Source organism: Sphingomonas carotinifaciens (assembly GCF_009789535.1).
In the GTDB taxonomy this organism is placed as follows: Bacteria; Pseudomonadota; Alphaproteobacteria; order Sphingomonadales; family Sphingomonadaceae; genus Sphingomonas; species Sphingomonas carotinifaciens.
In genome coordinates this window covers 1-57,423 of sequence record NZ_WSUT01000001.1, presented here as the reverse complement: position 1 = coordinate 57,423, position 57,423 = coordinate 1, and the positions used below count along the sequence as shown (strand labels likewise).

Sequence of the window (57,423 nt, the reverse complement as noted above, 5' to 3'; positions counted from 1 at the left end):
CTGTTCACCGGCTTCTACATGGCGCTGGTCAACCTGACCGGCGGCGCCTTTGGGTCGGTGCTGGTCGGCGCATTGACCGACAACGTCCTGGGGGCGGAGCGGTTGAACGTCTCGCTGTCGGTCATGGCCGCGGTGTTCGGGCCACTGGCGACCGTGCTGATGCTGTTCGCGATCCGCATCGTGCGCACCCGCGGTATCGCCGCGGCCGGTTGACCGGCTCTCAGGGCCCGGGCGTCACCAGGCCGAAGCCGCCGGGTGGTGCCTCGAACAGCGTGGCGAAGCGGGCCAGCTGGCTCGGCGCCTGCTTGCCGGTCACGGCTTGAACGAACGTGGCGCGCGACATGCGAACGGCATGGTCGCTGCGCACCGCGGCGACATCGATCGGACGGTGAACCAGAACGCCGTTGCGCACCTCCACCCGCTCGGCCTCCGCCCCGTCCTCCAGCACCAGGTCGAAATCCTGCGGCGCCGCCAGCGCCCGCTCCGGCACCAGCCGCACCGCCAGCAGGTCCAGGATCGATCCGAGCGGCAGCGTCGGCAGCGTGCCCCCGATCGAATCGAACCCCGCCTTCTTCGCCCCTCCGTCGCGCAGCTCCTTCGCCCCCGAAAGAAAGATGCTGCGCCACATCGAACTTTCCGCCTGATATCCCTGTTGCTCCAGGCTGTCCGCCAGCACCAGTTGCGCGGCGCGGTTCGCCGGTTCGGCAAAGACCAGCCGGGACAACAGCTCGCTTGCCCAACGATACTCGCCGGCCGCGATCGCCGCCTTTCCCTGTTCCAGCACCGCCGCCCCGCCGCCGATGGCCGCGACATAGCGCTTGCTCGCCTCTTCGGGGGGAAGGGGGTTCAGGTTGGCGGGATTGCCGTCATACCAGCCGAGATAGCGCTGATAGACCGCTTTGGTGTCGTGATTGAGGCTCCCGTAGTAACCGCGGTTGAACCAGCGTGCGGCCAGGGGCGGCGGCAGGCGCAGCCGCTCGGCGATCTCCGTGCCGTTCAGGCCCAGATTCATCATCCGAACGCTCTGGTCGTGCAGATATTTATACGCGTCCCGGTGGGCGGACAGATAATCGACGATCCGGTCGTGGCCCCATCGCGGCCAGAAATGCGAGGCGAGCACCACATCGGTCCGGTCGCCATAGCGGGCCAGCGACTCGGTCAGCCCGTCGGCCCAGGCCTTGGCGTCGCGCACCTGCGCCCCGCGCAGCGTCAGGATGTTGTGGAGCGAGCCGTTGGCGTTTTCCGCCATGTTCAACGCGCGCAGCTCGGGAAAGAAGATGTTCATCTCCGCCGGCGCCTCGGTGCCCGGCGTCATCTGGAATTCGATGGTGACACCATCCACCGTCAGCCGCTGTCCGGTCCGTTCGATGTCGACGGTCGGCTTGATCAGCGAGACGGTGCCGGTTGCGGTGCCGATCCGGCTGAACGACGGGCCGATCCCGTCGCTCACCACGCCTTGCGGGCCGAGTGGCAGCAAATGGCCGAAGGCATAGCCCGCGCGCCGGCTCATCGCCGGCCCGGCAATGACGTTTTCGGATATCACCTCCCTCAGAAAGCCTTGCGGCGCGATGATCGGGACGTGGCGTTGCTCCGCCTCCTTCTCGGTGATGACGCCGCCTGCACCGCCATAATGATCGACGTGGCTGTGCGTGTAGATCACGCCGGTCACCGGCCGATCGCCCAGATGCGCGCGGGCCAAGGCCAGCGCTGCCTTGGCGCTTTGCGTCGTGGTCAGCGTGTCGACGATGATGAAACCGGTCTTGCCCAGCACCAGCGTCATGTTCGCCAGTTCGATGCCGCGCACCTGATAGATGCGGTCGGTGACCTTGAAGAGGCCCGAGCGCGCATGAAGCTGCGCGTTGCGCCACAGACTGGGATTGACGGTGGGCGGCGCGTCCCCCGCATAGAGCGGCTGGACCGCCAGATCGCGGATCGTGCGGCCATCGTCGGTCAGGATCTTGTCACCCGGCACGCCGGCAATGAAGCCACGCGCGGCGAGTTCGAAATCCTCGCGATCCGACCAGCGCAATCCGGCCGTCGCGTCGCGCAGCGCGTCGGTGGTGGCGGGCGTGGCCGCCTGCGGCGTCTGCCCGGCGGCGGTCGCGGTGGTGAGGGCCGTCATCGAAACGAGGGCGGCGCGCAGGAGAAATGTCGTCATCATATCGGGAACCCGTATGTCGTTGGCGACCAACAGCGCGTTTTCCGCCACCGGCGTGCCGGTCGCAGGGGCGCGGGGGCACGGCCGCGTCTCATGCCTCGAACCGCACGATCTGGCGTACCGCGCGTCCGGCGTGCAGATCGTCGAAGCCGCGATTGATGTCGGCAAGCGTCAGATAGCCGCTGACCAGCCGGTCGACCGGCAGCCGCCCGGCGCGGTAAAGGGCAACATAGCGCGGGATGTCGCGCGCCGGCACGCAGGTGCCGATGTAACTGCCCTTCAGCGTGCGCTCCTCGCCGACTAGTGCCACGACATTGACCGGCAAGGCGGCATCGGGTGGAGGGAGCCCGGCGGTGACGGTGGTGCCGCCGCGCCGGGTCATCGCCACCGCGCTTTCCAGGGCGCGCACCGAACCCGCCATTTCCAGCACCACGTCGCAACCGCCGTTGGTCAGCGTGCGGACATGCTCCACCGCCTCCGCACCCGCCTTCACCACCGCCGTGGCCCCCAATTCGCGGGCGAGCGAAAGCTTGTCGTCCGACAGGTCGACGGCGATCACCTGTGCTGCGCCGGCCGCCACCGCGCCCAGCACGGCCGCCAGCCCGACGCCGCCCAGGCCGATGACCGCGACGGTCTGTCCCGCCTTTACCGCGGCGGTGTTCACCACCGCGCCCACACCGGTCAGCACCGCGCAACCGAACAGCGCCGCCTCGTGCAGCGGCAGGTCGGCATCGATCCTGACCAGCGACCGCCGCGAAACGACTGCATGGCTGGCAAAGGCCGAACAGCCGAGATGATGATGCACGGCCCCGTCCGCATCGTGCAGCCGCGTGCCGCCCGACAGCAGCGTGCCCGCCCCGTTCGCCACCGCGCCGGGGCCGCACAGCGCCGGCCGCCCCTCGGCACAGGGCAGGCAGTGGCCGCAACTCGGCATGAACACCATCACGACATGGTCGCCGACCGCCAGGTCGTCCACGCCCTCGCCCAGCGCCTCGACCACCCCCGCCGCCTCATGCCCCAACGCCATCGGCACCGGCCGGGGCCGGTCGCCGTTGATGACCGACAGGTCGGAATGGCACAGGCCCGCCGCCGCGATCCGCACCAGCACCTCGCTTTTGCCCGGCGGGTCCAGCTCCAGCGTCTCGATGGCGAGCGGACGGCTGTCAGCATAGGGGAGCGGCGCGCCACGCTGGCGCAGGACGGCGGCCTCGATCTTCATGCCGGATGGTATCCCTTTTCGTGACGCCGCACGGTGGAACGACGAGCGGCAAGCGGCAACCCGTTACGGGTCAAGGGCCTGCCTTAATCGCGCACCGGATATTGCGTCCGGGATCGGACACGCGTTCCCTCGGCCGGATACACCCGGCTAGGGCAGGGTGGCAGGAGGAGAGACTATGGCACGGGAGACATTGCGGCCGCGTACCGCCTATCGCTGGTGGCAACCGATCGTCACGAGGTGGAGCGACAACGATGCCTATGGGCACGTCAACAATGCGATCTATTATCACTGGTTCGACACCGCCGTGAACAACTGGCTGATCGCGGCCGGTTTGCTGGACGTGGCGCACGGCGATCCGATCGGCCTGGTGGTGGAGACGCAGTGCCGTTACGCCCGCTCCGTCGCCTACCCCGAGCCGGTGGAGATCGGCGTGATGCTCGACCGGCTGGGCACGTCCAGTGTCACCTACCGGCTGGGTGCGTTCGTGTCGGATGTCGCCGAGGCGGCGGCCGAGGCGCTGTTCACCCATGTCTATGTCGATCGCGCGACGCGGCGTCCGGTGCCGCTCCCCGGTGCGTGGCGGGAGCGGCTGGAAACGTTGCGCTAGCCGGACGGGCGGTTACCGCCCCTCGAACACCGGCTCGCGCTTTTCGACGAACGCCGCGACCGCCTCGGCGGCGTCCCGTGACTGCGCCAGCTTCGCGGTATTGCCCTGTTCGTAGATATAGCCGTCGCGCAGCGTCATGTTCTCGATCGTGCGCATGCTGTCTTTCGCGAGGCGGACCGCCAGCGGGCTCTTCCTGGCGATCGTGCGCGCCATGTCGAGGCAATAGGGCATCAGTTCCTCGGCGGGCAGGCACGCCTCGATGATGCCGCGGCGGTAAAGTTCGCTGGCGGGGGCGCGGTAGCCGGTGAGCATCATCCGCCGCGCCAGCGAATGCGGGATGAACCGCATCGTGTGCTTGCCGCCGCCCATCAAGCCGACATCGATCTCGGGCAGGCCAAAGCTCGCGTTCTCCGACGCGACGATGATGTCGCACATCGACACCAGCCCCATGCCCGCACCCAATGCCGGGCCGTTTACCGCCGCGATCGTCGGCTTGGCATTGTCCTGGATCGAATAGCCGATCTCGCGCACCTTGCGGTTGCGTGCCCAGCGGGCGCCGGGCGCGGACAGGTCGACGCGGTTCTTCAGTTCCGCGCCCGCCGAAAAGCATTTGCCGCGCCCGGTCAGCACCACGCACCGCACGTCGTCGCGATCGTTGAAGGTGTCGAAGGTGGCGGTCAGCTCCTCGATGAACTCCATCGACTGCGCGTTCACCGGCGGGTTGTTCATGGTCACCACCGCAACGCCGTCGGCGACCTCCAGATCGATCACGCTCATTGTCTCTCTCCTGTTATCGGATATCGGATGCCGGCCCGGCGTCGCCATAGGCGGTCCAGCCGCCATCGACGTGCCACACGCTCCCGGTGACATAGGCCGAAGCGGGGGAGGCGAGCCAGGCGACGGTGGCGGCGATCTCCTCCGGGGTGCCGAGCCGGCCAAGGGGGATGCGGCGGCGGACGGCGCTCAGGTCGCGCTTGCCGGCGCGCTCCAGCGCGGCGACGCCGGGGGTGGCGATATAGCCGGGTGCGACCGCATTGACGCGAATGCCGTGCGCGGCCCATTCGCACGCCAGGCTGCGGGTCAGCATCGTGACCCCGGCCTTGGCCGCGCAATAGGCGTTGCGCGTCGGCAGTCCGCCGCTCGCCGCGATCGACGACAGGTTGACGATCGTGCCGCCGCCCGCTGCCACCATGTGCGGCGCGACGGCGCGGGCGGTGAGCAGCGCGGCGGTCGCGTTGACGTCGAACACGCGGCGGAAGTCGGCGCGTTCCTGGGTCACGGTCGGGGCGAACGCATCCGCGACGCCGGCATTGTTGACAAGGATTGCCGGCGGGCCGTGACGGGCGGCGATCTCGGTCACCGCTTGCCCGACCGCGGCATGATCGGCGATGTCGAGTGTGATCCCGCCGGGCGTCGGTTCGCGGTCGAGGATCACGACTTTTCGCCCGTCGGCTGCCAATCGCTTCGCGATCGCGGCACCGATACCGGACGCACCGCCGGTGACGATCGCCGGGCCGGCATCCGGGGCGATCGGGGCCGGTGCGGCGGACGCTGCGCCCGCCCCGCCAAACGCATCCACGCCGCCGTCCACCACCAGCGAGGCGCCGGTCATGTAGCGTGCGCCCGCGACATGCAGGATCGCCGAGGCGATGTCCGCCGGGTCGGCAAGGCGTCCGAGCGGAACGGCGGCGGCGGCCCGCGCGCGATCGAACCTCCCTTGCGCTTCCAGCGCCAGCAGGATTTCGGTCGCGGTATAGCCGGGCAGCACCGCGTTGACCGTAATGCCCCCCGATGCCCATTCGCACGCGGTGGCGCGCACCAGCCCGAGGATCGCGGCCTTGGTCATGCTATAGGCGGCGCGGTTCGGCAGCGCGCGTAGCGCCGCGCCGGACGCCAGATGCACGATCGCGCCGCCACCGGCTTGCGCAGCCATGACCCGTGCCACCTCGCGCGAGACGAGGAAGCCGCCCTCCACGTTCACCGCGATCAGCCGGTCGAGCACGTCCAGCGGCAGGTCGAGCACGGAATGGGCGGCGGGGTCGACCACGCCGGCGTTGCTGATCAGGACATCGATACGGCCATGATCGCGCGCGACCGCGGCGACGGCCCGCCGAACGCCTTCCTCGTCGCTTACATCGACCGGCAACGCGACCGCCGCGCCGCCCATCCGCGCCGCCGCGCCCCGCGCCGCTTCCCCGTCCCGATCGACAAGGATCACCCGATCCCCCACCCCGGCAAAGGCAACGGCGCTCGCCAACCCGATCCCGGCTGCCGCGCCAGTCACCATCACGATGCGCCCGCCCTGCGTCACGGTTCTGTCCTGTTCCTCATCGCATCATGATGGCCCCGCCTGCGCGCGCGCCCAATCGGACGTCTTCGCGAACCGGCTATATCATCATGGCGATATGATCGGTTGCCCCCTCGTGGTCGCGTGTCAGCGTGGCGCCGTGCTGTTAGCCCGCAATTGCATAAGGTAGAGGAGCGAGCGATGGCGGGCGAACTCGAGGGCAAGGTGGCGCTGGTCACCGGCGCGTCGCGCGGGCTGGGGCGGGCCATCGCCGAGCTGTTCTCCGCCGAGGGTGCGGCGGTCGCGGTGCTGGACCTCAAACAGCACTGGGCGCAGGCGGTGGCGGGGGGGATCGTCGCGGCGGGCGGACGGGCGATCGGACTGGGGGCCGATGTATCGGATCGGGGGGCGGTGCAGGCTGCGGTGGCGGAGACGGTCGCGGCGTTCGGCGCGCTGGACGTGATGGTCAACAACGCGATGTGGAATCGCTACGAGCCGATCGCCGACATAGCGCCGGACACGTTGGCGCGCATGGCAGGGGTCGGGTTCGACGGTGTGGTGTGGGGGATCCAGGCCGCGGCGGACGCGATGGCCGGGGGGGGCGGTGCGATCGTCAATATCGGGTCGATGGCGGGCCGGCTCGGCAGCCCCAATTCGCTGCTCTATGCAGGGATCAAGGCCGGGGTGGACGGGCTGACCCGTGCCGCCTCGGTCGAACTCGGGCCGCGCGGCATCCGCGTCAACACGGTCGCCCCGACCACCGTCGCGACCGAGGGGGTGAAGGCGATCCTGTCGCCGGAGACGCTGTCGCGTCGCGTCACGCAGCATCCGCTCGGCCGCATCGCGGAAACCGGCGACATCGCGCAGGCGGCGCTATGGCTCGCGTCCGACCGCGCCGGCTTCGTCACCGGCCAGTCGCTGGCGGTCGACGGCGGGATCGGTCACGCGTTCATGCCGTAGGAAGGCGTAGAGCGGATCGTGCGGAAAGGGCGCGCCGATCGGCTGGCGCACGCCGAACCGTTCCGCCTCCCCGCCATGGGGCACCGGCATCTCCTCGACCCAGTCATACACCACCAGCCGGTCGGCAATGCGCCACGCGCCGCCGCGCTGTTCGAAGCGATCGAGATAGCGGCCGGCGAGATCCCATTGTCGCATCCGCCCCGCAGGGTCGGGCTGGCGCTGACGGGCGTCGAAGCAGCTTTCCACCCGCGCCGTATCGGCATCGTCGAACGCGATCAGCACATTGGTGATGCGGTGGATCGAACGTTCGGCCTGCCGTAGCGCGGTCATCGCCCAGACGACGAACCCCTCCGCATCGCCCTGATAGGGGCCGTGCCGGTCGGTGGCGTCGGGCCAGTAGGCGGAGCGGAGCGCCGCCTCGTCGGCGCGGTCGACGCCGCGGCAATAACGGTACAGGCAGCCGCGGATCGCCTCCCGCGCGGCGAGTTCGGTCAGGTCCATCTCAGGCAGCGGCCGCGAAGCGGTTGCGGTGATGATGACGCGGTCCATGCGCCTGATCGAGCATCAACTGGCGCTTGAAGTGGTGGCTGACGATCAGTTCGTCGCTGAAGCCGACGCCGCCGTGCAGCTGGATCGCCTCCTGCCCGACATGCAGCCCGCAATCGCCGACGCGCGTCTTGCCGGCAGCGACCGCGCGGATGCGCTCGGCCGGCGCGGCGTCGAGATGGAGCGTGGCATAGGCGGCCATCGCCCGCGCTTCCTCGCACGCGATCGTCATGTCGACCATGCGGTGCTGAAGCACCTGGAAAGTGCCGATCGCGACCCCGAACTGTTGCCGGGTGCGCAGATGGTCGAGCGTCGCGGCGGTCGCGGCCTCCATCGATCCGACCGCCTCGGCCAGATGCGCGGCGATGGCGCGGTCCACGGCCGCCTCGATCACCGGCAGTGCGTGGTCCACCGGGCCGACCGCCGTCGCGCCGGTCACGCCGTCCAGGCGCAGCCGGGCGTGGCGGTGATGATCCACCGCGCGGAACCGTTCCACCGTCAGGCCCGCGGCATCGCGCGGCAGCAGGAACAGGCCGATGCCGTCGCGCTCGCCGGGCGTGCCCGCGGTGCGGGCGGAGACGACGAACCAGTCGGCATCCGCACCATCCTCGACATGCAGCTTCTCGCCGGTGAGCCGCCACCCGTCCGGCCCCTGTTCGGCGCGCAAGGCTACCTCCGCGATGTCATAGCCCATATGCGGCTCGATCAGCCCGGCGGCCGCTTTCGCCTCGCCCGCCGCGATCGCCGCCAGCACCGCGCCTGCGGCGTCGCCGCCACCCGCGAGCAGCGCCGGCACGAGCACGCAGGAGGTGACCCAGGGATCGACGATCAGGTGACGACCAAAGCCCTCGGCCACCGCCATCACCTCGATCGCACCGCCGCCCAGACCGCCATCCGCTTCCGCGATCGGCAGCATCAGCCAGCCGAGTTCGGCCATCTCGCGCCAGCGCTGCGCGGCGTCTCCGCTCTCCAGCAAGCGCACGCGCTTCGCCGGGTTCCAGCGCTCCGCGCCGAACCGGTCGACGCTGTCGCGCAGCATCTGCTGCTCGTCGGAATAGGTGAAGTCCATGGACGCGACCCTTTCAAAGCCCAAGCGCGCGGCGCGCAACGATATTGTGCTGGATCTCGCTCGACCCCCCATAGATCGAGGTGACGCGCGAATAGAGCATCCCCTGCATAACGGCGGGCATGTCGGGCGGCAGGGTGGCGTCATCCTCCGCGCAGAAATGCGCCATCTCCGGTCCCAGCGCCTCCAGCCACAGCAGCATCCCGCGCTGGTAGAGACTGGACCAGCGCAGCTTCACCATCGATCCGCGCGGCCCGGAATCCACGCCCCCCGCGGCATCGGTGATAAGGCGAAGGACCATCGTCTGGAGCGCGATCACCTCGATTTCGAACTGCGCCAGCTGTGCCGCGAAATCGGGCGTGTCGATCAGCGCGCGCGTGCCGACGCGCCGCGCCCGCGCCGCCTCGCGCACCGCCCACACGGTCTGCTTGAGGAAGATCGCGGTGGACGCGGTCACCATCCGCTCGCGGTCGAGCAGCACCTTGCCGTAACCCCAGCCCTTGCCCTCCTCGCCGACGAGATTGGCTGTTGGGATGCGTGCGTCATCGAGAAACAGTTCGTTGGTATGATATTTCTCGTCCATCGTCGGGATCTTCGCGACGCGGAAGCCGGGCGTATCCATCGGCGCGAGGATCAGCGATATGCCCTGCTGCCGCTTTTCTTCGAGCGAGGTACGTGCCAGCAGGAAGACGTGGCTGGCGACGTGCGCGTAGCTGGTCCACATCTTCTGGCCGTTCACCACATAATCGTCGCCGTCGCGCACCGCGCGGGTGCGCAGCGCGGCCAGGTCGCTGCCCGCGCCCGGCTCCGAATAGCCCTGGCACCACCAGTCGTCGCACGTCAGGATGCCGGGCAGGTAGCGTTCCTTCTGCGCGGCATTGCCGTAGGTGAAGATGATCGGGCCGATCAATTCCAGCCCCTGGTGGAATTGCGGCGGTGCCCCGGCCTCGCTCGCCTCGCTCCAGAAGATATATTGCTGCGTCGGCGTCCAGCCGGTGCCGCCATATTCCTTTGGCCATGTCGGGGCGGCCCAACCGCGCGCGTGCAGCCGCCGTTGATATTCGATCAGTTCGGCCGGATCGAGCCGCAGTCCGGCCTGCACGCGCAGCCGCCAGTTCTCAGGAATGCCATCACGGAAAAACTCGCGGACCTCGTCGCGGAAGGCGAGATCGGCGGCATCGAAGCTGAGGTTCATGTCACTCTCCTGACCGACCGCATCGCCGCGGCGCGGTGTGCCCGTCAAAGCTGCCCGCGACGGGGCCGGGCTATTCACGCATGTGATGACCAACACGCCTCCGCCACGCCTCGCACGCCCAGCCCCTCGATCGCGATCAGGCGGCCGGCGTCGGGATGGTCGCTGCGCAGGCGGTGGCCGGAATCGGCAATGGTGGTGACGAACAGCGTCGCTAGGTCCGGGCCTCCGAACGCCGGGCAGGCGGGGTAGGGAATGGGCAGCTCGACCCGCCGCAGCAGCCGGCCATCGGGCGAGACGCAGACGATGCACTGGGCCAAGACCAGCGCCACCCAGATATTGCCGTCGCGGTCCACCGTCGCGCCATCGGGACCGGATCCCCAGGGCCGGCAATCGATCGTGCCGCGCCGCACGCCCGGCATGCCATCCAGACCATAGTCGTGAATGCGGATCGTGCCCTCCAGACTGTCGGCGAAATACAGCATGTCGCCGGCGGGCGAGAAGCAGATCGCATTGACCAGCCGGAGCCCCCCCTCCAGTCGCGTGATGCCGTTGGCGTCGAGGCGCCATAGGGCGGCGGTGGGGGTGGGGCCGGGGGAGCGTTCGAGCTGGCCGGCGAGGAAGCGTCCGACACGGTCCATCTTGCCGTCGTTGAAGCGCAGGGTCGGCCCGCCGCCGACATAAGCGAGCGGGCGCGCGCGGCCGTTCATGTCGATGCGGTGGAAGCCATCCTCCATCGCGGCGACCAGCCCGTTGCCGGCAAGGCCGATGCTGCCGATCGTGCCCTCGAACGACCAGTCGGCGCGGGTCATGCCGCGTTCGTCGCACGCCGCGACGCGCCCGCCGATCGAATCCACGAACCACAGGTGACCGTGGGCGCCGTCCCATACCGGGCTTTCACCGAGCCGTGCGCGCTGCTCGCCGACGAAGCGGATATGCTCGCTCATCCAGGTTCCTCCCGCTTGTCCGCAGAGGATAGGTGCGGACGGAGCGGGGAACGGCGCCTCACGCGCGGGTCGCGCGCCAAATCACAGGAGCGATTCTCGCCCCCATGGCAGCAACCGTGGTTCAGCCACAGGCGGCGTGGGTGCACGATCGCGCCAACAAACGAACGAAGGAGCGGATGCGCCATGTTGAAGGGCGGGATGCAGCAATGGCCGCTGACCACGGGCGCGCTGATCGACCACGCCGCGCGCCAGCATGGCGCGACCGAGGTCGTGTCGCGGGCCGCCGACGGCGGGGTGGTCCGCAGCCACTGGGCGGGCATCGCGGCCAATGCGCGCGCGGCCGCCGCGGGGCTGGCGATGCTGGGGGCGGAGCGCGGGGATCGCGTGGCGACGCTGGCGTGGAACCGGGCGGCACATCTCGAACTCTATTATGCGATCAGCGCGGGGGGGATGGTGCTGCACACCGTCAATCCGCGACTGCACGCCGACCAGGTCCGCTACGTCACCGCGCACGGCGGCGCACGCATCCTGTGTGTCGATCCGGACCTCTTGCCGATCGTCACACCGATCCTTCCGCTGCTGCCGGAGGTCCACACGGTGGTGGTGCTGGGCGACATACCCGCAGACCAGCCCGGCGGTGTGCGTTATCTCTCCTATGCCGATCTGCTCGGACTGGCACCGCCGCTGGCCGAATGGCCGGTGCTCGACGAGAACGACGCGGCCAGCCTGTGCTACACCTCTGGCACGACCGGCGACCCCAAGGGGTGCCTGTACAGCCATCGCTCGATCCTGCTCCACGCCTTCGGCATCTGCGCAGCGGATTCGATGGCGCTGTCGGCCTGCGACACCGTGCTGCTGCTGCCGCCGATGTTCCACGTCAATTCCTGGGGCGTGCCGTTCGGCGCGGCGATGTGCGGCGCGAAGCTGGTGCTGCCGGGCAACCAGCTCGACGGTGCGTCGCTGCTCGCGCTGCTCAGGGACGAGCGGGTGACCTTCTCGCTCGGCGTGCCGACGGTGTGGTTCATGCTGCTCGACCATATCGCAGCGAACGCCGATCCCGAGGCGCGCGCCGCGCTCCGCCTAGACCGCGTGTTCACCGGGGGTGCCTCCACCCCGCGCGCGCTGGTTCAGCGCTTCCGCGACCTGCTGGGCGTGGAGACGATGCAGGCATGGGGAATGACCGAGACCAGCCCGGTCGCCGCGGTCTGCCGTCCGCTCGGATGCCAGCGGGACCTGCCGCCCGAGGAGGCGCTGGACCTGCGGGCCAAGGCGGGGCGCGGCGTGTTTGGTGTCGAGCTGCGCGTCGAGGACGAGGACGGGCGCGGCCTGCCGGTCGGCGATGCCGCGACGGGCGCGCTCAAGGTGCGCGGCCATTGGGTGATCGACCGCTATTTCGGCGCCGCGGCCGATGCGGTGGACGCGGATGGCTGGTTCGACACCGGCGACGTCGGGCGTATCGACGCACGCGGCTTCCTTCAGATCACCGACCGATCAAAGGACGTCATCAAGTCGGGCGGCGAATGGATCTCGTCGATCGAGCTGGAGAATGCCGCGGCCGCCCACCCGGCGGTGGCGGAGGCGGCGGTGGTCGGCGTGGCGCATCCCAGCTGGCAGGAGCGTCCGTTGCTGCTGGTGCGGCTGCACCCGGACGTCGCATTCGATGCCGGCGACATGCGCGCGCACCTCTTGCAACATGTCGCGCGCTGGTGGTTGCCCGACGATATCGTCGTGGTGGACGACCTGCCGCATACCGCATCGGGCAAGGTGGTGAAGGCGGCCTTGCGCGAACGCTACCGCGATCACCTGTCGTCGTCGGCCCCGTCCTCCGCGTCCGGCGGAGTCGAGGTGAAGCTGGGCACGGGGCGGTAGCGCGCGATCACCTCGCGCATGATCGACACGATGTCGCTCTTGTTGCGTGAGATACGCTCCGCCAGCCCGCCGACCCCGACCGCCATCGGAGTGCCGTTGACATCCTCGGTCAACGGGAAGCAGATGGCCGAGACGTCCGGGGTCGGCATGTTGGGCAGATAGGCATAGCCGGTCTGCCGGATCCAGGCGATCTCGCGCATGAAGTCGGTGGTGTTGATCCGCGGCGAGCACAGTTCATAATGGTTGGTGTACCGGCAGATCTTGTCGATCGTGCGATCCGGCATCCGGCTGAGCATCGCGCGTCCGCCGGCCGAATTCACCATCAGCCGCATGGTGCCCGCCACCGGCACGTTCTTGTGCGCATGGTCGGGCTCGTGGAGGTAGAGATACTGGATGTAGAGATCGTTCTGCGTCTGTAGCCCGACCGTTTCGTCGGTGCGGCGCTGCAGTTCGAGCAGCATGTCGCGGTAATTGTTGTGCGAGCGGACATAGCCCGCGATCCAGTTGCCAAGCTGGCTGACCTTGTCGGTGGGCAGATAGGTGCGGCTTTTGCGATTATAGTTGAGATAGCCACCAATCACCATGCTTTTCAACAGGTTAGTGGTGCTGGACTGCGGGTAGCCAAGCGCGATGTAGATTTCGTTGAGGTGCATCGGTTCGCGCCGCTCGGCGAACAGTTCCAGCACCTCCAGCGTGCGCGCCGCCGATTTCACCACTCGCCGCTGCACTGCGCCCCGCTCCTCTTTCCCACTGTTATGACAGCATCATACCGCCGCACGGTGGCGAATGCCAAATCACGGATATGAAAGGTGCGGGCCGGGTCGGCACGATCGCGCCGTGGCGCGCATCCTGTGAGAGCGTCACGGGAGACATGACGGAGGGGAAGACGATGGACGCACCGGCGAATGGCGGGCGCGCGAATGGCGGCCTGGACGCGATTTTCTCGCCGCGCTCGATCGCGTTGGTGGGGGCCTCGGACGACCCTGCGCGGATCGGCGGGCGACCGCTGGCCTATCTGCGGCGCAGCGGCTTCGATGGGGCGATCTATCCGGTCAATCCCAAGCGGGTGACGGTGCAGGGCGTACCGGCCTTCGCGTCGGTGGCGGCGCTGCCCGCAGCGCCCGATCTTGCGCTGCTGGCGGTACCTGCGGCGGCGACGCTGGAGGCGGTGGAGGCGTGTGCGGCCGCGGGAGTGAAGGGGGCGATCGTCTTTGCGGCGGGCTTTGCGGAGATGGGGGAGGCGGGCGTCGCGGAGCAGCGGCGCATCGCCGATGCCGCGCGTGCCGGCGGCATGCGGCTGCTCGGCCCCAATTGCCTGGGCGCGGCGGATGCGGCGACCGGTTATTACGGCACCTTCTCGATCATGCTGGACGAGGCGTTCCTCACCCCCGGCCCGGTCGCGATCGTCTCGCAGAGCGGCGCCTATGGCTCGCATGTCGCGCAACTCGCGCGCACGCGCGGTTTGGGCATCCGGCACTGGATCACCACGGGCAACGAGGGCGACGTCGATTTGGCGGAGGCGCTGCTCTGGACGGTGGAGCGCGACGACGTGCGCGTGGTCATCGCCTATGCCGAGGGCATCCGGCGGCGGGAGACCTTCTTCGCCGCGCTGGAGCGGGCACGCGAACGCGGCGTCGCGATCGTCATGATGAAGGTCGGCCGTTCCGACGTGGGCGCGCGCGCGGTGGGCAGCCATACCGCGGCACTCGCCGGATCGGATGCGGTGTTCGACGCGGTATGCCGGCAATATGGCGTGCACCGCGCGCGCAGCACCGCCGAGCAGATCGATGTCGCCTATGCCTGCGCGCGGGGCCATTATCCTTCGGGCAACACGCTGGGCATCTTCACCATGTCCGGCGGGCTGGGCATCCAGATGGCGGACGATGCGGATGCCGCCGCACTGGACGTGGCGCCGATGCCCGATAAGGCGCAGGCGGAACTGAAGGCGCTGCTCCCCTATGCCTCGCCGGTCAATCCGGTCGACGCCACCGCGCAGGCCATGACCGATCTGCCATTGATGAGCCGCTATATCGGGACGATGATCGAGCGCGGCGGCTATGACATGTTCGCCGCGATCCTGGGCACCGCGCCGGCGCTGCCCAGCTATGCCGAGCGGCTGGCCGAGGCGCTGGACGCGGCGGCGGCGAACAGCGGCGTGCTGCGTGCGGTGACGATGAACGCACCCGCGGCGGCGGTGCGCGCCTATGAAGAACGCGGCTTCCTCGTCTTCGACGACAGCGTCGCGCTGACCGGGGCGCTGGGCGCGCTGGTACGATTCCGCGAGAGTTTCGCGCGGCCGAAGATGGCGGCGGTGCCGCTGCCGGCGCCGTTCCGCGCGACCGGGCCGCTCAGCGAGCATGGCGCCAAGGCCGTGCTCGGCGCGGCGGGCATCGCCTTCCCCAACGAGCGGCTCGCACGCAATCCCGAGGAGGCGGCGGCAGCGGCACGCACGATCGGTTTTCCGGTGGTGGTCAAGATCTGCTCGCCCGACATCGCCCACAAGACCGAGGTCGGCGGGGTGATGGTCGGCGTCGCCGATGCGGCGGCGGTGACGGCGGCGACCGAAACGCTGCTCGCGCGCGCCGCGATGGCCGCGCCGGGCGCCCGGATCGAGGGCGTGCTGGTCGCCCCGATGATCGCGGGCGGGGTGGAGACGATCGCGGGTATCCACATCGATGCCACGCTGGGGCCGGTGGTAATGTTCGGGCTGGGCGGCATCTTCGTCGAGGTGCTGAAGGACGTCACCTTCCGCGCGGTGCCCTTCGACGTAGGCGAGGCGCATCGCATGATCGCCGAGACGAACGCCGCCGCCCTGCTGCGCGGGGTGCGCGGTGCGGAGCCGGCGGACGTGGCGGCGCTGGCGGACACGCTGGCGGCGCTGTCGCGCTTCGCCGCCGCCAATGCCGACCGGCTGGCCGGGGTCGATATCAACCCCCTGAAGGTGATGCCGCAAGGGCAGGGTGCACAACCGCTCGACGCGCTGGTCCTGACGAGGGAGGGTGGCGGCTGAGCGGCGGTATCGCGCCGCTCGCCGCCGCCCCCGCCCGGCTTTACGCCGGAACGGGGGCGTCCTCCCGCTCGAACATCAGGTCGGGATAGCCGTTCTGCGCCGCCACCCGGCAATGCTCGGCATATTTGGCGAAGCCGCCGGTGAACAGCGTCAGGCCCTGTGCCTTGCCCGCCACGTTGGCGCCGACATACCATGTCTGCGCCTTCGACATCAGCGTCCGTTCGGACAACGCGCGCACTTCCTCCATCCAGCGCTCCTCCGCATCCGGGTCCGGCTCGAACGTGGCGAGGTCGTTGCGTTCCATGTAGCGTAGTAGGTCGCATAGCCAGTCGACGTTCAGCTCGTTGATCGAGATGATGTTCGCCAGCGCCGCAGGGCCGTTCGCGCCGCAGATCATGAACAGGTTCGGGAACCCCTCCACCATCAGCCCCAGCCACGAATGGGCGCCGCCCTTCCACTTGTCGCGCAGTTCGCGGCCGTGGCGGCCCTTGACCGGGAAGGCGGTGAGCGCGCCGGTCAGCCCGTCATAGCCGGTGGCGAGGATCAGGGCGTCGAGCGCCACCTCCCCCTGTTCTGTCTCGATCCCCGCTTCGGTGATCCGGCGGATCGGGTATTTGAGACAGTCGACGAGATGGACGTTGGGCTGATTGAACGACTGGTAATAGCTGGTGTCCAGGCATGGGCGCCGCGCGAAGATCGGGTAGCCGCGCGGCTTGAGCGCCTCGGCGGTTTCCGGATCCTCGACGATCTCGCCGATCTTGCCGCGCACGAACTCGGCCACCTGCTCGTTCGCCTCGGGATTGAACAGCAGGTCCGAAAAGGTGCCGAGAAAGGCATGGCCTCCCATCTTCCACGCATCCTCCATCAGCTGCTCGCGCTGGGCGCGGGGCAGGCTGAAGAAGGGGCGCGTGGTCGACGGTCGCACCCCGCCCAGGTTGCTGGCCCAGGCGGCGGCACGCAGGCCGGGATAGTTGCGCTTGATCTCCGCGGCATATTCGGGATCGAGCGGGTCGTTGCGCATCGGCATGGTGAAGCTGGGCGTGCGCTGGAAGACGTAGAGTTCGCCGGCTTCCTTGGCAACTTCCTGCACAATCTGGATGCCGGTGGAACCGGTGCCGATCACGCCGACCCGCTTGCCCGCGAAGTCGACCTCGTGGTGCGGCCATTTCGCCGCGCGGTAAAGGTCGCCTGCGAACCGGTCCAGCCCGGTGATCTCCGGGTCCTTGGGGATCGACAAAGGGCCGGTCGCCATTACGCAGTAGCGCGCCTCCAAGGTATCGCCGGCGTCGGTTTCCACCACCCAGATGCGTCGATGGTCATCCCATGTCGCTGCGGTCACGCGGGTGCCGAAGCGGAAATGCGGGCGCAGGTGAAGCCGGTCGGCGACATAGTTCGCATAGGCCAGGATTTCGGGCTGTCCGGCGAACTGCTCCGACCAGGTCCATTCCTGCTCGATTTCCGGGGAGAAGGAATAGCTGTAATCGACGCACATCAGGTCGCAGCGCGCGCCCGGATAGCGGTTCCAATACCATACGCCGCCCACGTCGCCGCCCGCCTCGATCCCCACGAACGACAGCCCCATCTCACGCAGGCGATAGGCTGCGTACATCCCGCCAAAGCCGGCACCCACCACCACCGCATCGAGGCGGTGCGTCGTTCCCGCATCGTCGCGCTCGTTCATTCGCGTATCCATTCAGACCTCTCCACACCTGCACAGCCATCATGCGGCGTGGCGCGCGAAACCGGGTGGATAACGTCATGGCGCGCGGCAAAATCACATACGCGCGAAGCGGCCGGCATGCTTTCGCCGCGTGGCCGCGCAGCGTAGCCTTGCGGGATACAGGGGGAAGGGACACCGCCGATGACGCAGCGCACGATCGCCGTGGAAACGCAGGACCATCTGTGCCGGATCACGCTCGACCGGCCGGAGCGGCTGAACAGCTTCACGGCGGACATGCATGCCGAGCTGGCCGCCGCATTGGAGCGTGCCGAAGCCGATGACGATGTGCGCGCGGTGCTGCTGACCGGGGCGGGACGCGGCTTCTGCGCGGGGCAGGACCTGTCGGAGCGGCGCGCCGCCCCGGACGGGGAGGCGGTCGACCTGGGCGCGTCGATCGACCGCCATTATGCCCCGTTGATCGCCCGGCTGACGACCATGCCCAAGCCCGTGGTCTGCGCGGTGAACGGCGTGGCGGCGGGGGCGGGGGTCAGCATCGCGCTGGCCTGCGACATCGTGGTCGCAGCGCGGTCGGCGCGGTTCGTGCTGTCGTTCGCCAGGCTGGGGCTGGTACCCGATTCCGGGGGCACGTGGATCCTGCCGCGCCTGGTGGGGCAGGCGCGGGCACTCGCGCTGGCGCTGACCGGCGATCCGGTCACGGCCGAGGATGCACAACGCTGGGGCCTGATCTGGCAGACGGTGGACGATGCGGACCTGCCGGGCGTGGCCGGCGCACTCGCCGCGCGGCTCGCCACCGGCCCCACGCTCGGCCATGCCGCCACGAAGCGGCTGATCCGCGATACCTGGTCGTGGTCTTTGCCGGAGGCGTTGGTCCTTGAGCGCGACGCGATGCGCGCGCTGGGGCGCAGCGCCGATTATCGCGAGGGCGTGTCCGCCTTCATCGACAAGCGGGCGCCGCGCTATACCGGTCGTTGATCCCGGGCGAAGGGGACGCCGATCCCGCCTGCGTCACAGGACGGGGCGATTGTCCCGCTTCATGACCTGCCCCCCCTGCATGACGAAGTCGATGCGCTGGAGGGCGGTATTGTCCTGTAGCGGATCGCTGTCCGTCGCCACGACATCGGCATATCGCCCGGGCTGGATCGATCCGATATCCGCCGGGTCGCCGATCAGGTCCGCGGCCACCGACGTGGCCGACTGGATGGTCGCCATCATCGGAATACCGGCCTGGTTCATCAGCGCGAATTCATCCGCATTCCGGCCGTGCGGATAGACGCCCGCGTCGGTGCCGAATGCCACGCGCACGCCGGCCTTCCACGACTCATAGGCATTACGGCTCATCAGCGGCCCGACCTGAAGCGCCTTTGCCGCGACCGACGGGCTGAGCAGTTCCGGATGGCGACGCGCATAGTCCACCACCGTCGCGCCCGCGATCAGCGTCGGCACCATGTAGACGCCGTTCGCCTTCATGATCCGGTACGATCCCTCATCGGCGTAGGTGCCATGTTCGATCGAGTCGACCCGCAAGGTCGCGGCGGCATCGATCGCCTTTGTGCCGTGCGCATGGGCGGCCACCTTCATGTGCAGCGTGTGCGCGGTATCGACCACCGCCTTGATCTCGGCATCGGTCATCAGTTGCGCCTGCGGGTCGTCCCCCACGCTGGCCACCCCGCCCGACGGCATGATCTTCACCAAGTCGGCCCCGTCCCGGTGCAGCGCACGCACCTTGCGCGCGGCCTGTTCCGGACCATCGACAACCCCGTCGCTCCATTCCGCCTTGGTCAGCGCCGGGTCGAAGCCGTTCGCCAGATCGGCATGGCCCCCGGTCGGGCCGAGCGGACTGCCCGATACCCACATGCGCGGGCCGACGATCGTGCCGGCCTGCTGCGCCTTCTTCAACGCGACGATCGCAGGCGTGTAGCCGCCGAGATCGCGCACCGACGTGAACCCCGCCATCAAGGTGATCCGCGCATAGGCGACGCCGTCCAGCGTCCGGTCATAGGCGGTGCGGGTCACGGCGGCCAGTTGCTGCTGCATCTTGCCGATCTGCAGCGTCAGATGGACGTGCGTGTCGATCAGGCCCGGCAGCACCGTCTTGCGCGAGAGGTCGATCACTTCGGCCCCCGCCGGCGTCACGAAGCCGGGGGTGACGGCGACAATGCGTTCGTCATGGATCACGATCGACACCTGGCGGCGCGGCCGGTCCGATACGCCGTCGATCAGCGTGCCGGCGTGGATCACCACGTCGCGCGCCCATGCCGCACCGGGAGCCGCGATGGCGACCGCGGCGGCCGCCACCGCCAGCATCGTACGATGTTGCGCCTTCATGCCCTTCTCCCTCAGAACCGCTTGCTGAAATCGAGCCCGATCGTTCGTGGCATCAGCGAGATCGCGCGCACGTTGTTCAGCCCGCCGTAGACGTTCGCGCTCAGCTTCGTCACCACCGTATCCGCATCGAACAGGTTGTTGACGAACATGGCAATGGTCCAGCCATCCTCGCGCCCCTCCAGCGACAGCCGCGCGCCGACGGTGGTGAAGGCGGGCAGCCGACGCTGGAACGCGCTGGTGTGCCGGAATTCGGTCCACGACGGGCCACCATAGGACACGTCGCTGCGCAGCGTCGCGCGCAGGCCGCCGCCTGCATCCCAGGCATATTGTGCGCCGCCCTGGGCCGTGACCTTGGGCACGAACGGGATGGGATCGCCCTTCAGCCCCGGCGCGATCAGCGTCTGGTTCGATTGGTTTTCGGTGAGTTTCGCATCGATGTACGAACCGGATGCCTGCAACTCCAGACCGTCCAGCGGCAGCACGGTCACTTCCAGTTCCACGCCGCGGACTCGTGCCGCACCCGCGTTCGCGATGAAGGCGAAGTTCGTCGCGGGCAGCGCACCCGCGGTCTGCATGTCGTCCCAGTTCATCTGGAACAATGCGCCGTTCAGCGTCAGGCGACGATCGAACCACTGCGTCTTTGCGCCCACCTCGTAGTTCCAGAGCTTGTCGGCGCGGTAGCTGACGAGGTCGGCAGCCAGATTCACGAGCTGGTTGACGCCGCCCGGGCGTTGCCCGCTGGAGACGGTGGCGTAGACCATCATGCGCGGCGTCAGCTCGTAGCTGGCATTCGCCTTGTAGAGCAGGCCGTCCTCACTGGCGCGGAAGCGTGTCTGGGGCGCCGGGGTGAAGCCGACCGAGCTGTTCACCACGCTGACCACCCCGGTCACCGCGCGGCTATAGTCGAAATAGCGCAGCCCGCCGGTCAGCGACAGCGCCGCGACGGGGCGCCACGTGACCTCGCCGAACGCGGCCGTCTGTTTCAACCGGTCGGTTAGCAGCCGCTGGCCGAGCAGCGACGATGCCGTGACCGGCAGTACCTCGCCGCTGGCCGGGCTCGCCCGGATGATGTTGCTCTGGATGTCGCCGCGCCGATCGGCGTAGAAGGCACCCAGCGTCCAGTCCAATGCGCCCTCACCCACCGAATGAAGTCGCGCCTCCAGCGTGTCGGTTTTGGTGATCTGCGACGAATTGGCGACGGAGGGCGCCTGGTCGTTGAACAGGGCGAAATTGGCGGAGCCAGCCGGAAACAGCCCGGCGGTTGCCCGGAAGAACGCGGAAAAGTCATAGCTGTAGTTGAAGTCGCGATATCCGTGCGACCCGACAACGGTGAAGCCCACGCGCTCACCGCGCCAATCGACGGTGGCGCTGTAGAGTTCGTTGTCATCGCGCAGCGGCTGCAGTGCTTCGTAGGTGGCGTTATAGGATCCGGCCGCCAGGAAATAGTCGTTGAGCGAGCCGTCGAGCGATTGCTTGCTGGCCATCAGGTCGATCGTCACATCCGCGGTCGGCACGATGCGCAGCATGGCGCGTCCACCCCAGCTTTGCTGCTTGTTGACGTCGTTCCGCCCGAGACGGATATTGTCCACGAAGCCGGGCTGGTCGCGAACGAAACCGACGAACCGCACCGCCGCCAGATCGCGCACGACCGGCAGGTTGATCATGGCCTGCGTTTCGAATCCCGGGCCGCCATTGGCGACGTGGCTCACCTGCCCGGCAAAGCTGCCCGCGACGGCATCGAGATCGGGCTTGGCGAAGATGAGGCGCACCGCGCCGGCCATGGACGAGGAGCCGTACAACGTGCCCTGAGGCCCGCGGAGTACCTCGACACGCTCGACATCGAACAGCCGGATCGCCGGCAGGGTCCCGCCTGCATCGGCATTCACGCCGGCGGACCCCATGATCGGAACGTCGTCATAATATAGGCCGACCGTCGGTTCACCAGCCGCACGGATGTTGCGGATCGTGATCCGCGTTCCGGAAAGGCCGCTTTCGCGCAATACCAGTCCGGGCGAAATTCGTCCGAGCGCGGTGGTATCCCCGATGCCCATGGCCGCCAGGCGGTCGCCGGTCGTTGCGGTGATCGCCAGGGGTGTTTGCTGGAGGCTTGTCTCGCGCCGCAAGGCGGTGACGACGATTTCGCCTTCGTTTTCAACAGATGATCCACCAGCCTCCGCCTGACTAGAAGGCTCGGTAGTCTGCCCCGCAACCGGCGACACGCTTATCGGCGAAAGAAACATGCTCACCGTTGCCATCAGGTGGATGCGATTCGGGTGCATGTTTCGGTCCCCCTACTATTCGAGTTATTGTTCGATTGTCGGTCGGGATACAGCTTGCATTCGGCAACATGCAATTGCCGCAGCCGCCGCATGCAGGGGCACAACAATCGAGTATGTGATAACATGCACTACTTAGATCTGCGACGATGAACTTGGCATGAGGCATTCAGTGCTGTCGACGCCAAGAATAAGGTCAGCGCATATCTGTCCCATACTCACCGGAAGTAGCTTTGTCGTTCATTGTAACAGAATGTTGCTGAGGTCAAAGGGTTAATAACCGCACGAACGCATCGTTGATAATCGTTAGCATTAGCTGTAGTGGACCGGTTCTGATTTCGACATGCGCAATATCGCGCGGTACGATCGGCTCGGGGGATATGGTGCGCAATAGAGTTCGCGCGGGGGCGCGTTTGACATTTTTTTCGGCAGTGGCAGCGGCGATGGCTGTGCCGGCTGCAGCGCAGCAGGTTCGCGCGGACGCGCCGGAACCCACCGACATCGTCGTCACCGCACGTCAGGCGAATGCCAGCATCATCGGCAGCGACACGCCTGTCGCTCGCTATCCCCAATCGGTCCGCGTGTTCGCGCAGGAGCAGCTGGTCGCGGTGAATGCCACGCGGCTGGCGGACGTGCTCGATCTTGCCGGCGGCGTCACCGCACAGAACAATTTCGGCGGCCTGTGGGACAAATATGCGATCCGCGGGTTTGCGGGCGACGAGAATGCCGGGCCGGACATCCTGGTCAACCGCTTCGGCAGCAATCTCGGCTTCAATGCGCCGGTGGACAGCGCCACGATCGAGCGTGTCGAGGTGTTGAAGGGCGCCAGCGCCGCCTTGTCGGGGCGCGGTGAGCCGGGCGGATCGATCAATATCGTCACCAAGGCGCCGCTCGACCATGCCCATGCCGCCGCTGTGGCGAGCTATGGCAGTTGGAACAGCGCGCGATTGGTGGCGGATCTTGGCGGACCGATCGATGACCGTCTCTCAGTGCGCCTGATCGGGGTCGGGGAGCGGCGCGACAGTTTCCGGGAGCATGTCGACGGATCGCGGCTGCTGGTCGCCCCCTCGGTGTCCTGGCGACCGGCGCAGGATCTGCGGCTGCTCTATCAGGCCGAATATATGCGCAACGACACGGTGCTCGATCGCGGCGTCGTCGGTATCGCAGGGGATGCGCGGGCAATGGACCGCTCCATCTTTCTGGGCGAACCGGCGGACGGCGACATCCGGCAAAAGATCCTGTGGCAGCAGGCCAGCCTGTTTGCCGACCTGGGGAGCGGCGTTGGCCTGGAACTGGGTGGCAGCCACCGCGACGGATCGCTCAAGGGGTTCGGAACCATGGTCGATTTTGGTCCACGCGGGCTTCAGCCCGATGAGCGGACCGCGGGGCGCGATCGCCGTTTCCACGACTTTGATTGGAACGACCTGTCGCTGCGGGCCGAGTTGACCCGGCGGATCGACTGGCTGGGCCTGTCACATGACCTGCGCATCGGTGTCGACCGGGTGCGTCACGCCCTCGACTTCACCTTGAACCGCGCCCGTGGCACGCCGACGCAGCCGATCCTGGTCATCGATCTGGTCCGGCCCGTTTACGGCCAGCCCCTGCCGGTGCCGCCACGCACGCTGGAGCGCTCGGCCGCGTTTCGCAGCGAGAGCATCTATGCACAGGACGTGATACGGGCGGGCCGGTTCACGCTGTTGCTTGGTGCACGGTGGAACAGTTTCCGTGAGGATGTGGTCAATCACGTCACCGGCAACGACGAGCTGCGCACCCGCGACCATGGTGTGACGCCCCGCGCCGCTTTGTCCTACCAACTGACTGACGGCGTTTCGCTCTATGGCAGTTGGGGTGAATCGCTGCGCCAGAACCCGTCGGACGGCAACGTCACCTTCAACGCCGAACGTAGCCGTTCGACCGAGCTGGGCATGAAGCTGGCGCTGCTGAATGGCCGACTGACCGGACAGGGGGCGCTGTTCGATATGGAAAAGCGCAACGTCCTGAATCCCAACGCCACCGATCCCTTTGTCAAAACCCAGGTCGGTCGACAGCGTTCGCGCGGTGCGGAAGCGGAGCTGACACTGGACCTGCCGCGCGATCTCTACGCCACGGCCGTCTACACCTATATCGACGCAACGGTGCGTAACGACGTGAATACCGCGCTGATCGGAACGCGACTGTCCAACGTCCCCGCCCATGCCGCCAGCGCCTATGCCCTGAAGTGGTTCGGACCGTTCGGGGTGGGTGGTGGCGTGACCCATGTCGGGCGCCGCGCCGGCGACCCGTTCGGCACGGGTTACCGGTTGCCCGCCTATACGATCGCGCGGCTGAACGTACTTTACGATATCACGCCCCGCCTCGGCGTCCGGGTCGATATCGATAACCTGTTCGACGAATATTATGTCGCCAGTTCCTACGCGAATGTGTGGACCGTCCCTGGGGCACCGCGCAGCATCCGGGGAACGATCGCCGTCAGTTTCTAGGGCCGTCCGGGCACTTTGCCGTCAGGCCGCAAGCAGAAGCATTACGAGGAATGGGAGGGCCGGACTGGCAGGCGCCCGAGGAACGCTCCCCGGAAACACGCGGCGGTGATGGCTGGGGTTTCGCGGGATGAGTTTGCCGCCGGCAGCAGTTTCGATCCCGGCGTTGCGACGATCAAGGCCGGGGGCCAAACAGCAGGCGCTGTGCCTTGGTAGCCCGGTCCCACCACGCGCGCGCCAGCAGAAGGGTAATCCGATCGCTCGCGTCGCGGCCGTACCGAATGAGGATAGCCGGCCAGCCTCGGTAATGGTCGGTTTGCCAGAAGGTTGCCGGCTCGGTTGCGATCAGCACTTCCTTGTCTTCGGTCGTGACGTGCAGGACGAAACTATCCGGTTCCGGCGCCGTGGTGGCGGCAAGCGTTTTGCCGCGGAACTTGAGCGCAGGCTTGCCGTAGGAGGTGCCTTGCTCGACCCCGGGCAACGCGGCACAGGCCTTAACGACGGCGTCCCAATCCTTCATCGACAATCCCCTTCGCGGCGCGACCGGTTCCGGGCTCGCCAGCGGCATCGTTGGCGTCCATCGTCTGTATCTATGCGCGGCAGGGAAGCGTGCCAGCATCCTTGCGATAGAGTTTTCCTCTATTCGGCGTCGAGGCAAAGGCTAGAACGATTGCGGAGCCGGATGCCGCGCTGTTAGCTATGCTGATGATCCGGATGTGCGGCGATTGACGATTGCCGCGTGACTTCCCTCCAGCAAGGCGCGGAACATATCGTCCGGGCGGTTTCCCGCGCCTCGTCCTTTCACGCCTGCGATCCTCAGCCCGCCATGCGCCGACTATAGCCCATCGTTTGCGCGAGAATCGCAACCTGGGTCCGGTTGCTGACATTCAGCTTGCGCATCAGGGCGGTCATATGCGCCTTCACCGTCTTTTCCGCGATGCCAAGGTCAAACGCGATCTGCTTGTTCAGCAAACCCGAATGCACGCCTTCCATGACCTTGACTTGCGTTGGGGTCAGCTGCGCCTGGGCAGCCATCATGGTCGCGCCCGCATCCGGCCCGCCGGCCAGCGTCCGAGTAATTTTTTGATGCCCGCCTGCGGTCATCGCTCATCCTCCCTAGTCACTTTGCGCTCTTCCGTGGCGACCGGAGCGTGTTGCCCGATCCCCCCCTGAGTCGACTGACGATGAAGTTGCTGGATTGGTTGGACAGATTCAAGCCAAATACGTTCGGCATACTACATATGCCACGTTTTCCGTTGGATTGTTGCGCATGCTGTCCTACAGATCACGATAGATCGGCATCCTAGAGGCCGACGATCGGGAGAGCGGCGATGGCGGGTCAGGTGACGGGTTGCACATATGCGGACCACTCCTCGTGAACAGCGCTGATCTTCACCTGATCCTGGCGGCGTTGGCGGGGGTGGGGCTGTCAGTGTTGCTGATCGTCAAGGCGCGGCTGCATCCGTTTCTGGGGTTGTTGTGCGGGGCGTTTGCGGTGGGGGCGCTGGGGGGGCTGCCCATGGGGCAGATCGTCGGGGCGATCCAGAAGGGGGCGGGGGATATCCTCGGGGGGACGGGGCTGGTGGTGGCGCTCGGGCTGGCGCTTGGGGCGATGCTGCAGGTGTCGAACGGGGCGGGGGCCCTGGCGCGGGCGACGCTGAAGCTGTGTCCGCCGGGGGCGGCACCGTGGGCGAGCCTGGGCGTCGCCATGGTGATCGGGTTGCCGCTGTTCTTTGAGACGGGGCTGGTGCTGCTGCTGCCGATCGTGGCGTCGGCGGCCGCGGCGTTGCCGGTGGGGACGAGCCATGCGGCGCGGTTGCAGGTGCTGCTGGCGGCGGTGACCGGTCTGTCGGTGGTGCACGCGCTGGTGCCGCCGCATCCGGGACCGTTGCTGGCGGTGGAGGTGCTGGGCGCCGATCTGGGGCGGACGATGCTGTACGGTCTGGCGGTGGCGGTGCCGACGGGTATCGTCGCCGGGCCGTTGCTGGCGCGGATCACCGCGCGCGGACTGCCGCCGGGGGAGCCCGCACTGGCGGCGGCGCCCTCCGCCGTCGTGCCACCGCCCGTGTGGCGGACGATCGCGGTCGTGCTGCTGCCCGTCGTGCTGATCGCGGGTGGGCAGGTCGAGGGATTGCTGCCGCCCGCTATCGCACCGAATTTCGCCTGGTTGTCCGTAGCCAGCAATCCGATCCTGGCGCTGCTGATCGCGAGTCTGGCGGCGTTGCCCCTGCTGTTCGGGCGGGGGGCGCTGCGCGCGCCGGTGCAGGGGGCGATCTGGACGGAGGCGATGGCGCCGGCCGGTGCGATCCTGCTGTCGATCGGGGCGGGCGGCGCGCTGAAGCAGGTGCTGGTGACGATGGGACTGGCGGACCTGCTGGTGCGCGCGTCGGACGGGAGCATGATCTCGCCGCTGGTGCTGGCCTGGGGGATCGCGGTGTGCATCCGGCTGGCGACCGGGTCGGCGACCGTCGCCACGATCACCACCGCCGGAATGATGCCGGCCGTGGTGGCGGCGACCGGCGCGTCGCCGGAATGGACGGTGCTGGCGATCGGCGCGGGCTCGGTGTTCTTCAGCCATGTCAACGATCCGGGCTTCTGGCTGGTCAAGGGCTATCTGGGCACGACCACGGCGGGGACGTTCCGCACGTGGTCGATGCTGGAAACCGCGATCTCGGTGCTGGGATTGCTGTTGGTGCTGGCCGGAAGCCGGCTATTCTGACGCCGGCGGAGGGGCGAGAGGCATGACGCAGGACAGGCTGGCGGACCGCGCCTATACCGGGATCGTCGAGCTGATCGATGCCGACGACCTAGCGGTGGGCGACCGCCTGCCGTCCGAGGCGAGCCTGGCCGAGCGGTTCGGCATGTCGCGCACCATCGTGCGCGAGGCGCTGGCACGGCTGGCGTCGGACGGGATCACCGAGGCACGGCGCGGCGCGGGGTCGTTCGTGAAGAGCCGGCCATCGGACCGGATGCTCGCCTATATGCCGACACAAGGGCTGTCGGCGACGCTGGGTACCTATGAGGTGCGCTTCGTGCTGGAGGCGGAGGCGGCACGGCTGGCGGCGACGCGGCGATCGGGGCACGACATGGCGGCGATCGATGCGGCACTGGCGGCGCTGCGGGCCACGCTGCTGTCGAGCGCGCCGGCCCATGACGAGGACATGGCGCTACACCGCGCGATCGTGCTGGCGACCGCGAACCCGGCATTTCTGGCGACGTTCGATGCGCTGTTCCCGGATGTGGAGCGAGTGATGCGCGCCGGGGTCGATATTTCGCGGTCCAGGCCGCCCGAGGTGATCGGGGCGATGATGCGCGAGCATGAGATGATCGTCGATGCCATTCGCGCACAGGACGGCGATGCCGCGGCGCTGGCGATGCGGTGGCATCTGTCGGAGGGGCGCAAGCGGTTGATGCCTTGAGGTTTGGGGTGCCATGCGGTGTTGCGCTGCCTGGCGGCCCCTCACCCTCCCACTGCCTTTGGAGCCAGTGACCTGGAGGTCGAACCATCTACCCGTTCGTATCGAGAGACAGGGTGGCGCGCGGGGCGGTACCTCGATACGCTCCTTCGGAGCTACTCGATCTCTACTCGGCACGAACGGATCAAGGTAAAGTGATCGCGGTCCGGGCGGGGGTCCCCCCTCCCCACAGGGGAGAGGGGAAAGGGAATCAAGTTACAATGCGGTGCGGGCCTGTGCGGCGTTGTGGCCGCCGTTGCGGTAGAGGACTTCCTGCAGCTCGGTTTCGGCAAGGCCGGTGTTGGACACCGTGACCAGCACGCCGCCCGTCTTCAGCCGGTCGCCATAATAGCCGGCGTCTTCCTTGCTGACGCCGTGCTTGGTCAGCGTTTCGTTGAGGGTGCCGCCCAGCGCGCCGGCGATGGCGCCGATGCCGACGGCTTCGGGAACCGCGGAGGCGGCGATGGCGCCTGCTGCCGCCAGCGGGCCGACGCCGGGGATGGCGAGCGCGGCGACGCCGAGGCCGGCGCCGAGTGCACCGCCGCCCAGGATGCCGCGAATGACGTTGCGATGATGCTCGTCGGTGATCTCACCGTCGCCCGAGCGCGCGGTGGTGGTGCCGTCGTGATGCGCGATCACCGACAGGTCCGCGTCGCGCACGCCGAGCGCGCGCAGGTCGGATACGGCGCGTTCGGCTTCGGCATGGGTGTCGAAAAGGGCTGATGCCTGGGTCATATCCTGCGTCCTTCCGTTCGGCTGTTGCTGACCGCAAAGCCTTCTAACGGAACGACAAACCCGTGCCGGGGGCGGGGAGTTCCAGCCATGCCATCGCGCGTTCGCACAAGTCGCCGGGCGCGAGGCTTGAATCGAGCGTCAGCACCGGTTCGTCCGGCCGGGGACGCTCCAGCGTCTCCAGCTGGCTGTCGAGCAGACTGGCCGGCATGTAATGGCCGGGCCGGTTCGACAGGCGGTGGAGCAGCACGTCGCGGTCGTTGTCCAGCAGGACGAAGCGGGTCCGGCCCCCGGCCGCTGCGGCAAGGCGTTCGCGATATACGGTCTTCAGCGCCGAGCAGGCGGCGACGGCGCGGCCGTGATCGCGTGCGGCATCGCCCAGCGCGCGGCCGAGCCGGTCCAGCCACGGCCAGCGATCGGCGTCGTCCAGCGGGTGGCCGCCGCGCATCTTGGCAACGGCATCGGCGTCGTGGAAATCATCCCCTTCCAGAAACGGGCAGTGCGAGGCGGCGGCAAGCGCCGCGCCCAGCGTTGACTTGCCGCTGCCGCTGACGCCCATCACCACGACCGCCATGGGGCCAGCCTGGGGACGCACCCCGCTCCGTCGATCCACGGCACATCCTTCCACCATAATCTCCTTTGTCTATCCTGTTGATCCGCGGCCCGAAATTAAGACCATGGTCCCGGATGCCGGGGCCAATCGGCCCGTCTATCGTCGCGAACAGAGGGGAAGCACTCCCCCATGATCCAAGGGGAAACGCGGATGCGCGCAGGCATGTTCATGGTGACGACGATGCTGGTGGCGGCGCCCCTGGTCGCGTTCCTGCCGGCGAGTGCCGCGATCCAGCCCGGTTCGGTCATGATCGCGCGGCCCGACGACCCCAGCGCAGTGGTGGTACAGGGCGCAGGCGACGGCCGCACCGACGACAGTGATGCGATCCAGCGCGCGCTGGACAGCGCCAGCGACAAGAACGGGCATGGCATCGTCTTCCTGCCGTCGGGCCGCTACCGGATCACCCGCACGCTGGTGGTGCCGATCGGGGTGCGCGTCTTCGGCACCGGGCGCACCCGCCCGGTGATCCTGCTGGCGGACGATACGCCGGGCTTCCAGCAGGGCGTATCGACGATGATCGTGTTTTCAGGTGGTGACCAATATTCGGTCGGCGACGTACCGGTGCCGGTCCCGACCGTGGTGCCGCGCGACAAGAAGGTCCGCGATGCCAATTCGGCGACCTTCTATTCCTCGATGAGCAACGTCGATATCGAGATCGGCCGGGGCAATGAGGGCGCGGCGGGCGTGCGCTTCCGCGTGGCGCAGCACGGTTTCCTGAGCCATATGGAATTCCGCCTGGGGTCGGCGTTCGCCGGCGTCTACCAGGCGGGCAACGTCATGGAGGACGTGCACTTCCACGGCGGCCGCTATGGCATCGTCACCGAGAAGACCTCGCCCGCCTGGCAGTTCACCCTTCTCGATTCCAGCTTCGACGGGCAGCGCGATGCCGCGATTCGCGAGCATGAGGCGGCGTTGACGATGGTCAACGTCTCGATCCGCGACACGCCCGTCGGGATCGAGATCAACAAGGGGTATGGCGACAGCTTCTGGGCCAAGGGGCTGAGGCTGCAGAATGTGTCGCGCGCGGCGCTGTCGATCGGCGACGAGAAGAGCGTGTTCACGCAGGTCGGGCTCGACGGCGCGGTCGCAGTCAACACGCCGACGCTGGTGCGCTTTGCCGAGGGCGGGCGGACGATCGCGGGGCGCCGTGGCGCGTACCGCGTGGCATCGTTCAGCCACGGGGTGAAGGTCAACGGGCTGGAAAGCGTCGGCACCACGGCGACCGAGGTGAAGATCGAGCCGCTGCGCCGCATGCCGGCCGCACCCGCCCCGACGATCCGCGCGCTGCCGGGCACGGCAAGCTGGACCAATGTGAAGACGCTGGGCGTGGCGGGCGACGGCCGGACCGACGATACCGCGGCGATCCAGCGCGCGATCGACACGCACCGGGTGCTGTATTTCCCGAGCGGCTTCTACATGGTGACCGACACGCTGCGCCTGCGGCCCGATACGGTGCTGCTGGGCCTGCACCCGGCCAAGACGCAACTGGTGATCCCGGACGAGAATGCGCGCCACGCCGGGATCGGCGGCGTCGTGCCGATCGTGGAGACGCCCGAGGGCGGGCGCAACATCGTGTCCGGATTGGGCCTGTTCACCGGGCGGATCAACCCGCGCGCGGCAGCGGTGCTGTGGCGATCGGGCGAGACCAGCCTGCTCAACGACGTGAAGATCATGGGCGGGGGCGGCACCCCGACCGCGGATGGCAAGCTGCAAGGGTCGCGCCGTGCATCCAGCGGCGATCCGGTGTCCGACAATCGCTGGGACGCGCAATATCCCAGCATCTGGGTGGAAGGGGGCGGCGGCACCTTTTTCGACATCTGGAGCCCCAACACCTTTGCCAGCGCGGGCTTCTACGTCAGCAACACGCGCGTGCCGGGGCGCGTGTACGAGATGTCGGTCGAACATCATGTGCGCAACGAATTCGTGTTCGACAATGTCGAGAACTGGGAGCTGCTCGCGCCGCAGACCGAGCAGGAAGTGGGCGAGGGGATGGACGCGGTCTCGCTGGAGATCCGCAACTCGCGCAACCTGTTGTTCGCCAACTACCATGCCTACCGGGTGACGCGGAATTTCCACCCGGCGGTGGCGGCGGTGAAGCTGTTCAATTCGTCCGACATCCGTTTCCGCAACGTGCATGTGAATGCGGAAAGCGGCTTTGCGACCTGCGATGAAAACGGCTGCGGCACATTCCTGCGGGCGAGCAAATTCCCGTTCGAGAATGCGATCCGGGACGAGACGCATGGACTGGACGTGCGCGAGCGCGAGTTCGCGGCGCTGGACGTGCCGGCGGTGCCCGCGACGCCGGCGGTGGCGACGCTGGGCGGGCCGGTCCGCAAGCTGGCGGACGGGTTCTGGTCGCTGTCCGGCGGGGCGGTGGATGCGGCGGGCGCGCTGTATTTCATCGAGCGGCGCTTCCAGCGGATCCTGCGCTGGACCGAGGCTAAGAAGCTGGAGGTGGTGGCGGACCAGTCGCTCGACCCGGTCAATCTGGGGATCGATGCATCGGGCAAGCTGCTGGTGCTCTCCTCCTACGGCCCGGCCGCCAGCGTCTACCAGATCGATCCCAAGGGGCCGCCGACCGTCGTCACGCCGTTGACGCCGGGGCCGATCGCCGCGCGCGCCGATGCGCGGATGCTGTTGCCGGTCAACTGGTGGAACAACGGCGAATTCCGTGACCAGTATGACCCGGCGACCGATCATTTCACGACGCTGGGCGAAATGTTCGTGCGCGACGCCGGCACGCCCAAGGCGCAAGGCTATGCCTCGGCGGACGGCAGCCTGGTGCTGCCCGCGTTCCGCACCTTCCAGCAGGGGACGCCGGACCGGGTGGGATGGCGCTGGTCGGATACGTTGCAGGCGCATGGCTTCGTCTCGGCCAGGGTGGGCGAGCGGGTGTTCGTCACCAACGCGTCGGAGAACCGGACCTATAGCGGCACGGTGGCGGCGGGGGGTGCCCTCACCGACCTCAGGCCCTTTGCCGACCGGGGCGGCGAAAGCGTGGTGCGCGACGCACAGGGGCGCGTGTTCGTCGCGAACGGGCAGGTCTTCGCCTACGCCCCCGACGGGTCGCCGCTGGGGCGGATCGACGTGCCGGAGCGCCCGCTGCAACTGCTGGTCGGCGGGGAGGGCGGGCGCACGCTGTTCATCCTGACCCACCACGCGCTCTACGCCGCGGCGCTGTGAGCGTGCGCCCAATCATAAAAGCCAGGAGAGGAAGCCCCGTGACCGAGATCGATCCCTTGCCGCCGTCGCGCCGGCGAATGTTTGCCACCGCCTCGCTCGCCTCGCTGATGGTCGCAGCCCTTGCGGTGCCCGCCGCCGCGCAGGTGCAGCCCGCCCCCGCCAATCCCGCACCGGCAGAGCCGGTACAGGCGCTGCCCGGCGCGCCGGAGAACGGCCCCGCGACGATCGCGCCGGAAGCGCCGCCGCAGAGCGAAGATGCCGGTCCCGCGCCCGACATCGTGGTGACGGGATCGCGCATCGTCTCCAGCGGCTTTGCGGCGCCGACGCCGACCACGGTGATCGGGGCCGAGCAACTGGCGCTGAACGCGCAGCCCAACATCTTCAACACGATAGCACAGCTGCCCTCGCTGCAAGGATCGACCGGCGTCACCACCGGCACCAACAGCACGTCCAGCGGGTCGCAGGGGCTCAGTTCCTTCTCGCTGCGCGGGCTGGGGACGATCCGCACGCTGACCCTGCTCGACGGGCAGCGGGTCGTCGGCGCGAACGTGACGGGTGTGCCCGACATCAGCCAGTTCCCGCAACTGCTGATCGAGCGGGTCGACGTGGTGACGGGCGGCGCGTCCGCCTCCTACGGCTCCGACGCGGTGGGCGGCGTGGTCAACTTCGTCACCAACAAGCGCTTCAAGGGGGTGAAGGGCAACGTCCAGGGTGGCATCAGCGACTATGGCGACGACGAAAGCGTGCTGGCGCAGCTCGCCTTCGGCACGTCGTTCCTGGGCGACCGGCTGCACCTGATCGTCAGCGGCGAATATGCGCGCGAGGAAGGGGTGGGCCCGGGCGGCTATGGCGAGGAAGGGCCGGCGGGGCGCGACTGGTACACCACCGCGACCCTGGTCAACCGCGGCATCACCAATGACGGCGCGCCGCAGTTCAACTACCGCGAACATGCCCAGGCCTATCAATATACGCGCTATGGCCTGATCAATGCCGGGCCGCTCCAGGGCATCGCCTTCGACGCCAACGGCCAGCCGTTCAACTTCAACTATGGCTCGAACGGGGTGCCGCGGCGCAACACCAATGGCGACGTCGCGGGATGCTATGTCGGATTCTGCATCGGGGGCGACCTGTCGGGCAATGTCGGCATCGGCACCACGCTGAAATCCAGGCTGGAGCGGTATAACGGTTATGGCCGGCTGGGCTTCGACCTGGATGCCGACAACGAGATCTACGCCACCGTCAACATCTCGCAGGTGGATACCAGCAACCAGCCCAATCCGGGGGCGGCGCAGACCAGCCTGACCATCAACTGCGCCAACGCCTTCCTGCCGAGCGCGATCACCGGGCTGTGCGCGGCGAACAACATCACCAGCTTCCGCTACGGCGTGACCAACGCGATCCTGCCGAACATCGAGGTGTTCCCCTCGCGCAAGCAATATCGCTTCGTCGGCGGGGCGACGGGCAAGGTGTCGGGGTTCGGGACGGACTGGCGCTACGACGCCTATTACGAGCATGGCGAGAACATCACCGATATCACGGTGAACAACATGCTCGTCCCCCGGCGCTATCTGCAGGCGATCGATGCGGTGAACGTGAACGGCGTGATCGTGTGCCGCGACCCGACCGCGCGCGCCAATGGCTGCCAGCCGCTCAACATCTTCGGCGGGGCGACACCGTCATCCGCGGCGCTGTCCTATCTGCAACCTGCCAACGGGCCGTTCCAGCATACTCGCCAGACCCAGGACGTGTTCAGCGCCAATCTGTCGGGCGATCCGCTGTCGACCTGGGCGGGACCGGTATCGATCGCGACGGGCCTGGAATATCGTCACGAATTCTATCACGTGACGTCGGACCCCTATGGCAATGGGCCGCTACCGGGCACGCCGTACAACGACCTCTACCCCTTCGATCCGGTGCTGAACCCGGAAGGCAACAACTGGTATGCGGGCAATTACCATAGCGGCCGCGGCAGCTACAACGTGCTGGAAAGCTATCTCGAACTGAACGTGCCGCTGCTCAACACCCCGACCTTGGGGCGGGCGAACCTGAACGTGGCGGGGCGTGCGACCAATTACAGCACGTCGGGTACCGTCTATGCGTGGAAGGTGGGCGGCACCTATGACACGCCGATCGACGGATTGCGGCTGCGCGCCGTCACCTCGCGCGACGTGCGTGCGCCCAACCTGTCCGAGCTGTTCGCCGCACCGATCGCAGTGACGGTGCCCAACTTCACCGACCCGTTCAACAACACCTCGGTCACGATCACGCAGAACACGATCGGCAACCCCAATTTGCGGCCGGAAACCGCACGCAACACCGAACTGGGCGTCGTCTATGCGCAGCCGAGCTGGTTGCCGGGGCTCAGCCTGTCGTTCGACTATTACAAGATCAAGGTCCGCGGGCTGATCCAGGCAGTGTCGGCGCAGCAGAAGGTGAATTTCTGCCAACAGGGCGTGACCGAATTGTGCGGTGGCTTCTTCCTGCAAGGGGCGAACAACCAGGGCAATTTCGTCGACGTCCAGCCGTTCAACCTCGCCTCGATCCGCACCGAGGGCTTTGATATCGAGGCGAGCTACCAGATCCGCCAGCCGCTGGGCCTGCCCGGACGCTTCACGGTGCGCGGGCTGGCGACGCACGTCATCAACTTCGTCACCGACCTCGGCCTGCCCGGTGCGGTACCGGTGGACAGCGCGGGCGCCAATTCGGGCAACACGCCGTCATGGAAGTGGCTGACGACGGAGACCTATACCCAGGACGAATTCTCGATCTTCTTCCAGCAGCGCTGGTTCAGCGACGGGGTGTTCGGCAACCAGTATGTCGTCTGCCAGTCGAGTTGCCCGGTCTCCACCGCCAACGCACCGACGATCGATTTCAACCGGATGAAAGGCGCCTTCTACTTCGACGTCGGTGGCAGCTACACGCTGACCAAGGCGCTGAACGCCTATTTCAAGGTCGACAACCTGTTCAATCGCGATCCCACCCCCTCGCCGCAGACCAATACCGGCGTGGATATCAACCCGGCGCTGTATGACATTATCGGGCGCGTGTACCGGGTGGGTGTGCGTTTCAACTTCTAACGCTATTCCAATGGTTTGATGGTTCCCCAACCTGTCCCGGCTTCGGCCGGGACCTCTTTTTTCGGCCTTGAGGAGACGGCGGCGGTGAAGCGGATGGCACTTGGTACACTGGCGATACTGCTCGCAAGCGCAGGGGCGGCGCAGGCGCAAGGGGTGTCGGTGTTGCAGACCGCGCCGCTCGATGCGCGGGCGACGACGGTACGCGGCGTCGGCGACGGGCGGGCGGACGATACGGCCACGATCCAGCAGGCGATCGATGCCGCGGCGGACCAGGGCGGCGGGGGTATCGTCTTCCTTCCCGCCGGCACCTATCGGATCACGCGCACCGTCTTCCTGTGGCCGGGTGTGCGGCTGTACGGAACGGGGGAGACGCGGCCGCGCATCGTGCTGGGCGCGCGCACGCCCGGCTTCCAGCGCGGGCTGGCGACGATGATCGTCTTTGCCGGTGCGCGGCGCAACGGCGAGGGGGTGCGCAGCGACGACGGGCGCAGCGTGGCCGGGCGGACGCGCGTGCCCTTCCCGGTGCAGGGCAGCGTGCCGTTCGACCCGCAGATCGCCGACGCCAATCCCGGCACCTTCTATTCGGGGATCAGCAACATCGATGTGAGCATCGGCGCGAACAACGCCGCGGCGACCGCGATCCGTTTCCACGCCGCGCAGCATGCGTTCGTCAGCCACATGAATTTCGACATCGGATCGGGGCTGGCGGCGCTCTACCAGGTCGGCAATATCGGACAGGACCTGCATTTCCGGGGCGGACGCTACGGCATATTGACCGAAAAGCCATCGCCGGCGTGGCCGTTCGCGCTGATCGACGCGACGTTCGAGGGGCAGCGCGAGGCGGCGATCCGCGAGCATGAGGCGGGGCTGACCATGGTCAACGTCGCGATCCGGGACACGCCCGTCGGGATCGAGATCGACAAGGGCTATGGCGACTGGCTGTTCGGCAAGGATGTGCGGTTCGAGAATGTGTCGCGCGCAGGCGTGATCGTGTCGAACGAAGGCAATGCCTATACCCAGATCGCGTTCGAAAATACGCTTGCCGCGCGCACGCCCTTTTTTGCACGCTTCCGCGACAGCGGGCGCCGTGTCGCAGGCACGGGCGCCGCATACCGGGTCGCGTCGTTCAACTATGGGCTGGCGGTCCCCGGCTATGGCCGGATGGGCGAATACCGGACGGTGATGGAGGCGGCGGCCGTGCCGGCCCTGCCCGAACGCCGCGCGCCCGCGCTGCGCGCGTTGCCGGCGACGGCGGACTGGTTCAACGTCCGCGACGGCGGGGCGAAGGGCGATGACCGCACCGACGATACCACCGCGATCCAGCGCGCGATCGATACGCACCGCGTCGTCTACTTCCCAGCCGGGCGCTACATCGTCACCGATACCCTGCGCCTGAAGCCGGACAGCGTGCTGGTCGCGCTGCACCCCAATCTGACGCAGATCATCCTGCCCGACGGCACCCCGGCCTATCAGGGCGTCGGCGCGCCCAAGGCACTGGTCGAGACGGCGCAAGGGGGCGATGCGATCGTCTCCGGCCTGGGCCTGTTCACCGGCGGGATCAATCCGCGCGCGACCGCGCTGCTGTGGACGGCCGGCGCGAACTCGCTGGTGGATGACGTTAAGTTCCAGGGCGGGCACGGCACTGACCTGGGCGGCGGCAAGCGCTTCATCCCGTACAACGCCAATGCGACCGGCGATGCCGATCCGGCCAAGCGTTGGGACGCGCAATATCCCAGCCTGTGGGTGACAAAGGGCGGCGGGGGCACGTTCAACAATATCTGGACGCCCAACACCTATGCGCAGGCCGGGCTGTACGTGTCGGACACCGAGACGCCGGGCCATGTCTACCAGATGTCGGCCGAGCATCACGGCCGGGTCGAGATCGCGCTGAACCGCGTCGCCAACTGGGAATTGCTCGCGCCGCAGACCGAGGAGGAGGGTGGCGAGAGCAAGGATGCGGTGGCGCTGGAGATCCGCGATTCCCGCGACATCCTGATCGGCAACCTGCACGCATACCGGGTGACGCGCACCTTCAAGGCGCAGCCGGCGGCGGTGACGCTGTACAATGCGAAGAACATCCGGTTCCGCAACGTCCATGTGAATGCCGAAAGCGGGCTGGGGACGTGCGACGAGAATGGCTGCGCGACCTTTTTGCGCGCGAACAAGTTCCCGTACGAGAACGCGATCCGCGACATGGGAGCCGGCGGCGAGGTGCGCGAGCGGGAGTTCGCGACATTCGACGTGGGTTCATCCCCACCGGTCGGCGGAGATGGGCAGGCGACGGCCTCGTGCTTCGACTTCGCGCGATCGGAACGGCAGGAGACGGAGGGATCGTCCGCGCGCTGTGTAATGGTCGAGAAGGTCGCGGGCGGGTTCGATGCCGCAGGCGGGGGCGCGGCGACACCGGACGGTACGCTCTACTTCGTCGACCGGACGCAGCAGCGCATCTATCGCTGGTCGGAGGGCGCCGGGTTGGGGATCGAGCGCGACAATACGCTCGATCCCGTCAACCTGACCGCGGACGCCTCGGGCAATCTGATGGTGCTGTCCTCGGCCGGGCGGAACGGGACCGTCTACGCCTTCCGCCCCGGCACGCCGGAAACGGAACTCGCGGTGATCGCGCCGACGCCGCTGGCGGCGGGCGGGGCTGCGGTCGCGCTGCCGGGCAACTGGTGGAACAATGGCGAGTTCCGCGACCAGCTGGATCCCCGGACGATGCGCTTCACCACGCTGGCCGAGATGTTCGCCCGCGATGTCGCCCGGCCGCTGGCGCAGGGTTATGTCTCGCCCGATGGCAGCGTGGTGCTGCCCGCATTCCGCACCTTCCAGCAGGGGCCGGCGGATTTTCGCGGGCGGCGCTTTTCCGATGCCCTCGACAGCTATGGCTTCGTCCAGGGGCGGGTGGGGACGCGCATCCATGTCGCCAATGCGTCGGAAGCGCGTACCTATAGCGCGGTGGTCGGCGCGAACGGTGCGCTGACCGACCTGAAACCTTTTACCGATCGGGGCGGGGAGAGCGTCGCCACGGATGGACAGGGTCGTGTGTTCATCGCCAACGGGCAGGTCTTCGTCCACGGCGCCGACGGTAAGCCGCTGGGGCGCATCGACGTGCCCGAACGACCGCTGCAACTGGTGTTCGGCGGGGCGGACAAGGCCACGCTGTTCATCCTGACCCACCATTCGCTGTACCGGGTGCGCCCATGATCCGCCTTGCCATCGCTTTCCTTGCGCTTCTCGCCCCCGGCACCGCCTGGGCACAGGCGCAATACAAGCTGCTCGTCCTCGCCATTCCGAACAAATATCATTACGAATACATCCCGATCGCACGCGACAGCCTGGAGCATCTGGCCAAGCTGCACGCGTTCGAGATGGTGTGGACGAACAAGACCGAGACGTTCGACGGCGATCTGTCGCAATATGCTGCGGTGATGTTCCTCAACACGCCCGGCGAGGAACTGAACCCCGCGCAGCGCGCGAAGTTCGAGGCGTATATGCGCGGCGGCGGCAACGCCATCGTCGTCCACCGCGCCGCGATCACGCCGGCGGGGGCCTGGCCCTGGTATGAGCGGCTGGTGGGCCGGCGGGTCGGCGTGCATCCGATGTTACAGACCGGCATCATCACCATCACCGATAGCGGCCATCCCGCAACCTTTGGCGTGCCCGATCGCTGGATATGGAGCGATGAGTTCTACACCACCACCAATCCATATAAGGTGAATATCAGCACGGTCTTGTCGGTGGACGAGAACAGTTACGACCCGCGCAAAATCTGGCCGGGGCAGGTGTCCCTGCCGATGGGGCGCGACCATCCGATCGCCTGGCACCACGATCATGAAAAGGGCCGCGTGTTTGTGACGACGCTTGGCCATAACGGCGAAATGTACCGTGACCCCCAGTATCTTGCGCATCTGATGGGGGGCGTGTGGTGGGCGGCGACGGGAATGCCGCGCCGCTGATCCACAATCCGGCAAATATCCGTCCGGGGTCATGAACTTGTGACCCGCCGGCTCGTTCAGCTAGCATAACCTATGTGGGTGTGGCTGGACGGGAAGGATGGACGATGTCGGAACTGACGCTGAAGGACCTGTCCGCCAAGATGGCGAAGCTGGACTTCGCGATGCTGGTCACCGGAAATGACGGCACCAGCGCCCGGCCGATGAGCAACAATGGCGATGTCGACTATCGCGGCGACAGCTACTTCTTCTCCTATCGCGACACGCGCAAGGTCGCCGATATCCAGGCCGATCCCCGCGTCCTGCTCAGCTATACCGGCGCGGTCGGAATGCTGGGCGGTCCGCCGCTGTTCGTCGCGGTCGAGGGACGCGCGACGCTGATCGAGGACAAGGCGCAGTTCGCCGATCACTGGACCAAGGATCTCGACCGCTATTTCCCCGAGGGCATCGATACGCCCGGCATCGTCATGATCGCGGTGCATGCCAAACGCATCCGCTACTGGGACGGGAAGGACGAAGGCGAGATCGCTCTTTGACGAGCGGGCTTGCGCGGTCGTCGATCGCGATCTGCGTGCCGGTGCGGGACGAGGCCGCAGCGTTGCCGCATCTGTTCGAGGCGGTGGAGGCGTTGGTCCTGCCTGCGGGGGGTACGCTGACCCTGTGCCTGTTGCTCGATGGCTGCCGCGACGACAGCGCGCGCGTGGCCGAGCGCTATCGATCCGTGGCGCGCCCCCGCGTGCATCTCGCCGAGGTTGATCGCGGGATGCCCAATGCCGGTCTGGCGCGGCGGCGCGCCATGGCGATGGCGGGGGGCGCCGATATCATCCTGACCACCGACGCGGACAGCCGGCCGGCGCCCGACTGGGTGGAGGCGATGCTGGCCGGGCTCGCACGCGCCGATATCGTGGCGGGGCGTGTGGTGCGCGAGGGTGGTGTCGCCTCGCTGCTGCAGGACCGGGTCGAGCGCTATTACGACGCCCTGTTCGCCCTGCGCCGGGTGCTGGATCCGGTGGGCTGGGAAGCGCCGGTGACGCATCATCATGCCAGCGGCGCCAATCTGGGGGTGCGCGGGTGCGTCTATCGCACGCTGGGCGGCTTCGCGCCGCTGGCGAGCGGGGAAGATGCGCGGTTTGTGGATGATGCGGGGCGGGGTGGGTGGCGGGTGCGGCGGGATGCGGGGGCGGTGGTGCGGACCTCGGCGCGGCGGGACGGGCGTGCGGAGGGCGGGCTGGCGCATATGTTGCGCGCGCTGGACAGGGGGAGCGGGGTGGAGGTCGCGCACCCAGCGGATGCAGCGTGGCAGTACCGGATGCAGGCAGCGGCGAGGGGGGCGTTCAGGGACGGGACGATCGATGCGCGCACGGTGCCGATCGGGCTGACCACCGATCACCTGATCGGGGTCGCCCGCGACTGCCCCAATGCGGAAGCCTTTGCGATGCGGGTCGTGCCGGTCCCGCCGGGCGGCATGCGACCGGTGACGCTGGCGCTGGCGGAAGTGGAACTGGCCAAGCTGAGCGATGCGCAGGCGGTGGCGGCGTGAGCGGGATAACGGCGCGTATTGCCGAATTGACGCAGCAGCTCGACAGCCTGGGGGATCCGGCAAGCGGGGCGGGGATGCTGCAGCTGTTGCGGTTGCTGTTCGCGGTCGGGCGTGAGGACCTGCCGCTGGGGCGGTTGTTCGAAGGGCATGTCGATGCGGCGCAGATCGTGATGCGCTATGCCCGCGACGAACAGCGCGCGCGGGTGGCGGCGCTGGTGGCGCGGGGCGGGACCCTGGGCGTGTGGAACGCCGACCTGCCCGGCGAGGCGCTGAGCCTGACGGACATGCGGCTGTCCGGGGGCAAGAGCTTCGCGTCGGGGGCGGGGCTGATCAGCCATGCACTGGTGACGGTGGACGCGCAGGGCGGTCGGCAGCTGGTGCTGGTGGACATGGCGAGGACCGTGCCGGCGATCGATCGCGGGGCGTGGCAGGTGGCGGGGATGCAGCGGTCGGAAAGCCATGTGGTGCGGTGGGAGGGGGCCGCGGTGACGGCGGACGACCTGATCGGCGTGCCCGGGGATTATGTGCGCGAGCCGTGGTTCGTCGGGGGAGCGTTGCGGTTCGCGGCGGTGCAGGCGGGCGGGATCGCGGCGGTCGTAGAGCATGCGCGCGATCACCTGGTGACGGCGGAGCGCGCGAGCGATCCGCATCAGGCGGGGCGGCTGGCGGCGATGTACGGTCTGGCGCAGGGGGCGAATGCAGCGATGCGCGCCGCGGGCGAGGGGTGGTTCGACGATCCGGACGCGCGCCTGCCGCTGGTGGCGGCAGCGCGGGCGGCAGTGTACGGCGCAGGCACGCAGGTGATCGCGCTGGCGCAGGAAGCGGTGGGGGTGCAGGCGCAGTTCACCACCCACCCGATCGCGGCGCGGATCGCGGACCTGTCCACCTATCTGCGCCAGCCCGCGCCCGATGCCCAGCGCATGCAGGTGGGCGCGGCGGTGGCGGCGGGCATCCTGCGGGTGGCGTTGTGAAGACGCCGAAATCGCTGCTGGTGGTCGCGCCGCATCCCGATGACGAGGCGATCGCGGCGCACGCGCTGGTCGCGCGGCTGCGCCGGCGAGGCGTGGCGGTGCAGGTGCTGGTGGTGACCGACGGGCGCGCCTCGCACCCCGGCAGCGCGGCATGGCCGCGCGCACGGCTGGTGGCGGAGCGGCGGCGCGAGACGCGAGCCGCGATGCGTCGCATCGGGGTCGCGGCGGGCGCGGTAACGTTTCTGAACCTGCCCGACGGAGACCTGGCGGCGCATGCCGGCAAGGTGCGGCATGGTATCGGGCGCGCAGCGGCCCGGGTGCGGCGGCCGGCGGCGGCACTGGTCCCCGCGATCGACGACGACCATGCCGACCACCGCGTGGTCGCGGCGTGCGCGGCGCAGGTCGCGGTGCCGGGCCTGCGCTGGTTCGCCTATCCGGTGTGGCCGGCGGGCAACCGGTTGCCGGGCGCGAAACCGATGCCGCTGACCGCGCAGGAACGGCTGGCCAAGCGCCATGCCATCCGCCGCTATGCGACGCAGACCGGGCGGATCACCGACGATCCCGCGGGCTTCACCATGACGCGCGCCCAGATCGCGGCGTTCAGCCGGCCGCAGGAATGTTTCGTGGCGGTGCGGCGGTGAAGCCGATCACGCTCGCCGGGTTCGAAAACACCTTTGCCCGAAGCGACGACCCGTGGTGTACCTTCACCAACCGGGACGAGGGGGTGAAGCGGGCCGCGATCCTGCACGCGCTAGGCACGGGGCCATGGGGGCGGGTGCTGGAACTGGCGGCGGGCAACGGATCGAACAGCGCCGCCATCGGCCCCCGCGCGCTGCGGCTGGATGCGACCGAGGCGACCGCCGGCGGCACCGCACTGGTGGCGCGCGCGATCAGGCCCCGGGCGGGCCGGGCGCGTGCGCTGCGCCTGGCGGTGCCGGCGCGCCTGCCGAGGGCGCATTACGAGGCGGTGGTGATCGCCGAACTGCTATATTACCTGTCCCCGCGCGAGATGGTCCAAACCGCGCGCGACGTGGCGCGCGTGCTGGCGCCGGGCGGCATGCTGGTGCTGGCGCATCACCGCATCGATTTCCACGACTTCGCCCAACATGCCGCCCCGCTGCACCGCGCGTTCCTGGCGGCGACGGGGCGGCGCTGGCGCGTGCGCGTCGTCAGGCGCAATGGACGCTGGGTGGTGCTTGGCTGTACCATGCGACGCGGCGTATAGGAGAGGGCCATGGGCCGCTGGTCGTGGATCGTGACGCGGATCGTCCGGCAGGTGTGGTTCCGGGCCGCGTTGATCAGCCTGTGCAGCGTCGCGCTGGCGATCCTGGCCGGTATCGTCACGCCGTACCTGCCCTATGACTTCGACGTGCAGATCGGGCAGGATTCGGTCGGCACCATCCTGCAGATCATGGCGTCCAGCATGCTGGCGGTGACCACCTTCTCGCTGACCGCGATGGTCAGCGCCTATGCATCGGCGACGCAACTGGGCACGCCGCGCGCGACGCAACTGATGCTGGGCGACTCCACCTCCCAGAACGCGTTGTCGACCTTTCTGGGCGCCTTCGTCTTTTCGATGGTGGGGATCGTCGGGTTGAAGACGAGCGCCTATGGCTCGGACGGGCGGATCATCCTGTTCGCCGCGACCGTGGTCATCATACTGCTGGTGGTCGTCACGTTGTTGCGCTGGATCGGCCATATCACCGGTTTCGGCCGGATGGCCGACGTGATCGACCGGGTGGAGGCGGCCGCGACCACGGCGATGGCGGATTTCGCGGCGCATCCGGTGCTGTGCGGCCGCGCGGCGATCGCGGTGCCGGACGATGCGACCGCCATCATCAGCCCGGCCACCGGCTATGTCACCCATATCGACGTACCGGCCCTTGGCCGCATGGCCGAGAAGCATGGGCTGATCGTCCATGTCGTGGTGCTGCCCGGTACGATGGTTCACCCTGCACGCGCGATGATGCGGGTGGAGGGGCAGCCGGACGACGCGGTGCGCCGGGCGCTGGCGGGGGCGTTCACCATCGAGCGGCATCGACGTTTCGAGCAGGACCCGCGGCTGGGCCTGATCGCGCTGTCCGAAATCGCCAGCCGCGCCCTGGCACCGGCGACCAATGATCCGGGCACCGCCATCGAGGTGTTGAACGCGCTGTTGCGCGTGCTGCTGACGCTGGGGCGGGATGCCGTGCCGAACGGGGAGGCGCAATGCGGGCGATATCCCGTCTATCTGGAGCGTCCGAGCATCGAGGACATGCTGGACGATGCATTCCGCCCGATCCTGCGCGAAGGCAGCAAGGAGGTGGAGGTGTCGCTGCGCCTGAGCAGCACGCTGGCCGCGCTGCATGCCGGTCTGCCGGTCGCGCGAGGATCGATCGCGGCGATGGCGAAGCGACAGGCGGTGCGGGTCGCCGCAGCGATGGAGGATCCCGCGGATGTCGAGGCGTTCCGGCGCGGCCATGAACGATCATGGCCGACCGTCAAGGCATAGCCAATGCACGTAGCGTATCCGCAAGCGGCGCCCTATAGGCAGATGTCGGAACGATCCCAACCTCGATCAGTTTATGGGCGACCGGCCGGCGCTTCGGGGCATGCCATATTCCAGCGCGATCAATCAGGCGGGCAGTAATGACACCGGAAAAATCGAAAGGCGGACCGCCACCTCATCTTTCCGGTCATGCCGACCATGACATGGGAAGCGATCATAACACGATCTTCTTTGCCGCGGTGAAGACGACGCGGATGCCGATGATCGTGACCGATCCCAACCAGCACGACAACCCCATCGTCTTCGCCAATCCGGCCTTCATAAACATGACCGGTTATGGCTGGGACGAACTGATCGGGCAGAATTGCCGGCTGCTGCAAGGCCCCGACACCGACCGCGACACGATCGCGGAGGTGCGGCGTGCGGTCGAACAGCGGCGCGAAACCTCGGTCGAGGTGCTGAACTACAAGAAGAATGGCGCGGCGTTCTGGAATGCGCTGTTCATCTCGCCGGTCTATGACGTCGACGGTGCGTTGATCTACTTCTTTGCATCGCAGCTCGACGTGACGCGGCGGCGGGATGCTGAGGAAGGGCTGCGACAGGCGCAGAAGATGGAGGCCGTCGGCCAGCTGACCGGCGGGGTGGCGCATGATTTCAACAACCTGCTGACTGTGATCCAGGGGTTCGGCGACATCGTGCTGAACAATCTGGAGCGCGACGGCGATTTCGACCGGAAGAAGGCGGCACGATCGATGCGCGCGGTGTTGCAGGCGGCGGAACGCGGCGCGACGCTGACCCAGCAACTGCTCGCCTTTTCGCGCAAGCAGAAGCTGCAGGGGCGGATCGTCAACCTCGTCGATCTGGTCGACCAGCTTCAGCCGTTGATCGAGCGGACGGCGGGGGGTGCGATCACCATCCGCATTCGCCACGAAGGGCCGACCTGCAACGCGCGGATCGATCCGACCCAGGCCGAACTGGCGATCATCAACATCCTGATCAACGCGCGCGATGCCATGCCGAACGGCGGCACGATCACCATCGACGTCGCCAACCGCACGATCGAGGCAGGCGACAAGGGCTTTGGCGAACTGCCACCGGGCCATTACGTCATGCTGGCGATCACCGACGAGGGCACGGGCATGTCGCCGGAAATTCTGGCGCGGGTCACCGAACCCTTTTTCACCACCAAGGATCAGGGCAAGGGCACCGGCCTGGGCCTGTCGATGGTCTATGGCTTCATGAAGCAGTCGGGCGGCGCATTGCGGCTTTATTCCGAGGAAGATCACGGCACCACGGTGCGCATGCTGTTCCCGTGTGAGGATGCGGGCACCGATCCGCAACGCTCGCCGATGCCCCGGTCGCTGGTCGACAAGCGTGGCACCGAGACGGTGTTGCTGGTCGAGGATCAGGTGGATGTCGGTGACTATGCCGAGGCGGTGCTGACCGAGTTCGGCTACACCGTGCTGCGCGCCGAGAATGCCGATGCGGCGCTGCGCGTGCTGGATGGCAGCGACGCGATCGACCTGCTGTTCAGCGACCTGATCATGCCGGGCGGGATGAACGGCGTGATGCTGGCACGCGAGGTGAAGCGACGTCGCCCGAGGATGCGCGTGCTGTTGACCACGGGCTATGCCGAGTCCTCGATCGAGCGGGTCGATGCCCGTGGCGCCGAGTTCGAGCTGATTCAGAAACCGTACAAGCGCAGCGACCTGGCGGTGAAGGTGCGACAGGTGATCGACGGCCCGACCGGGATCGGGTGACCGGCTGTTTGGTACGGTTGCGGCTCGATTGATCGGGGCGGCAAGCTACTTTATGTTAGCGAAACTTTGGACCGACCGCCCCTCGCCCCGACGCCGACCCGGCCGTTTGACGCGCCACCCGCGATCCGCGCGGCGCTGGACGCCTTTGTGCGGCGGCTCGACCCGGACGACCCCATCCTGGCGGCGTTCGCGGTGTCGCAGGCGCCGATGGTGGTGTGCGATGCGTGCCTGCCCGATACGCCGATCGTCTATGTCAACGCGGCGTTCGAGGCGCTGACCGGGTATCCCGCCGCCGAAATCCTGGGCCGCAACTGCCGGTTCATGCAGGGGCCGCTGACCGATGCGGCGGATGTGGCACGGCTGCGCGCCGCGGTGGCGGTGGGCGAGCCGATCGAGATCGACCTGCTGAACCATCGCCGTGACGGCACGCCGTTCTGGAACCGGCTGAAGGTGACGCCGGTGCGCGACGCCGAAGGGGCGCCGCGCTGGTTCGTCGCGTCGCAACTGGACGTCACGGTGGAGCGGCACCGGCTGGCGCGGTTGCAGGAGGATCGCGAGAGGCTGACCGCGATGGTGGCGCGGCGGGAGGCGGCACTGGCCGAGCGCGAGGTGCGGCTGGCGCTGGCGTTGAAGGCGGGGGGGCTGGGCACCTGGTCGTTCGACCTGAACACGCGCGAGCTGGTCGCGTCGGACAGTTGCAAGGCCCTGTTCGGGCGCATGGCCGAGCGGCCCTTCACCTATGCCGACCTGCTGGCCTGCATCCATCCCGAGGATGCCGGGCAGATGCGCCGCGTGCTGGTCGCCACCATTCGGCACGGCCACCCCTGCGCGACCGAATTCCGCATCCTGACGCCGGCGGGCGAGCAGCGCTGGGTGGGGACGCGTGCCGAGATGCAGCGCGGACCGGACGGCGCGCCGCGCATGGTGGCGGGCTTTTCGACCGACATTTCCGACCGGAAGTTCGCCGAGGAGCACCGTGCGGTGCTGGCGCGCGAGCTGACCCACCGGGTGAAGAACACGCTGGCGACGGTGGGCGCGGTGGTCAGCCAGACGCTGCGCGATGCCCCCTCGCTGGCGGAGGCGCGGCGTTCGGTGGCCGGGCGGATCGCCAGCCTGGGCGCCGCCCACGAGCTGCTGATCCAGGACGAGATCGAGGGGGCGACGATCGGCGACATCGTCGCGCGCGTGCTGGCGCCGTTCATCGACCGCGACGGGCATCGCTTCTCCGCGGAAGGGCCGGCGATCCGGCTGGCGCCGGATATCACGCTGGCGCTGTCGATGGCGCTGTACGAACTGGCGACCAATGCGATCAAATATGGTGCGTTGTCGGTGCCGCAGGGGCAGGTGGTGATCCGCTGGGCGCTGTGCGGCGCCGGGGCGGACCGGTATTTCACCTTCTCCTGGATCGAGCATGACGGCCCGGCGGTCGTGCCGCCGGCGCGGACCGGTTTCGGCAGCCGGATGATCGCACGGGTGCTGGGCCCCCATGTCCGCGGGGTGCCTGCCATCGCCTATCGGCCGGAGGGCGTCCGCTTCGATATCGAGGCGCCGGTCTGACTCTCACCACGCCCGATGGCCGCTATATCGTGGTGCGCGAACGGTTGTGGCGCACGGCGGATCCGGGGCTGTCGGCCGAGCGGCGGCAGCGGTTGGCGGATGAGCTGATGGCGGCGCGGCGGGCGGTGGGGGTGGCGCGACGCGCGGGCGATGGGGCGGCCGAGGCGGCGGCGCATGCGGCGGTCGATGCGGCCAAACGGGCGCTTGGCGAGCGTGGTCCGGTGTGGTGGACCGACGGCGCACCCGACCTGAACCGCCACATGGCGCGCACCACCGTGTATGCCGACTGGTTCGCCGCGCTGCCCTCAACCGACCCGTAGTGCGGGCTCGTCGGGGTCGACCTTGCCGGCGAGGCCGGGTACCTCGTCCAACTGGCGCAGATCGGTGAAGCGGCCGCGCTCTTCGCGGTAGCGGACGATCTCGAACCCATGGCCCTTGAGCGCGGGCACCGCGTCCAATTGTTCGGCGGTCGCGGTGTTGATGTCGGTGGCCATGACGGATGTCGTCTCCCTGCGTTGCGCAGCCCCAACGCACCGGCCGGAACGATGGCTGCATCCGCGTCCAAATATGAAATGTTACAACATCGCCGTTGACAGGCTTTGGGGGGGCACGTCATGAGCCCTGCCAACGAGTTCGCTGTTTTCCCGGGGAAACACCCATGTCGACCATTGAAACTGCCGCCGCGATCGCGCTCGGCGATATTGCCGTCCGTTACGGCGACCACCGCGTGCTGAACGACCTGTCGCTGCATGTCGCGGCGGGCGAGATCTATGCGCTGCTCGGCGGAAACGGAGCGGGCAAGTCGACGACGCTTTCCGTGCTTCTCGGCTTTACGACGGTAGAGCGGGGGAGCGTGTCGGTCGCCGGGATCGATCCGGGCCGCGACGCGGACGGGGCGCGGGGGCGGATCGCCTATTTGCCCGAAAACGTCGCGCTCTACGATCACCTGAGCGGGATGGAGAATGCCGATTACCTGCTGGCCCTGGCGGGCGAACCGAAGCCGCGCGGGGCGATCGGGGAGGCCTTCGTCGCGGCCGGGCTGGGCGAGGATGCGTGGGATCGGCGCCTGAGCGGCTATTCGAAGGGGATGCGGCAGAAGGTGGCGATCGCGGTGGCGTTGCTGCGCGCGGTGCCGGTGCTGTTGCTGGACGAGCCGACATCCGGGCTCGACCCGCGGGCGACCGCGGATTTCAACCGGTTGCTGCATGCGGTGCGCGACCGCGGCACGGCGGTGCTGATGGTGACGCACGACCTGTTGAGTGCGGCCGACCTGGCGGACCGGATCGGGTATCTGGACGGCGGGCGCATCGCCGACGAGATCGCCGCGGCCGGCCCCGACCGGTTCGACGTGCGCGCGCTGCACGACCGGTTCCAGCAGCGGATCGCGGCATGAGCGCGGCCGGACTGATCGCGCGCGACGAGTTGCGGCTGATGACGCGCAACCGCGTCGCGGCGGTCGCGCTGATCCTGCTGGTGGTGCTGACGCTTGTCGCGTCGCTGACCGCATGGGGGCATCAGCGTGCCATCGCCGACACGCGCGCGCGCCAGCAATCGGAGGCGGCGGCCGCGTTCAACGCGCAGCCGGACCGGCACCCGCACCGCATGGTCCATTATGGCCAGTTCATCTATCGCCCGCTGGGACCGCTGGCGGCGTTCGATCCGGGGGTCGATGCGTTCACCGGCAACAGCATGTTCCTGGAAGGGCATCGCCAGAACACCGCCAATTTCGGCGACGTGCAGCAAAGTTCGATGCTGGTCCGCTTCGGCCAGCTGACGCCGGCCTTCGTCCTGCAGGCGGTCGCGCCGCTGCTGCTGATCTTTCTGGGTTTCGGTGTGGTCGCGCGCGAGCGGGAGCGGGGAACCCTGCGCCCGTTACTGGTCGGCGGCGCGTCGCGGGCGAGCATCGTGGGCGGCAAGCTGGCGGCGCTGGGCGCGGTGGCGGGGGTCGCCGGCGTGCCGGCGGTGATCGCCCTGATGCTGATCGCGGGGCAGCCGGGTGCGCATGCGCTGCCCATGCTGGTGATCGCGGGCGGCTATTTCACGTACCTCGCCTTGTGGACGGTGCTGGTGGTGCTGGTATCCGCCGCGGTGAAGCGGTCGCGCGACGCGCTGCTGGTGCTGCTGGCGCTATGGTCGGTGACGGTGGTGCTGGTGCCGCGGGTCGCGCCCGATCTGGCGGGGGCCGCGGTGCCGTTGGCCAACCGCATCGACACCGACATCGCCATCGCGCGCGACCTGCGCCGCGCCGGCGACAGCCACAATCCCGACGACCCGACCTTTGCCGCGTTCAAGCGCCGCACCCTGGCCCGCTACGGCGTCGAGCGGGTCGAGGACCTGCCGGTCAATTACAAGGGCCTGCTGGCGGTGGAGGGCGAGCGGATCACCTCCGGCCTGTTCGACCGCTATGCCGCGGCCGGCTTTGCCGCGCAGGAGCGTCAGGGCGCGCTGGTCGCCGCGGCGGGGCTGCTCAGCCCGGCGGTGGCGCTGCGCGACCTATCGATGGCGGCGGCGGGCACCGACAATGCCGGACACCGGCGCTTTCTGGAGCAGGCGGAACGCTATCGCTACATGCTGGTACAGCGGTTGAACCGGTTGCAGGCGGACAGCGTCCGCTACGCCGACGACACCGCGAAAGACGCAGGCGCCGACCGCCGCAAGCGGATCGATGCCGGGCATTGGCAGGCGATACCGCCCTTCACCTTCGATGCACCCACCGGCGCCACCCTGGCCGCGGCGGCGCTGCCGGGACTGGCGATGGTGGCGGCATGGCTGATGGCGGCGCTGGGCGGGCTTGCGCTCGTCACCCGCCGGTTGGGAGCGCGCTGATGCGTATCTGGCGTTACGAACTGATCCTGCTGCTGCGCAACCGACTGGCGCTGGCCGGGCTGATCCTGCTGGCGCTGCTCGGCGCGGCATCGGTCGCGACGGGATTGGCGGAGGTCGCCCGGCAGCGCGCCGCGATCGCGCGGATCGCGCCCGCCCAGGCCGAGGATGTCGCCGCGGTCGCGCATTGGGCCGCACCCAAGGGCGATCCGGGCGATGCAGCCTATTACACCTTCCACGCCACTTGGGACCCGCCATCGCCGCTGGCCTTCGCCGCGCTCGGTATGCGGGATGTTTCCCCCTATATCCTGCGCATCCGCGCGCTGGGGCTGGAAGCGCAAATCTATGACGGCGACAATTTCAACCCCGAACTGGCGTTGCCCGGCCGGTTCGAATGGGCGTTCGTGCTGGTCTTCCTGGTGCCATTGTTCACCATCGCGCTGTTCCATGATCTGGCGTCGGGCGAGCGCGAGGCGGGGCGTGCACGGATGCTGGCGGTGCTGCCCGGTGGGGCGAGCCGCGTCATGCGACGCCGCACGCTGCTGCGCCTTGCCCTGATCGTGCTGGCGGTGGGGGTGCCGTTCCTGGTGGGCGCGGCGGTGTCGGGCGTCGGCCCGGTGACGGTGCTGGCGGTGCTGGCGCTGACGGTCGCCTATACCGGCTTCTGGGTGGGTGTGGCGGCGTTGGTGTCGCGCCTTCGGTGGAGTTCGGTGACCAATGCCGCGACGCTGGCGGCGATCTGGCTGTTGCTGGTGCTGGTGGTGCCCGCCGCGGCGCATGTGGCGGTCAACCGGCTGGTACCGGTGCCGCCGGGCAGCGCGATCGCGCTGGCGCAGCGCGAGGCCGTCAACGGGGCATGGGATATCCCGCGCGAGGCGACGATGCGGCGTTTCTATGCCGAACATCCGCAATGGGCGGATTCGGCACCGCTGCCGACGGCGTTTCACTGGAAATGGTATTTCGCCTTTCACCAGAATGGCGACCGCAGCGTGGCGCCGCAGGTCGCGGCCTATCGCGCCGGGCTGGAGCGGCGTGCGGCGGTGGGCGATGCACTGGGCTGGCTGCTGCCGCCGGTCGGCGTGCAGGCCGCGCTGACCCGGCTGGCGGATACCGATGCCAGGGCGCAACTGGCCTATCGCGACCGGGTGCGCGCCTATCACCGGGCCCTGCGCGAATTCTACTACACCTACCTGTTTCACGACCGGCCGTTCGGGCTGGCGGATTTCGGCAAGGCGCCGCGGTTCGATGCGCGGTGACGGCAACCGTCACCGCGCATGAAAGGGGGTCGATGAGGATCAGGCCGCGCGCTTGAACGCTGCCCAGCCGCGCGCATCCTCGACCGGGCCGACGGCGCTGCGCACAGCATCGAGCTTGGTGATCGCGTCGCGCTTCTGCGCCGGCGTCAGCATGCCCTGTGCGTTGACCTGACGGGGAACGGTGCGCTCCACCTGGGTCAGCGTGGCGCGCAGGCGGGTGGCCTGAGCCGGGGAGAGATGGCCGGCGCGGGCATGCGTCTGCACAGCGGTGCGCAGCGCGCGCGCCTGCGACATGGTGACCGCCAGCAGATCGCCGTCAAAGGCCAGGCCTTCGGAGGTGCTGTGTGCGGTGTATCCGGTGCCGCGTACCAGTCGCGCCAGTGCCTCTTCCGGTCGGTAGCGACCCTTCAACGCCGGGGCGCGGCGGTCGGCGACCATGGCGGGGTCCATCTTGACGAAACATCCGCTGATATGGGCCAGTTGCTGCACCGCCTGATCCAGCCGCTGGGCGGGCATGGCGTAAGCGGCGGGGGCGCGGTTGCATTCCGCGGCGGCCGGGGCGGCAAAGGCGGTGGCGCTGCCGAGGGCGAGCGCGGCAAGGTAGAATCTGGTCACATGAACTCCTGTCGGCGATGCAGGCTCAACGAGGAAAGCATGTCCTGGTTGCAACCGATTGTCGGCTTCGCCCGATGCCGGGTTGGCGGAACGGTTCCGGTCCGGTATCGGGTCGTCCGGTGATTTCGTGGCGTTGCAACAGCTTGACCGTTAGCCGGGGGATGTGGGCGCCGCTGCCATGGCTGGCGGGCGGAATCGCGACGGCGCTGTCCGGTTGTACGACGCTTCCCCCCGTGACGCGGGCGCCGGTCGATCTGGAAACCCATGCGGGGGCGGCAGCGGTGGCGGAGGGCAGCGCGACGCTGGACGTGCTGACCTTCAATATCGAGGGACTGGGATGGCCGGCGCGGCGCAACCGGGCGCCCTTCCTGCGCCGCATCGGGGCGCGGCTGGCCGAGCTGAATGCAAAGGGCGAGGCGCCGGACGTGGTGCTGGTGCAGGAGATGTTCAGCCCGGCCGCGGTGTCGGCGATGACGAAGGCGGGCTATCCCTATCAGGCGTGGGGGCCGTCGCGCACGCAGAAGCGGCGCCGCCCCGCGCCAGATGCGATGGCAGGGCCGTTTCGGTGGAAAAAGGGTGAAACCGGGCTTCACCTCGTCGGCTCCGGCCTAGCGATCCTCAGCCGCTATCCGATCGTTGCCGATGCATCCGAACCGTTCGGCAAGCATCGCTGCGCCGGGTTCGACTGTTTGAGCAACAAGGGGATGCAGCAGGTGCGCATCCGGATACCCGGCGTGCCGCAGCCGGTGGACATCTTCAACACCCATCTGAACTCGCAAGGTGCGTCGCGCGTGCCGGCCGCGCGCAGCGGTGCGGCGCATGCGATCCAGGTGGACGATCTGGCCGGCTTCGTCGCGGCGGCAGCCGAGCCGAAGGTGCCGACCATCCTTGGCGGCGACTTCAACATGCGCGGCGCGCCCGAGCGGCTGGCGCGGTTCGATGCCGCGCTGGACCGGCTGACCATGGTGCATCGTTTCTGCGCGGCCCCCGCCTCGCCCTGTGCGGTGCGCGTGTCGTGGGACGGCGACGCGCCGTGGATGGATACCGAGGATCTTCAGCTCTTCGCCGACGGGGCGCGGGTGCGGGTGACGCCGATCCGGGTCGAGGCGATGTTCGACGGCGCCGCCTCCGGCCCGCAATTGTCCGATCATGACGGGTTCCGGGTGACCTATCGACTGGACTGGTAGCCACCTCGGGGTGACGATTGTCCTTTGGGTGGCGCCACTTGGCCGTGCCGCGCGTTGGCGTTCCCGGTTGGTGGGAGTTGCGTGATGGGCAGGAACCCGGTGGTGCGGTGGGGCGGCGTGCTCGGCTTTGCGCTGGGCGGGTTCTTTGACGGGATCGTGCTTCATCAAATCCTGCAATGGCATCACCTGTTGAGCCTGGTGCCCGGTGTCGACAGCTTGCGGATGCAGGTGCTTTGGGACGGTTATTTCCATGCGCTGATGTATCTGGTCGCGCTGGCGGGCCTGGTGGGATTGTGGCGGCATCGCGCGGCGGCAGGGTCGACGCACTGGCTGGGCGCGGTGCCGGTGGGCTTCGGGGCATGGCATGTCCTCGACAGCGTGTTGTCGCACTGGGTGCTGGGTATTCACCGGATCCGGGTGGACAGTGCGCAGCCCCTGTTGTGGGACCTGATCTGGTTCGCGGCGTTCGGGGTGGTGCCGCTGCTGCTCGGCTGGGTGATGCTGCGCCGGGGGCGGGTGGTGCCGGCGGGCGGTGCGGCGGCGGCAATGGTGGCGGTGGTGACGTTGGGCGCGGCTTTCTGGTCGGCGCGGCCGGCGGAGGGGGCGCGGTTCACCACGCTGGTCTTTGCGCCGGGCGTGACGCCGGCGGCGGCAATGGGCGCGGTGCTGGCCGAGGAGGCGAGGCTGGTGTGGAGCGACCGGGCGATGGGGGTGATGGTGGTGGACGTCGCGCCCGGGCGCCGCGCCGCATTCTACCGGCGCGGTGCGCTGCTGGTCGGTGGCGCGGGACTGCCGGCGGGATGTTTCAACTGGAGCGCGGCCTGATCCGCTGTATGCTGCGGGGAAAAGGGGAAGATGTGTCGAGCGTCCGGATCGAGGGACTGAGCAAGCGCTTTGGCGCGGTGGACGTGCTGGCACCGACCGACCTGTTGATCGAGGATGGCGAGTTCGTCGTCATCGTCGGCCCGTCGGGGTGCGGCAAATCGACGCTGCTGCGCCTGATCGCGGGGCTGGAGGAGCCGAGCGCGGGGCGGATCGCGATCGGCGGGCGCGACGTGACCGATGCCGCCCCCGCCGACCGCGGGCTGGCGATGGTGTTCCAGTCCTATGCGCTCTATCCGCATCTGTCGGTGGCGGAGAATATCGCGTTTCCGTTGCGTGTCGCGCGCCGGCCCAAGGCGGAGATCGCGGAGCGGGTGGCGGCGGTGGCGCGGTCGCTGGACCTGTTGCCGCTGCTCGACCGGCGGCCGCGTGCCCTGTCCGGCGGGCAGCGGCAGCGCGTGTCGATCGCCCGCGCCATCGTCCGCCGGCCGCGCGTGCTGCTCCTCGACGAGCCCTTGTCGAATCTGGACGCCGAACTGCGCGTGCGGATGCGGCACGAGTTCGCCCGGCTGCACGGCGAGCTGGGCGCGACGATGATCTACGTCACCCATGACCAGCTGGAGGCGATGACGCTGGCCAATCGCATCGTGGTGATGAGCGAGGGACGGGTGGAACAGGTGGGCGGACCGATCGCGCTGTATGACGCCCCCGCGACGCTGGCGGTGGCGCGTGCGATCGGGTCACCGGGGATGAACTTCGCGGCGGCAACCGTGGTCGCGGCCGATGCGGCGGGGGTTGCGTTGCGGCTGGGGGATGGGGCCGAGGTCCGGGCCGCGGTGCGGGCGCCGGTCGGGGCGGCGGTAACGATGGGGGTGCGGCCCGAACATCTGGTGCTGGACGAGCAGGGACCGTTCGGCGGCGCGGTGGAATTGTTCGAGAGGCTGGGCCCCCTGTCCTTCGCGCATCTCGGCACGCCGGGCGCGCACCACACGCTGGTTGCGCAATTGCCGGGCGACCGGCGGGTGATGCTGGGCGCTACCTTGCGGTTCGGCATCCGGCCCGAGCTGGTCCATGCGTTCGACGGCGAGGGTCGGGCCCTGCCGCGCATCGGCGCGCCGCCCCGTGCAAACCATTCGGCGCAAATTTGATTCGGTCCGACTCAAGCCGTTTGGCGCGGTGAATCGCGCGCGTCACGATTCGGGCCATGACCCACTGCATCACCCATGCCTGCGGCCATGAGCAGGCGCATTACATCCCCGGCTCCACCAGCGAGAAGGCGCGCAAGGCACGCTGGCTGACCACCACCAAGTGCCGCGCCTGCTTCGTTGCCGACCGGAAGGCGGAGGACGCGGCGGCCGGCGCCCTGGACGATGCGGCGGTTGCCCATCTGCGCCTTGCCCCGCTGGTCGGCAGCGAGCGGCAGGTCGGCTGGGCCGCGAGCATCCGGGCGAAGCGACTGGCGCGCATGGTGCAGGCGGCAGGCGGCGGCGATCCGGACCCGGCCTGTGCCGCGGTCGGCGATGCCCGCTGGTGGATCGACCACCGCGACCTGAGCGATGCCGATCTGCTGACAAAGGCGCGGGCAGCGGCGCCGGCGTACGTTCCGGCCAGCGACGGGGCGGCCCGCCACGCCGCCTGACGATGGCGGCGCCGGTGCGACTGCAAGGCCATGCTGGAGGCCGTACGGGCGGCATGGCGCCGGATTGCGCCCGACGTGCCATTCTCCGCAGCGACGGTCGATCAGCGACTGGTAAGCTTCTACCAGGCGGACGAACAGGCCAAGTGGCTGTTCGCGATGCGGACGTGGCTGGCCGGGTTCGACGACCGGATCACGCTGTCGCCGTTGTATTTCGTTGGGGTGAGCCTGCTGGCGATCGGGGTCGCGGTGCTGACCGTGCTCGGCCAGTCGCTGTGCGCCAGTCGCGCCGCGCCGGCATGGGCGCTGCGGCATGACTAAAGCCGATGCGGGTGCGAGGGAGGGACACCCGCGAAAGCGTCGTCGCTGTTGAAATCTAGTTGACACGCATCATAGCATGAACATATTAGGACGTGTTCATATGTTTATGGGTGCATGACACAAGACGAAGGAACGCAGCTTGCAGAACTGTTCCGCCTGTTGGGGGAGCCGAACCGGTTGCGACTGGTGGTGGCCTGCCTCGAGGGTCCGCGATCGGTCGGGGATCTGACGGAGCAAGTCGGCGTCAGCCAGAGCCTCGTCTCGCAGCATCTCCGGTTACTGCGGGCGGGGCGATTGCTGAAGCAGACGCGAAGCGGACGCAACGTCTTCTACGAACTGCCCGACTGCCACATCCGCACCATGCTCACCAACATGATGGACCATGTGTTGGAACCAGAAGATCATAATCACGAGGAATAAGATCATGAGCGTCAACGTCGAAATGGTGAAGTGCGCCTGCAACGATTGCGTCTGCATCGTCAGCACCGGCAATGCGGTGGAAGCCGATGGCCGCATGTTCTGCGGCGAGAACTGCGCCAATCATCACCAGCAGTCGGTCGGCTGCGAGCACGCCGGTTGCCCCTGCCACGGCTGATCGACGACCGGGTAGAATGTGCAAAGGGGCCGGGTAACCGGCCCCTTTTTCGTTGTGCGCCCGGCCGGCGCGCTGCCGGGTTCCGGGCGATGACGGCGTGATCCACCGCGATCGCCCTTCCCCTGCCGGCCGGAGCCACCGGCCTATCAGGCGCCCGCCATATCGGCGCGCCCGCTGCGCTCCAGCTTGCCCCAGCCGATCGTCCAGCCGCCGATCGCC

The 57,423-nt window shown here is 68.2% G+C and carries 50 protein-coding genes (1 of these 50 only partly in view); 32 read left to right on the top strand and 18 right to left on the bottom strand.

What is annotated here, in order from left to right:
* On the top strand, positions 1-213 hold the 3' portion of the coding sequence (locus GQR91_RS00250; RefSeq protein ID WP_160146773.1) for an MFS transporter. Its footprint begins 1,170 nt before the window's first position; only the last 213 of its 1,383 coding nucleotides appear in the window; the start codon falls outside the window, past its left edge; its stop codon occupies positions 211-213.
* Positions 214-220: 7 nt separating this feature from the next.
* Here GQR91_RS00250 and GQR91_RS00245 read toward each other — a convergent pair whose 3' ends face one another.
* Positions 221-2,161 (bottom strand): alkyl/aryl-sulfatase, encoded by a 1,941-nt coding sequence (locus GQR91_RS00245; RefSeq protein ID WP_149682484.1) that lies wholly within the window; start codon positions 2,159-2,161, stop codon positions 221-223.
* Positions 2,162-2,249: 88 nt separating this feature from the next.
* Positions 2,250-3,377, bottom strand: a complete 1,128-nt coding sequence (locus GQR91_RS00240) for a zinc-dependent alcohol dehydrogenase family protein (RefSeq protein ID WP_149682485.1) — start codon at positions 3,375-3,377, stop codon at positions 2,250-2,252.
* A gap of 175 nt (positions 3,378-3,552) precedes the next feature.
* On the opposite strand from GQR91_RS00240, the gene GQR91_RS00235 reads away from it, so the two are divergent.
* Complete coding sequence (locus GQR91_RS00235) at positions 3,553-3,984, top strand: acyl-CoA thioesterase (RefSeq protein WP_149682486.1); 432 nt, start codon at positions 3,553-3,555, stop codon at positions 3,982-3,984.
* Positions 3,985-3,996: 12 nt separating this feature from the next.
* On the opposite strand, the gene GQR91_RS00230 is transcribed toward GQR91_RS00235, so the two are convergent.
* Both GQR91_RS00230 and GQR91_RS00225 read right to left on the bottom strand, forming a co-directional pair.
* The gene (locus tag GQR91_RS00230) at positions 3,997-4,761 is read right to left on the bottom strand and encodes an enoyl-CoA hydratase/isomerase family protein (protein ID WP_149682487.1); all 765 of its coding nucleotides are present in this window, start codon (positions 4,759-4,761) and stop codon (positions 3,997-3,999) included.
* Positions 4,762-4,774: 13 nt separating this feature from the next.
* Positions 4,775-6,295 (bottom strand): SDR family oxidoreductase, encoded by a 1,521-nt coding sequence (locus tag GQR91_RS00225; RefSeq protein WP_235904037.1) that lies wholly within the window; start codon positions 6,293-6,295, stop codon positions 4,775-4,777.
* 177 nt (positions 6,296-6,472) lie between these two features.
* Between GQR91_RS00225 and GQR91_RS00220 the strand changes: the two genes are divergently transcribed.
* Positions 6,473-7,231, top strand: coding sequence for an SDR family NAD(P)-dependent oxidoreductase (locus GQR91_RS00220; RefSeq protein ID WP_149682488.1), 759 nt, complete (start codon positions 6,473-6,475; stop codon positions 7,229-7,231).
* Here the strand turns inward: GQR91_RS00220 and GQR91_RS00215 are convergent.
* The 4 genes from GQR91_RS00215 to GQR91_RS00200 all read right to left on the bottom strand — a co-directional run bounded on the left by GQR91_RS00215 (position 7,145) and on the right by GQR91_RS00200 (position 10,982).
* Positions 7,145-7,780: a nuclear transport factor 2 family protein gene (locus tag GQR91_RS00215; protein ID WP_149682489.1), complete on the bottom strand. Its 636-nt coding sequence runs from the start codon at positions 7,778-7,780 to the stop codon at positions 7,145-7,147. The two genes, GQR91_RS00220 and GQR91_RS00215, sit on opposite strands and share 87 nt — an antisense overlap.
* Positions 7,734-8,846 (bottom strand): acyl-CoA dehydrogenase family protein, encoded by a 1,113-nt coding sequence (locus tag GQR91_RS00210; protein WP_149682490.1) that lies wholly within the window; start codon positions 8,844-8,846, stop codon positions 7,734-7,736. Before GQR91_RS00210 ends, GQR91_RS00215 begins: the two co-directional genes overlap by 47 nt.
* A 13-nt stretch (positions 8,847-8,859) precedes the next feature.
* Entirely contained in the window at positions 8,860-10,038 is a 1,179-nt protein-coding gene (locus GQR91_RS00205) for an acyl-CoA dehydrogenase family protein (protein ID WP_149682491.1), read from the bottom strand.
* 74 nt (positions 10,039-10,112) lie between these two features.
* Positions 10,113-10,982 carry an SMP-30/gluconolactonase/LRE family protein gene (locus tag GQR91_RS00200; RefSeq protein WP_149682492.1) on the bottom strand — a complete coding sequence of 290 codons (870 nt, stop codon included), beginning with the start codon at positions 10,980-10,982 and terminating at the stop codon, positions 10,113-10,115.
* 183 nt (positions 10,983-11,165) lie between these two features.
* On the opposite strand from GQR91_RS00200, the gene GQR91_RS00195 reads away from it, so the two are divergent.
* Positions 11,166-12,851, top strand: coding sequence for a long-chain-fatty-acid--CoA ligase (locus GQR91_RS00195; RefSeq protein WP_211368523.1), 1,686 nt, complete (start codon positions 11,166-11,168; stop codon positions 12,849-12,851).
* Here GQR91_RS00195 and GQR91_RS19850 read toward each other — a convergent pair.
* Entirely contained in the window at positions 12,782-13,579 is a 798-nt protein-coding gene (locus GQR91_RS19850) for an IclR family transcriptional regulator (protein ID WP_149682493.1), read from the bottom strand. The genes GQR91_RS00195 and GQR91_RS19850 overlap by 70 nt on opposite strands.
* Before the next feature lie 161 nt (positions 13,580-13,740).
* Between GQR91_RS19850 and GQR91_RS00185 the strand changes: the two genes are divergently transcribed.
* The gene (locus tag GQR91_RS00185; RefSeq protein WP_149682494.1) at positions 13,741-15,861 is read left to right on the top strand and encodes an acetate--CoA ligase family protein; all 2,121 of its coding nucleotides are present in this window, start codon (positions 13,741-13,743) and stop codon (positions 15,859-15,861) included.
* Positions 15,862-15,901: 40 nt separating this feature from the next.
* On the opposite strand, the gene GQR91_RS00180 is transcribed toward GQR91_RS00185, so the two are convergent.
* Entirely contained in the window at positions 15,902-17,542 is a 1,641-nt protein-coding gene (locus GQR91_RS00180) for a flavin-containing monooxygenase (protein WP_149682495.1), read from the bottom strand.
* Positions 17,543-17,722: 180 nt separating this feature from the next.
* On the opposite strand from GQR91_RS00180, the gene paaG reads away from it, so the two are divergent.
* The gene (gene paaG, locus GQR91_RS00175; protein ID WP_149682496.1) at positions 17,723-18,514 is read left to right on the top strand and encodes a 2-(1,2-epoxy-1,2-dihydrophenyl)acetyl-CoA isomerase PaaG; all 792 of its coding nucleotides are present in this window, start codon (positions 17,723-17,725) and stop codon (positions 18,512-18,514) included.
* A 33-nt stretch (positions 18,515-18,547) separates the two neighbouring features.
* On the opposite strand, the gene GQR91_RS00170 is transcribed toward paaG, so the two are convergent.
* A complete protein-coding gene (locus GQR91_RS00170) occupies positions 18,548-19,867 on the bottom strand; it encodes a metal-dependent hydrolase family protein (RefSeq protein WP_149682497.1) in 1,320 nt (439 codons plus the stop codon).
* Positions 19,868-19,878: 11 nt separating this feature from the next.
* Complete coding sequence (locus GQR91_RS00165; protein WP_149682498.1) at positions 19,879-22,146, bottom strand: TonB-dependent receptor; 2,268 nt, start codon at positions 22,144-22,146, stop codon at positions 19,879-19,881.
* A gap of 440 nt (positions 22,147-22,586) precedes the next feature.
* On the opposite strand from GQR91_RS00165, the gene GQR91_RS00160 reads away from it, so the two are divergent.
* A complete protein-coding gene (locus GQR91_RS00160; protein WP_235904038.1) occupies positions 22,587-24,623 on the top strand; it encodes a TonB-dependent siderophore receptor in 2,037 nt (678 codons plus the stop codon).
* Between the two features lie 172 nt (positions 24,624-24,795).
* Here GQR91_RS00160 and GQR91_RS00155 read toward each other — a convergent pair whose 3' ends face one another.
* On the bottom strand, positions 24,796-25,140 hold the full coding sequence (locus GQR91_RS00155; RefSeq protein WP_149682500.1) for an MmcQ/YjbR family DNA-binding protein: 345 nt from the start codon (positions 25,138-25,140) through the stop codon (positions 24,796-24,798).
* Positions 25,141-25,436: 296 nt separating this feature from the next.
* Positions 25,437-25,658 (bottom strand): response regulator transcription factor, encoded by a 222-nt coding sequence (locus GQR91_RS00150; protein WP_149682628.1) that lies wholly within the window; start codon positions 25,656-25,658, stop codon positions 25,437-25,439.
* 337 nt (positions 25,659-25,995) lie between these two features.
* Here GQR91_RS00150 and GQR91_RS00145 point away from each other — a divergent pair, with 337 nt between their 5' ends.
* Together GQR91_RS00145 and GQR91_RS00140 are read left to right on the top strand one after the other, a co-directional pair.
* The gene (locus tag GQR91_RS00145) at positions 25,996-27,339 is read left to right on the top strand and encodes a GntP family permease (protein ID WP_149682501.1); all 1,344 of its coding nucleotides are present in this window, start codon (positions 25,996-25,998) and stop codon (positions 27,337-27,339) included.
* A gap of 22 nt (positions 27,340-27,361) precedes the next feature.
* Positions 27,362-28,039: a FadR/GntR family transcriptional regulator gene (locus tag GQR91_RS00140; protein ID WP_149682502.1), complete on the top strand. Its 678-nt coding sequence runs from the start codon at positions 27,362-27,364 to the stop codon at positions 28,037-28,039.
* Positions 28,040-28,291: 252 nt separating this feature from the next.
* Here GQR91_RS00140 and GQR91_RS00135 read toward each other — a convergent pair whose 3' ends face one another.
* Together GQR91_RS00135 and GQR91_RS00130 are read right to left on the bottom strand one after the other, a co-directional pair.
* The gene (locus GQR91_RS00135; RefSeq protein ID WP_149682503.1) at positions 28,292-28,810 is read right to left on the bottom strand and encodes a hypothetical protein; all 519 of its coding nucleotides are present in this window, start codon (positions 28,808-28,810) and stop codon (positions 28,292-28,294) included.
* A gap of 43 nt (positions 28,811-28,853) precedes the next feature.
* On the bottom strand, positions 28,854-29,366 hold the full coding sequence (locus GQR91_RS00130; protein ID WP_149682629.1) for a gluconokinase: 513 nt from the start codon (positions 29,364-29,366) through the stop codon (positions 28,854-28,856).
* A gap of 204 nt (positions 29,367-29,570) precedes the next feature.
* On the opposite strand from GQR91_RS00130, the gene GQR91_RS00125 reads away from it, so the two are divergent.
* From GQR91_RS00125 to GQR91_RS00065, 13 genes are all read left to right on the top strand, one after another.
* Complete coding sequence (locus GQR91_RS00125) at positions 29,571-32,603, top strand: glycosyl hydrolase family 28-related protein (protein WP_375781604.1); 3,033 nt, start codon at positions 29,571-29,573, stop codon at positions 32,601-32,603.
* A gap of 77 nt (positions 32,604-32,680) precedes the next feature.
* On the top strand, positions 32,681-35,680 hold the full coding sequence (locus GQR91_RS00120) for a TonB-dependent receptor plug domain-containing protein (RefSeq protein WP_149682631.1): 3,000 nt from the start codon (positions 32,681-32,683) through the stop codon (positions 35,678-35,680).
* A gap of 93 nt (positions 35,681-35,773) precedes the next feature.
* A complete protein-coding gene (locus GQR91_RS00115) occupies positions 35,774-38,884 on the top strand; it encodes a glycosyl hydrolase family 28-related protein (RefSeq protein ID WP_149682632.1) in 3,111 nt (1,036 codons plus the stop codon).
* Entirely contained in the window at positions 38,881-39,636 is a 756-nt protein-coding gene (locus GQR91_RS00110; RefSeq protein ID WP_149682504.1) for a ThuA domain-containing protein, read from the top strand. The genes GQR91_RS00115 and GQR91_RS00110 overlap by 4 nt, the downstream gene beginning before the upstream one ends.
* A gap of 104 nt (positions 39,637-39,740) precedes the next feature.
* Positions 39,741-40,169 carry a pyridoxamine 5'-phosphate oxidase family protein gene (locus GQR91_RS00105; RefSeq protein ID WP_149682505.1) on the top strand — a complete coding sequence of 143 codons (429 nt, stop codon included), beginning with the start codon at positions 39,741-39,743 and terminating at the stop codon, positions 40,167-40,169.
* Positions 40,166-41,173, top strand: a complete 1,008-nt coding sequence (locus tag GQR91_RS00100) for a glycosyltransferase (protein WP_149682506.1) — start codon at positions 40,166-40,168, stop codon at positions 41,171-41,173. Before GQR91_RS00105 ends, GQR91_RS00100 begins: the two co-directional genes overlap by 4 nt.
* Positions 41,170-42,144, top strand: coding sequence for an acyl-CoA dehydrogenase (locus GQR91_RS00095; protein WP_149682507.1), 975 nt, complete (start codon positions 41,170-41,172; stop codon positions 42,142-42,144). The genes GQR91_RS00100 and GQR91_RS00095 overlap by 4 nt, the downstream gene beginning before the upstream one ends.
* A complete protein-coding gene (locus tag GQR91_RS00090; protein WP_149682508.1) occupies positions 42,141-42,785 on the top strand; it encodes a PIG-L deacetylase family protein in 645 nt (214 codons plus the stop codon). The genes GQR91_RS00095 and GQR91_RS00090 overlap by 4 nt, the downstream gene beginning before the upstream one ends.
* The gene (locus tag GQR91_RS00085) at positions 42,782-43,369 is read left to right on the top strand and encodes a class I SAM-dependent methyltransferase (RefSeq protein WP_149682509.1); all 588 of its coding nucleotides are present in this window, start codon (positions 42,782-42,784) and stop codon (positions 43,367-43,369) included. Before GQR91_RS00090 ends, GQR91_RS00085 begins: the two co-directional genes overlap by 4 nt.
* 9 nt (positions 43,370-43,378) lie before the next feature.
* Complete coding sequence (locus GQR91_RS00080) at positions 43,379-44,635, top strand: DUF2254 domain-containing protein (protein WP_149682510.1); 1,257 nt, start codon at positions 43,379-43,381, stop codon at positions 44,633-44,635.
* Positions 44,636-44,772: 137 nt separating this feature from the next.
* A complete protein-coding gene (locus tag GQR91_RS00075) occupies positions 44,773-46,392 on the top strand; it encodes a histidine kinase famiy protein (protein WP_149682511.1) in 1,620 nt (539 codons plus the stop codon).
* Positions 46,393-46,458: 66 nt separating this feature from the next.
* Positions 46,459-47,949, top strand: a complete 1,491-nt coding sequence (locus tag GQR91_RS00070) for an HWE histidine kinase domain-containing protein (protein ID WP_149682512.1) — start codon at positions 46,459-46,461, stop codon at positions 47,947-47,949.
* A 32-nt stretch (positions 47,950-47,981) separates the two neighbouring features.
* Positions 47,982-48,269, top strand: a complete 288-nt coding sequence (locus GQR91_RS00065) for a hypothetical protein (protein ID WP_375781606.1) — start codon at positions 47,982-47,984, stop codon at positions 48,267-48,269.
* Here the strand turns inward: GQR91_RS00065 and GQR91_RS00060 are convergent.
* Positions 48,255-48,443, bottom strand: a complete 189-nt coding sequence (locus GQR91_RS00060) for a helix-hairpin-helix domain-containing protein (RefSeq protein ID WP_112383013.1) — start codon at positions 48,441-48,443, stop codon at positions 48,255-48,257. The two genes, GQR91_RS00065 and GQR91_RS00060, sit on opposite strands and share 15 nt — an antisense overlap.
* A gap of 164 nt (positions 48,444-48,607) precedes the next feature.
* Here GQR91_RS00060 and GQR91_RS00055 point away from each other — a divergent pair, with 164 nt between their 5' ends.
* The 3 genes from GQR91_RS00055 to GQR91_RS00045 are packed head-to-tail and all read left to right on the top strand — an operon-like array spanning position 48,608 to position 52,028.
* Entirely contained in the window at positions 48,608-49,342 is a 735-nt protein-coding gene (locus GQR91_RS00055; protein ID WP_149682514.1) for an ABC transporter ATP-binding protein, read from the top strand.
* Positions 49,339-50,775 carry an ABC transporter permease gene (locus tag GQR91_RS00050; RefSeq protein WP_149682515.1) on the top strand — a complete coding sequence of 479 codons (1,437 nt, stop codon included), beginning with the start codon at positions 49,339-49,341 and terminating at the stop codon, positions 50,773-50,775. Before GQR91_RS00055 ends, GQR91_RS00050 begins: the two co-directional genes overlap by 4 nt.
* Positions 50,775-52,028 carry a DUF3526 domain-containing protein gene (locus GQR91_RS00045; RefSeq protein WP_149682516.1) on the top strand — a complete coding sequence of 418 codons (1,254 nt, stop codon included), beginning with the start codon at positions 50,775-50,777 and terminating at the stop codon, positions 52,026-52,028. Before GQR91_RS00050 ends, GQR91_RS00045 begins: the two co-directional genes overlap by 1 nt.
* A 39-nt stretch (positions 52,029-52,067) precedes the next feature.
* Here GQR91_RS00045 and GQR91_RS00040 read toward each other — a convergent pair whose 3' ends face one another.
* Positions 52,068-52,643 carry an STN domain-containing protein gene (locus GQR91_RS00040; RefSeq protein ID WP_149682517.1) on the bottom strand — a complete coding sequence of 192 codons (576 nt, stop codon included), beginning with the start codon at positions 52,641-52,643 and terminating at the stop codon, positions 52,068-52,070.
* 143 nt (positions 52,644-52,786) lie between these two features.
* Here GQR91_RS00040 and GQR91_RS00035 point away from each other — a divergent pair, with 143 nt between their 5' ends.
* From GQR91_RS00035 to GQR91_RS00005, 7 genes are all read left to right on the top strand, one after another.
* A complete protein-coding gene (locus GQR91_RS00035; protein WP_249042473.1) occupies positions 52,787-53,830 on the top strand; it encodes an endonuclease/exonuclease/phosphatase family protein in 1,044 nt (347 codons plus the stop codon).
* Between the two features lie 84 nt (positions 53,831-53,914).
* Positions 53,915-54,655, top strand: coding sequence for a DUF2243 domain-containing protein (locus GQR91_RS00030; protein ID WP_149682518.1), 741 nt, complete (start codon positions 53,915-53,917; stop codon positions 54,653-54,655).
* A 32-nt stretch (positions 54,656-54,687) separates the two neighbouring features.
* Positions 54,688-55,800 carry an ABC transporter ATP-binding protein gene (locus GQR91_RS00025; protein WP_149682519.1) on the top strand — a complete coding sequence of 371 codons (1,113 nt, stop codon included), beginning with the start codon at positions 54,688-54,690 and terminating at the stop codon, positions 55,798-55,800.
* Positions 55,801-55,856: 56 nt separating this feature from the next.
* Complete coding sequence (locus GQR91_RS00020; protein ID WP_149682520.1) at positions 55,857-56,291, top strand: hypothetical protein; 435 nt, start codon at positions 55,857-55,859, stop codon at positions 56,289-56,291.
* Positions 56,292-56,321: 30 nt separating this feature from the next.
* Entirely contained in the window at positions 56,322-56,609 is a 288-nt protein-coding gene (locus GQR91_RS00015; RefSeq protein WP_175580846.1) for a hypothetical protein, read from the top strand.
* A gap of 114 nt (positions 56,610-56,723) precedes the next feature.
* On the top strand, positions 56,724-57,029 hold the full coding sequence (locus GQR91_RS00010) for an ArsR/SmtB family transcription factor (RefSeq protein WP_112383025.1): 306 nt from the start codon (positions 56,724-56,726) through the stop codon (positions 57,027-57,029).
* Positions 57,030-57,033: 4 nt separating this feature from the next.
* Positions 57,034-57,204, top strand: coding sequence for a metallothionein (locus GQR91_RS00005; protein ID WP_112383026.1), 171 nt, complete (start codon positions 57,034-57,036; stop codon positions 57,202-57,204).
* Positions 57,205-57,423 lie beyond the last annotated feature (219 nt).

Excerpts from the sequence above, each read along its gene's own strand:
- GQR91_RS00060 (WP_112383013.1), bottom strand. The coding sequence starts at position 48,443 with ATGGCCACCGACATCAACACCGCGACCGCCGAACAATTGGACGCGGTG.
- GQR91_RS00045 (WP_149682516.1), top strand. The coding sequence starts at position 50,775 with ATGCGTATCTGGCGTTACGAACTGATCCTGCTGCTGCGCAACCGACTG.
- GQR91_RS00125 (WP_375781604.1), top strand. The coding sequence starts at position 29,571 with ATGCGCGCAGGCATGTTCATGGTGACGACGATGCTGGTGGCGGCGCCC.
- GQR91_RS00220 (WP_149682488.1), top strand. The coding sequence starts at position 6,473 with ATGGCGGGCGAACTCGAGGGCAAGGTGGCGCTGGTCACCGGCGCGTCG.
- GQR91_RS00195 (WP_211368523.1), top strand. The coding sequence starts at position 11,166 with ATGTTGAAGGGCGGGATGCAGCAATGGCCGCTGACCACGGGCGCGCTG.
- GQR91_RS00055 (WP_149682514.1), top strand. The coding sequence starts at position 48,608 with ATGTCGACCATTGAAACTGCCGCCGCGATCGCGCTCGGCGATATTGCC.
- GQR91_RS00115 (WP_149682632.1), top strand. The coding sequence starts at position 35,774 with ATGGCACTTGGTACACTGGCGATACTGCTCGCAAGCGCAGGGGCGGCG.
- GQR91_RS00140 (WP_149682502.1), top strand. The coding sequence starts at position 27,362 with ATGACGCAGGACAGGCTGGCGGACCGCGCCTATACCGGGATCGTCGAG.
- GQR91_RS00110 (WP_149682504.1), top strand. The coding sequence starts at position 38,881 with ATGATCCGCCTTGCCATCGCTTTCCTTGCGCTTCTCGCCCCCGGCACC.
- GQR91_RS00215 (WP_149682489.1), bottom strand. The coding sequence starts at position 7,780 with ATGGACCGCGTCATCATCACCGCAACCGCTTCGCGGCCGCTGCCTGAG.
- GQR91_RS00185 (WP_149682494.1), top strand. The coding sequence starts at position 13,741 with ATGGACGCACCGGCGAATGGCGGGCGCGCGAATGGCGGCCTGGACGCG.
- GQR91_RS00015 (WP_175580846.1), top strand. The coding sequence starts at position 56,322 with ATGCTGGAGGCCGTACGGGCGGCATGGCGCCGGATTGCGCCCGACGTG.
- GQR91_RS00150 (WP_149682628.1), bottom strand. The coding sequence starts at position 25,658 with ATGATGGCTGCCCAGGCGCAGCTGACCCCAACGCAAGTCAAGGTCATG.
- GQR91_RS00235 (WP_149682486.1), top strand. The coding sequence starts at position 3,553 with ATGGCACGGGAGACATTGCGGCCGCGTACCGCCTATCGCTGGTGGCAA.
- GQR91_RS00160 (WP_235904038.1), top strand. The coding sequence starts at position 22,587 with ATGGCTGTGCCGGCTGCAGCGCAGCAGGTTCGCGCGGACGCGCCGGAA.
- GQR91_RS00170 (WP_149682497.1), bottom strand. The coding sequence starts at position 19,867 with ATGAAGGCGCAACATCGTACGATGCTGGCGGTGGCGGCCGCCGCGGTC.
- GQR91_RS00230 (WP_149682487.1), bottom strand. The coding sequence starts at position 4,761 with ATGAGCGTGATCGATCTGGAGGTCGCCGACGGCGTTGCGGTGGTGACC.
- GQR91_RS00135 (WP_149682503.1), bottom strand. The coding sequence starts at position 28,810 with ATGACCCAGGCATCAGCCCTTTTCGACACCCATGCCGAAGCCGAACGC.
- GQR91_RS00240 (WP_149682485.1), bottom strand. The coding sequence starts at position 3,377 with ATGAAGATCGAGGCCGCCGTCCTGCGCCAGCGTGGCGCGCCGCTCCCC.
- GQR91_RS00210 (WP_149682490.1), bottom strand. The coding sequence starts at position 8,846 with ATGGACTTCACCTATTCCGACGAGCAGCAGATGCTGCGCGACAGCGTC.
- GQR91_RS00080 (WP_149682510.1), top strand. The coding sequence starts at position 43,379 with ATGGGCCGCTGGTCGTGGATCGTGACGCGGATCGTCCGGCAGGTGTGG.
- GQR91_RS00245 (WP_149682484.1), bottom strand. The coding sequence starts at position 2,161 with ATGATGACGACATTTCTCCTGCGCGCCGCCCTCGTTTCGATGACGGCC.
- GQR91_RS00165 (WP_149682498.1), bottom strand. The coding sequence starts at position 22,146 with ATGCACCCGAATCGCATCCACCTGATGGCAACGGTGAGCATGTTTCTT.
- GQR91_RS00010 (WP_112383025.1), top strand. The coding sequence starts at position 56,724 with ATGACACAAGACGAAGGAACGCAGCTTGCAGAACTGTTCCGCCTGTTG.
- GQR91_RS00120 (WP_149682631.1), top strand. The coding sequence starts at position 32,681 with ATGTTTGCCACCGCCTCGCTCGCCTCGCTGATGGTCGCAGCCCTTGCG.
- GQR91_RS00050 (WP_149682515.1), top strand. The coding sequence starts at position 49,339 with ATGAGCGCGGCCGGACTGATCGCGCGCGACGAGTTGCGGCTGATGACG.
- GQR91_RS00020 (WP_149682520.1), top strand. The coding sequence starts at position 55,857 with ATGACCCACTGCATCACCCATGCCTGCGGCCATGAGCAGGCGCATTAC.
- GQR91_RS00030 (WP_149682518.1), top strand. The coding sequence starts at position 53,915 with ATGGGCAGGAACCCGGTGGTGCGGTGGGGCGGCGTGCTCGGCTTTGCG.
- GQR91_RS00205 (WP_149682491.1), bottom strand. The coding sequence starts at position 10,038 with ATGAACCTCAGCTTCGATGCCGCCGATCTCGCCTTCCGCGACGAGGTC.
- GQR91_RS00105 (WP_149682505.1), top strand. The coding sequence starts at position 39,741 with ATGTCGGAACTGACGCTGAAGGACCTGTCCGCCAAGATGGCGAAGCTG.
- GQR91_RS00005 (WP_112383026.1), top strand. The coding sequence starts at position 57,034 with ATGAGCGTCAACGTCGAAATGGTGAAGTGCGCCTGCAACGATTGCGTC.
- GQR91_RS00130 (WP_149682629.1), bottom strand. The coding sequence starts at position 29,366 with ATGGGCGTCAGCGGCAGCGGCAAGTCAACGCTGGGCGCGGCGCTTGCC.
- GQR91_RS00180 (WP_149682495.1), bottom strand. The coding sequence starts at position 17,542 with ATGAACGAGCGCGACGATGCGGGAACGACGCACCGCCTCGATGCGGTG.
- GQR91_RS00075 (WP_149682511.1), top strand. The coding sequence starts at position 44,773 with ATGACACCGGAAAAATCGAAAGGCGGACCGCCACCTCATCTTTCCGGT.
- paaG (WP_149682496.1), top strand. The coding sequence starts at position 17,723 with ATGACGCAGCGCACGATCGCCGTGGAAACGCAGGACCATCTGTGCCGG.
- GQR91_RS00200 (WP_149682492.1), bottom strand. The coding sequence starts at position 10,982 with ATGAGCGAGCATATCCGCTTCGTCGGCGAGCAGCGCGCACGGCTCGGT.
- GQR91_RS00155 (WP_149682500.1), bottom strand. The coding sequence starts at position 25,140 with ATGAAGGATTGGGACGCCGTCGTTAAGGCCTGTGCCGCGTTGCCCGGG.